Here is a 57,671-nt window from a genome sequence, read left to right on the forward strand (position 1 = left end):
CAGCGGGACGGCCAGCTGGAACAGCATTCGTTGGGGGGACGCTCCGTCCAGGGCCATCGCCTCGTACAGGTCTTCGGACACGTCCCGGAGAGTGCCGACGAGGACCAGTACCGAGACCGGCATCGCGAAGGCCGCCGTCGGCAGGATGACCGCCAACAGGCTGTCGTACAGGTTGAGTTCGGCGATGAGGAGGTAGAGGGGGACCACTACCGCCTGGGCCGGGATCGCCACGCCGAGGAGGAAGAGCCGGAAGGCCAGGCCCGACCAGCGGTCGCGGGTGCGGACGGCGACGTACGCGAGCGGGACGGAGAGGCCGAGGACGATGGCCACGACCGCGACGGCCACGATCGCCGTGTTGCTGAGCAGATGGCCGAACCCGTTGTTCAGCACGGTGTTGTAGTTGTCCAGCGTCGGACTCGTGGGCGGGTTCAGCGGGTTGCCGGTGAGTGCCTTGTCCTGGCCGGTGAGCGAGGCCGACAGCATCGCGTAGAGGGGGACGATGACGATCGCGAGCCAGATCATCGAGCCCAGCCCCGCTACGGGGTTGGCGTGCTTCGGCCAGTGTCTGCGGGGGCGGGATGTGGGCGGCCCTGTGGGGTGGTCCTCGGTCTTCGTGGGGTGCGGGCGCGGCAGCGTCGTATCGTGTGACACTTCGTCACATCCCTTCGCGGGTACTGCGCATGCCGCCGAAGCCGGTCAGCCGTACGAGGAGCAGGGACAGGCCCGTGGCGGCCAGCACGAGGAACGACGCGATGGCGCTCGCGTAGCCGAAGTCGTAGCTCTTGAAGCCCTCCTCGTACATCAGGTACGGCAGGATCGCCGTGTCGGTGCCCGGGCCGCCCTTGGTGAGGATCAGTACCGTCTCGAAGTACGTGAGCGAGCCGACGACCATCAGGACGGTGGACGTCGTGACGGTGTGGCGCAACTGCGGGAGCGTGATCGAGAAGAACTGGCGGGAGCGGCCCGCACCGTCGATCGCCGCCGCCTGGTAGAGCACGTCGGGTATCTGACGGGCCCCGCCCTGGTAGATCAGGGTGTGGAAGGGGATGAACTGCCAGCCGCCGACGAAGACGATCGCGAGGAACGCGCCGTTGGAGGAGCCGAGGATGTTCTCCCGGATGATGCCGAAGTTCGGGTCGAGCAGGGCGTAGAAGAGCAGCGCGATCGCCGTCGAGGAGAGCAGGAACGGGACGAAGAAGATCGCGGACAGGACCGCCCGGTTGCGCTGGCGGCCCGCCGCCCAGACGCCGAGCAGCAGGGCGATCACTGTCTGGAAGACCCAACTCGCTGCTGTCAGCAGGACCGTCAGCCACAGGGACTGGACCATCCGGTCGTCGTTGACCAGCCTTTGCCAGTTGTCGAGGCCGACGGGTCGTGGGTCGCCGAGGCCGTCCCAGCTGGTGAAGGAGAGGTAGAAGGCCAGGCCCATCGGGACCACCGCGAAGAACGCGAAGAAGAGGACGCCGGGGAGGGCCCAGGCGGCGTGCGGGCGGCCGACTGCGGAGGGCTTGGGCGACGACTTGGGTGACGACTTGGGTGGCTTGGTGGGCGGGGTGGGCGTCGTGGCTTTTGGTTCCGTGGCGCGGGTCATTGTCGGAGTCGGAGTCGGTGCCGTCACTTGAGATCCTTGAGCGCCGATACGAACCCGCTCGGCGAGGACTGGCCTACGAACAGCTTGTTGATCTCGGTGAGCATCGGGGTCGCGATGTCCGCGCCCAGCGCCTGGTCCCAGGAGAGTGTGAAGGCGGGCGCCTTCCCGACCATCTCGTACTGGAACCTGGCGAACTCCGGGTTGGGCGAGGCATCGAGGAGCCCCGCCGCGTTGGAGGTCGTCGGGATGTCGCCGTTGGCCACCAGCGCCTTCGCGTACGCCTCCGAGGCGCAGTCCTTCAGGAAGGCGATCGCCGCGTCCTTGTTCCGCGTACGGGCGTTGACGGACCAGTAGTTGGTGGGGTTGCCGACGACGTTGCGGATGTCGCCCGTGCCGCCCTCGACCGTGGGGAACGCGCACCAGCCCAGGTTGTTCTTCGCGAAGGACGGGAACTTGCCGAGCTGCGTCGAGTACTCCCACGAGCCCATCAGGTGCATCGCCGCCTTGCCCCGGGCGAAGACGGCGGGGGCGCCGCCGTTGACGTACGACACCGAGCTGAACTTCGAGCCGAACGCGCCGTCGTCGATGAGTTCCTTGACGGTCTCGGCGGCCTTGAGGACGGCCGGGTCGCCCCAGGCGGATGTGTCGCCGCCCTGGATCTTCGCGAAGACCTCGGGGCCGCCGATGCGGTCGACGAGGTACTCCAGCCACATCAGCTCGGTCCAGGTGTCGGCGCCGCCGAGTGCGAACGGGGTGATCTTCGCGGCCTTCAGCTTGGCGTTGATGTCCTGCAACTCGGCCCAGGTGGTGGGTGGTTGGAGCTTGTTCTCGGCGAAGACGGTCTTGTTGTAGAAGAGGATGACCGGCTGCATGCCGCGCATCGGTATGCCGTAGTTGCGGCCGCCGAGTCCGCCGGCCGCGAGCACGGAGGGCAGGAAACCGCTCTTCAGGACCGGGTCGGCCTCGATGGCGTCGGTCAGATCGACGAGCTGCTTCGCCTCCTGATATGCCTTGATGGAGCCGCCGCCCCAGTTGAAGAAGACGTCCGGTGCGCTCGGGGAGCCCATCGCCGTGCGCAGCTTGGCCGAGTAGTCCGAGCCCGGGACCTTCTCCAGCTTCACCTTGCCCTTGGCCGACTTGCTCGCGGCGGACCTGTTGAAGCGGTCGACGGCCGCCGCCTGGACCTTCACCGCGTCGTCCCCGTACACCATGGCGGTGATCGTGCCGCCGCCCCCGCCGGAACCGTCGCCGGCGCCGCAGGCGGTGAGTCCGGTGGTGAGTCCGGCGGTGAGCAGGGTCGTGGCACCGGCGCCGAGGGTCCAGCGCCTGCTGAACGTCCGGCTGCCCGCGCTGCCCGCGCTGCCCGCGCTGCCCGCGCTGCCCGCGCTGCCCGCGCTGCCCGCGCCGCCAGGGCTTCCGGGGCGGTCGGTCGTGGGCTGCCCGCCCGTGGGCCGTTCGCCGTTGGACCGCCCGCTGATCGACTCCATGACAGCACCTCTTTGTGGACTCATGTGTGGACTCGTTTGTGGAATCGCGCGCGAATGTTTCGGTATGCAGGTCGAATGTTCCGGGAACGTATGGCTGCCCAAGGGCTTCGTCAAGAGGTTGCGCAGGGATACGATCCGGTCCATGACTCGCCCGAATCCCGCCGTAGCCCAGTCGGCGACGCTCGCCGAGATCGCCCGCGAGGCGGGAGTCTCCGCTCCGACTGTTTCGAAGGTGCTCAACGGCCGTGCCGATGTGGCCCCGGCGACCCGGACCCGGGTCGAGGACCTGCTGCGCACCCACGGCTATCGGCGCCGCCGGGCCGAGGCGTCCCGGTCGCCCCTCATCGACCTGGTCTTCCACGAGCTGGAGAGCGCGTGGGCGATGGAGGTCATCCGGGGCGTGGAGAACGTGGCCCGGGACGCGGGGCTGAGCGTCGTCCTCTCCGAGAGCGCGGGCCGTCTCACGCCCGGGCGCACCTGGGCCGACCAGGTCGCCGCGCGTCGCCCGCACGGTGTCGTCCTCGTCCTGAACGGGCTCGACGAGTCCCAGCGGGCGCTGCTCACCAGCCGCTCGATCCCGTTCGTGATGGTCGACCCGGCGGGCGACCCCGGCGACGACGTGCCGTCCGTGGGTGCCACCAACTGGCAGGGCGGCCTTGCCGCGACCCGCCATCTCGCCGACCTCGGCCACCGCCGCATCGGCGTGATCAGCGGGCCCTCGCGGATGATGTGCAGCCGGGCCCGGCTCGACGGCTACCGCGCGGCGCTCGACACGGCCGGGCTGGTCGTCGACCCCACGCTCATCCGCACCGGCGACTTCCACCACGAGAGCGGCTACCGGGAAGGGCTTGAGCTGCTGAAGCTCCGCGACCGTCCGACGGCCGTCTTCGCGGGCAACGACCTCCAGGCCCTCGGCCTGTACGAAGCCGCCCGCGAACTGGGGCTGCGCGTGCCGGAGGACCTCAGCATCGTCGGTTTCGACGACCTGCCGGTGGCCCGCTGGGTCGGTCCCCCGCTGACCACCGTCCGTCAGCCGCTCACGGAGATGGCCGAGGCCGCGGCCCGGCTCGTCCTCGACCTGGGCCGTGGGGAGCGCCCGTCGACGGCGACCCGGGTGGAACTGGCCACGAGCCTGGTCGTGCGCAGCAGTACGGCGGCGCCGACGGGATGACCGGGGCGGCGCTTCGAAACTTTCGAAGACTTTCGGTGGCCGCCCGTCCACCCCCTGGCGGTGTCTGAGAAAGCTCAACGAAATATGAGAGTTTCCCAAGGAAAGCCGGGAAGTAGTTCCTCGTTGTAATAATTCGGACTTACGTTCCTCGGTGTGAGCGGAGACGACGAACACGGGGGCGGGGGCGCCGCGATACGCGGCGGAGGGTCGCAACGGTCCGGACGGTCACGGCTGTTGAGGGTGACCGGAATCGTGCTCGGCTGCGCCCTGGTCGTCTCGCTGGCCGGTGCGGCATGGGCGTACTGGCATCTGAACCAGAACATCAAGAGCGTCGACATCGACAGCGCGCTCGGCGACGACCGCCCGGCGAAGGCGATGTCGACGCCGAGCCCCTATGGCGCGGCCTCCCCCTCCCCGCTCCCGAGCGGCGCGCTCAACATCCTGGTCCTCGGCTCGGATTCGCGAAGTGGCGCGCGGAACCAGGAACTCGGCGGCGGCAGCAGCGGCGGCGGAGCCCGTTCCGACACCGCGATGGTCATCCACCTCGACGAGGGCCGGACGAAGGCGACCGTCGTGAGCATCCCGCGCGACACCCTCGTCACGCGCCCCTCCTGCCCGCGGGAGTCCGGCGGTTCGACGGCGGTGGCGTACGGCGCGATGTTCAACAGCGCGTACGCGGTCGGCGGGCCCGTCTGCGCGGTCAAGACGGTGGAGGCCATGACGAACGTCCGCATGGACCACTACATCGAGATCGACTTCGCGGGTTTCGCCGGTCTGGTGGACGCGCTGGGCGGGGTCACGGTGACCACGGAGGAGGACATCTCCGACGAGGACAGCCACCTCGAACTGGAGGCGGGCACCCACCACCTCGACGGTACGCAGGCGCTGGCCCTCGCCCGTACCCGGCACGGCATAGGGGACGAGAGCGACCTCGGCCGGATCGGTCTCCAGCAGCAACTGGTGAAGGCCCTGCTCGACCAGGTCGCCGCCACCGACCTGCTCGGCAGCCCGACCCGCCTCTACAAGGTCGCCGAGGCCCTCACCGACAGCCTCACCACCGACACGGACCTCGACTCCCTGCCCGAACTCATGAGCCTGGGCCAGAGCTTGAAGGCCCTCTCCTCCTCCACCACGGAGACGGTGATGATGCCGGTGCTCCCCGCCCCGTCCGACCCCAACCGGGTGGTGGCGAACGAGCCGGAGGCGAGTGAGCTGTGGGAGTCGCTGAGGTGACCGGCGTGACCGGTGTGTACGGCGCGCCCCGCTCAGACCGCCACGAGTCACAACCCGTGGTCCAGTAGCTTCTCCAGGCGTTCGAGGTCCTCGGGGGCCGGATCCAGGAGTGGCGCACGGACACCGCCTGTTTCGAGGCCGCGGATCCGTACCCCCGCCTTGACCAACGACACGGCGTAGCCGGGCTGGTGGCCGCGGAGTTCCACGAGGGGCGCGTAGAACTCGTCCAGCAGAAGGCGGGCCGTCGCCTCGTCCCCGCTCGTGAAGGCGCGGTGGAAGGCGATCGCGATCTCCGGGGCGAAGGCGAAGACGGCGGAGGAGTAGAGCGACACCCCGAGGCCCCGGTAGGCGTGCATCGTCATCTCCGCCGTGGGCAGGCCGTTGAAGAACTGGAACCCGTCCCGCTCGCCGCGCACCGCGCGGACGGTTCTGTGCATCAGTTCCAGGTCCCCGACGCCGTCCTTGATGCCGACGACACCGGGGATCTGGGCCAGGGTCAGGGCGGTCTCCGGGGTGAGGACGGCGTTGCCCCGCTGGTACACGATGACGGGCAGGCCGGCTGCCTCGACCGCCTCCCTGACGTAGCGGACCAGGCCCTGTTGGGGGCTCTGCACGAGGTAGGGCGGGAGGAGAAGGACGCCGTCCGCGCCCGACTCCCTGATGCGACGCGTCTGTTCGCGGACCAGGGGCAGCGGCCCGCCCGCGGCCACGACGACCGGGACGCGGCCGGCGGCGGCGGTGACGGCGACCTGGGCGCAGACACCGATCTCCGCCGGCGCCAGGGCGTGGAACTCGCCCGTGCCGCAGGCGGCGAAGACAGCGCCCGCCCCGGAGTTCACGCCCAGGGAGATGTGGGTGGCCAGGGCCTCCTGGTCGACGGTTCCGTCGGGCCCGAAGGGGGTGACCGGGAAGAAGAGGACTCCGGAGAGTTTCATGGGGTGGTGTGTCAACCCTTGGTCGCACCCGCGGCGATGCCGCGGATCATGGAGCTCTGCAGGCAGAAGTAGACGACGAGGCTCGGCACCAGTGCGATCAGGGCGCCGGCGAGCAGCGCGCCCGGGCCGACGACCGGATCGGTCCTCATGACGGACAGAGCGACGGTCAGCGTGTAGTCGCCGGGATCGTTGGCGACGATCAGCGGCAGCAGGTACTGGTCCCAGACCATCAGGAACCCGAAGATCCCGATGACACCGAGGGCCGGGCGGCACAGCGGCAGCACGATCTGCCACAGCAGGCGGAACTCGCCTACGCCGTCCAGGCGGGCGGCCTCCTCGATCTCGGTGGGGATCTCCTTCATGAACTCGGTCATGACGAGAATCGAGAAGCCCCAGATGCCGACCGGCAGGATCACCCCGAACAGGGTTCCCCTGAGGCTGACGTGCAGTACGGGCAGGTCGCCGACCACCAGGGACAGCGGTACGGCGATGACTTCCTCCGGCAGCATCATCGTGAGGAGGAACAGCGACATCACCAGGGCCTGCCCCCGGAAGCGGCGACGGGCCAGGGCGTAGGCGGCGAGTACCGACGTCACCATCTGCACCAGGAGTCCGCCGCCCGCGATGACCAGCGAGTTGGCGAAGTAGCCCCAGATGTTCCGGCTCTCCGCGGCCTTGAAGTTCTGGAGTGTGGCGTCGCCCGGGAAGAGGGACAGCGACGTCGAGCGGGCGTCCGCGTCGAAGGCGCCGCTGAGGATGGTGATGAACGGGGCGGCGAAGACGAACAGGACCAGGGCGCAGAGCACGACGCGCAGGACGAGGGCGGGGCCGAGGCGGGGCGTCCAGCCGAGGGCGGTTTCGAAGCGCCCGCTGTCCGTGCGCCCGCTGTTCGTGCGCGACCCGGGGAGCCGGGCGGGGGCCCGGGTGGGTTCGGTGGTCGGCGCGCTCATCGATCGGCCTTTCGTCGCAGGAGGCTGACGCCGAGAGTCAGCAGCAGCGTCACGGCGAGGAGGACGACCGAGGCCGCCGAGGCGACGCCCAGGTCGTTGCGCTCGAACCCGAGCGAGAAGACCCTCGTCATCCACACCTCCGTGGAACCCGCGGGGCCGCCGCCGGTCAGTACGTACACCTCGGTGAAGGTCCGCAGGCTGCGGATGGCGGCGAGCGTCAGGACGATGGTCATCGCCGGCCGCAGCGCGGGCAGGGTGATGTGGCGCAGGCGCTGGAGGGTGGAGGCCCCGTCGATCGCGGCGGCCTCGTAGAGCGCGCGGTCCACCCCGGCCAGGCCGGCGAGCAGGATGACCATGTTGTACGGGGCGCCCATCCAGGCGCCCACGGCCATCACGGACCACAGGGCGCTGTCCGGGCTGTCCAGGAAGGGCAGCGGGCCGATGCCGAGGAACCCGAGGACGTTGTTGACGAAGCCGTCGGGGGTCGGCGAGTAGAGCAGGCGCCATATCTCGCCGACCACGGCGGTGGCCGTGACCACCGGCAGGAACACTGCCGAGCGCAGGAACCAGAGGGTGCGGCCCTGTCCTTCGAGGAGCAGGGCGAGCAGGAAACCGACGGCGATGGCGCCGAAGGTCTGCCCGAGACCGAGGAGCAGGGTGTGGCCGATCGCCTCCCGGAAGCGGTCGTCCTCCAGCACCTTGCGGTAGTTGTCGAGCCCGACCCACTGGTCACCGAGGAAGGGCTGGACGTCGTACAGACTCATCCTGATGCCCTTGAGCATCGGGATGAACTTGAAGTACACCGCCAGCAGGAGCGCGGGAGCCAGGAAGAGCCAGGGCAGCAGGCCCCGTCTCAGCACACTCCCGCGAGCCCGCGGCGGACGCCGCCCCGACGGGGCGTCCTTCGTCCGCGGACGCTGCGTCACTGGCGCTGTCACCTGAGACCTCCGAGGATGCCCCTGCCTTCAGGTCGGGGAGGAATCGGAGTCCTGCGGAGCAGGGCAGGGAACGGGGTTTCGCCTCCAGGGTGAAAGACCGCCCACGCGGTCGGGTAAACCGACCGCCGTGCGTTGCGAGAACCAAGCGCGTACGCCGTGCTGATCGAGAACCAAGACAGCACATGCACCTCCAAGCTTTGCGGTACAAACCGGGCTGGTTTCAACCCGACTGGTGTTGATCGTGGAAGACCTGTCGGGTCGCTGACCCGCAGGCGGCGTGAGCCAGGAATCCCCCTGCTTCAGCTGGGGGAGGATTCAAGTAAGGTCCTGCGCTTCGAGCTCGCTGGTGATGTCCTTGTCCAGCTGCTGGAGACCGGAGGCGATGTTGTCGCTGCCGCAGTCGGCGAAGATCTTGTTGAGGCCCTCGGCGGCGGTCTGCTTCACGGCGGTGAAGTCGATGTCCTGCGGGAAGGCGCGGGAGTCGTTGTCGTACTGCTCCTGCACGGCCTTCCAGCGGTCGTCGCCACGCACCTCGGCCGCGTCGAGGGAGCTGTTCACCGGGACGCGCACGACGGGCTGGGTGACGCTCTCCATCGCGATCTTCTGGGCCTGCGGCGTGATCAGGAACTCGGCGAGCTTCTTCTGGGCGTCGTTCTTCTTGGAGCCCGCCCCGAGATAGATCGTCTCGCCGTCGCTCAGCGTGGTGCTGCCCGCGGGACCCTTGGGGGTGGGGATGATCTCGTACTTCTCCTTGCCCAGCTGCTGGTCGAACCCGGAGATCATGTACGGGCCGGTGAGCGAGATGCCGGCCGCGCCCTCGTGGAAGTGCGGGGCGTTGGCCGTGGTCGAGGTCAGGGCGCCGGGCTGGACATTGCCCTTGGTGCAGAACTGCGTCTTGACCCACTTCACCGCGGCGGCCGTGCCCGCCGAGTCGATGACGCTCTCGTACTTCCCCTGGCCGGTCTTCTTGACGAAGTCGCCGCCGCCCTGCCAGATGTACGAGGCCGCCCACCAGGCGAGGTAGCCACGCTCGGTGGAACCGGGCACGACCATGCCGTAGGTGTCTTTCTTGCCGTTTCCGTCGGGGTCCTTCGTGGCGAACGCGGTCGCGACCTTCGTGAGGTCGTCCCAGGTCTGGGGGACGTCGAGGCCGAGCTTCTTCAGCCAGTCCTTGCGGATGTACGTGTTGAACGCCTGGCGGGAGAAGGGCACTCCGTAGGTCTTGCCGTCCGCGCCCAGGGCGTATTTCCAGTTGGCGGGGGAGATGCTCTTGCCGCCCGCGACCGACGCGGGGTCGATGGGCAGCAGCAGGCCCTGCGACTGGTAAGTGCCCAGCGCGGAGGCGTCGTTGATGAAGACATCGGGCAGGTCCTTGGACGAGGCACGCGCCTGGAGCTGCTTGTCGAACTCGATGACGGGCTGGTAATCGACCTTGATGCCCGTCTTCTTGGTGAAGGCGGCGAAGACCTTCTTGTACGTGGCGGCCGGCTCGGGTGCACTACGGGTCCAGACCTCCAGCGGGGCGTCGGCGTTCGACGAGTCGTCGTTCCCCGAACCACAGGCGGTGAGACCGGCGAAGAGACCCGTCACGGCGAGCACGGCGACCGGCACGCGGGTGGAAGGTATACGCATGGCGCTCCGTTCATGGATGTAAATCGCTTCATGTCTGTGAACGATTGACCGCACCTTAGGGACCGCCCGTTCACGGGGTCAACAGTTCTGCGCGGGATTGTGACAACGTTATCTACCCTGTCTGCACATGAAGATGACGGACCATCACCAGCGACTTCTTGCGTCCGGCGGCTCGCGAGGCGGCGCCTGGGAGTCGGTCGACCGAGTCGGGGCAGGAGGCTGTGACTTCTACTCATGTGAAGAGTGTTCACGTAGGCGATTCCATCGGCTAGCGTGACGCGGCATCCACCGCCGGACGACGCCCGCCGCGGAGCGGTGCTGCTCATGCGCGTCCGGCTTTCCCCCTGCCCTTCGAGGGCCCCACCTGGGAGGAACGTACGGCTTCATGGTGAAACGATTCGAAATCCCTGTCCGAGCCGGGACGAAGAGGAGACGGCGGTCCGTGCGGACGCGCCTGCTGCTGGCGCTGTCCGCCGCCTTCGCGACGGTCGCCGCGGTCCTCGGCCTGCCACAGACGGCGCTGGCCGCCCCCGCCGCGGTGCAGGTGTATCCGGTGCCCTCGATCTACGAGGCCTCCGCCGACTACCGGCTCACCGCGAACGGGCAGAACGTGCCCGTCACCCGCTACCCGGGCTACGACATCGCCCAGTTCTCCATCGGCACCGGCACCGCCGACCTCGCGCTCACCAAGGTCAACAACACCGCGATCGGGTCCTATTCGATAAGCCCCGCCAAGCTGAACCTCACGGGCACGATCAGCGGCCCCACCCTGAGGTTCACCGTGCCGAACCACGAGTACCTCATCGTCAGGCTGGACGGCCGCCCCAAGCTCGTCATCGCCATCGACCCCGCCGAGACCAACCGGCCGGCGTCCTCGGGCACGGGCATCTTCAACGTACGCAGCGCGCCCTACAACGCCCAGCCGGGGTCGTCCTACTCGACGACGGCCTTCCAGACCGCGCTCAACGACGCCGCGGCATGGGGCTCGGCCAACGGCAGGCAGGGAACCGTATACGTGCCGGCCGGGGTGTACACGCTCGGCAACCTGTACCTGCGCAGCAACCTCGCCCTCTACCTCGAACCCGGCGCCGTGCTCCGCTACACGGGCGAGCGCGCACACTACGACGTCCACTGGCACAAGGACTCGCAGGGGCGCGACATCACCTGGTTCCTGTCGACCCGCTACTCGTCCGAGAACATCTCGATCTACGGACGAGGGATCATCGACGGGAACGGGAAGGCGTCGCTCGCGCCCAGCAACCTCGGCGTGAACCTGCTGACCCCGATCTACACGAAGAACTTCAGCGTGGACGGGATCACGTTCCGGGAGTCCAGCAGCTGGGCGATCATGCCGACGAGGTCGTCCGACATGAGCTTCCGCAACATCAAGATGTTCAACCGGTTCGACATGGGCGAGAACGATGGCATCGATGTCATGGAGTCCACCGGGGTCCAGGTCACCCACGCCATCGGCATCGGCCTCGACGATCCGTTCAGCACCAAGACCTGGGCCAACGACGTGGACCTCTTCCGCCAGGTGCCGGGCGACCCGAGGCCCTTGCAGGACGTCGTCTTCGACGACCTCGTCTCCTGGACGTACTGCTACGGCGTCAAGGTCGGCCAGGGCGTGATCCAGTCCCAGACCGGGGTCACGTTCAGGAACGTCGTCGTGCACGACGCGGCGGTGGGCATCGGAATCCACCACAAGTACGGCTCGGCGCCCGCCACCGGCATCCGGTTCGAGAACATCGACATCGAGAACCTGAGCTTCACCAACGACAGCAACCGCACCTGGCTCGCGCTCTGGACCGGCAACGCTCGGGGCGTCGGCCCGGTCAGGGATGTCACGCTGTCGAACATCAAGGTGCGCGGCGCGGTTACCACTCCCGCCCGGATCAACGGCCAGCCGGGCGCGCCCATCAGTGACGTCGTGCTGCGCAACGTACAGATGCCCGGCAGCTCCACGCCGGCCACGACGCTGGCGCAGATGAAACTGACCAACCTGTCCGACTACGGGACGATCACCATCCAGCCCTAGCGGTCGAGGCGGAAGCCTCGGCTGTAGCTGTTGCAGTGGCTGATGTGCCCCGGGTCCCATCGGGCCCGGGGCACATCAGCGCGTTGGCACGTCGGCGCGGGGCGCATCCGCACCTCGGCTCGCTCAGAGGACGTTCGCCTGCGTCACCGTACGGAACGGCAGGCCGAGCAGGTCCGCCGTGGCGCGCAGTTCCTTCGCGCGGTGGCCCGTGCAGATCGTCCAGTGGTGTCCGATGCCGGTGGCCGACCAGGCGTCCGTCCATTCCCCCGGGTCGAAGCCGAAGTCGACGCGCGAGGTCGTGTTGCCGATCTCCAGGAGCGGGCCGGGGACGACCTCACCCTCGGAGGCGACGAACACGAAGGTCCCGTCGGCCTCCTGGCCGAGACCGAACGTGGTGACGGGCCCGTGCCTGACGTCGAACTCGACGCTCACGCCGTAGCCGCGCTTGCCGTGGTAGACACCGAGCCCGCGCAGCAGCGGGTCGCGGGAGCTGATGGCGAGGTGCGCGGGGCCGTCGTGCCCCATCTCCACCACACCGTCCTCGAAGTTGAGCGCCTGCAGTTCCGTGAAGGAGCCGCCCGCTCCGAGCGTGTCGGCGACGAGCATCGCCAGGCTGGTGCGCAGCTCGTACTCGCCCGCGACCGGGATGCCCCGTGCGGTGAGGAGCGAGGCGCCGAGGATCATTCCGGCGCCAAGCCGTTCGTGGATCTCACCTTCCAGACCGCGGTGGTAGTACGCCACGCTGTCGAGCGCGAAGTCCTCGACCAGGCGGTCGAGTCCGAGCGAGACCCGGGCGGCCCAGCCGAGGTCGTCCTCGTCGACGGACGCGTCGAGGGTGAACAGCTTCCTGGCCAGCGCGACCCGGTCCGCCGCCTCGTCGTCCCGCACGGCGGCCGTCCGTACGCGGAGGTCGTCGAACTCCAACACCTCCATGTGGCCGCCCAGTTGGGTGGAGACCAGCGTCATGTCGGTCGAGACGTCGAGCATGCCGGGGTAGAGGTGTCCCATCAGACCGTGCCGCCCGTGGCGCAGCACACCGCGCACCGCCGCGGCGGAGATCCAGCGTCCGATGCGGGCCCAGGCGTTGTCGTCGTGCAGGTGCCCGGAGACGGACCGGAAGGGGATGCCGCCGCGCCGGAAGACGTTGGCTATCTCGGGCAGCGGGCACTGGCCGCAGTAGGCGAGCCATTTGCCCGTGTCCGTCGAGGCATGGTCCATCGCCTTCGTCGGCTGCAGGTCGATGACCAGGACCGGCGCGCCCGTGCGTTGCGCGATCGGCAGCACCATGGAAGCCGTCAGATACGTGGTCAGGAACGTCACCACGATGTCGCAGTCGGCCACGCGCAGCGTCTCGGCCGCCTTCGCCGCGTCGTGCGGATCGGAGATGAAGCCCGCGTCCACGACGTCGCAGCCCATGTCCTCGAACCGGCCTGTCACGAACCGCGCGGATGCGCGGAGTTGGTCGAGCAGACCCGGGAACTGCGGCCAGTACGCGCCGAGTCCACCGGCTACGAGGCCGACGCGGGTGCGCCGCCGGGTGATACGGGCGAGCGACTCGCCGATCGGGGCTTGCTCGTGGGTGTCACTCATCGAAGCGTGCCTCTCTGGTCGGGCGGGGGCGGGCGGGGCAGACGGGGTTGGGCGGGGGTGGTCGACTCAGGCAGCGCGCGCTGAACCCAGGCCGTCCGCGTACCGCACGGCGTCGAGGGTCTCGTCGAGCCGGGCGGCGGGGACGTACTGGCCGAAGGTGTCGTTGCCGAAGAACGAGACCCCGTCGACGTGCGCGGCGTGCTGCCGCAGGACGTCCCGCTGGTAGACGTACGAGCGCCGGTCGTCGAGATGTGTGCGGTACCAGTACCAGGGGTCGACGAAGTCCAGGCCGAACAGAACCCGCGGACCCTCGGTCCCGCTGGTCCCGCTGGTCCCGCTGGTCCCGCCGGTTCCGGCAGCCGACAGGGCCGCCTTGCTCAGGAGGTTGGGCACGATCTCCGTGCGTTCGACGAGGACCGCGAACGTGGATACGAGGACGGCGTCGAGCGTCGCGTAGCAGGCGTCCGTCATTCCCCAGGCCTCGCGCTCGACCTCCGCGCGCCAGTAGGTGTCCATCCAGTACACGAGACGGCCGTCCATCCGCGCGCGCATCTGGAGGAAGAAGCGTTCGATGCCCGCGACCCGTTCGGGCGTCAGCTTCCGGGCGTTGTCGGGATGCCAGAAGCCGATCAGCCCGAACTGGTTGCCGAGCATCACCCCGTCGAGGCCGAAGTCGTCGACGAACGCGGCGGTCTGGGCCGCGACGAAGTCACCGGCGGGCACACCGGCCGGGACGCCGTCGGGGAAGGCACGGTACGGACGTGGGTCGGCGGCCAGCGGCAGCGTGACGTCGATGACGCCGGGAATCATGTGTCCGCCGGCGTCCGCGGCGGCCGACGACACCTCAGGGTGCCGTTCGGTCTTCCACTCGCTGCGGCAGAACTCGGGGCCGGGTTCCAGGTATTCGAGCAGCCGCAGCCGCACACCGCGGCGCTCGGCGACCCGTCGTACGGCCGCGTACACGCCTGCCAGCAGGTCGTAGTCCATGGGCTGCTCGGACAGGGTGAACATGGGGCCCGCCGAATAGGGGTTGGCCGAGCGCTCGCCCCCTTCCCGTACGCGCGTCAGCCAGTCGGCGTTGTGGCTGCGGGCGAGTCTGGCGGGACCGCCCGGCTCGGTGTCGGCCGCGTAGCAGTTGTAGCGGGCCCAGTCGAAGCGTTCGTCGCGCCGCCCGGTGTAGTTGAGGATGTGGTCGCCGTTGCCCGCGCAGAAGACGAGGGTGAGGTCGCGGTCCGCCGTCCAGGCCGCGTGGTGGTCGAAGAATGCCTCGATGCCGGATCCGGGGTCGGCCAGGTCGTCGAAGACCTTCGGCGTGAGCCACAGGCACGCTTCGAGGCGGGCGCGGGAGTGCGTCACGGCAGGGGTTCCTCATCGGTTGGTTCGGGGAGCCGGCCGTGCGCCGGGCTCATGCGAGGTGCGGGCGGGCCGCGTGGCGGGTGTGGCATGTGCGGGAGGTGCGGGCGGGCTCCGCGAGATATGCCGCCGTGGGGCGGCCCGGCCCGCGGCGGTCACCAGCGGGGCAGTCACCGGCGCGGCAGCCATTACGCGGCAGCCAACGCGGCAGTCACCAGCGCGGCAGTCCAGGGTCGTACGCGGGGTCCACGCGCCTCATGTACGCGGTGTCGTCACGGCGTTCGCGGCCGGACTCCAGGTAGGCGCGGTGGAGCCGGTCGAGGGCTTCGTGGTCGAGTTCGACGCCCAGGCCGGGACCGGTGGGCACCCGCACGCTTCCCTGGGCGAACCGCAGGGCTCCGGGCTTGACCACATCGTGCTCGGCGTTCCACGGGTAGTGGGTGTCGCAGGCATAGGTGAGCTCGGGCACGGTGGCGGCGAGGTGGGTCATCGCGGCCAGGCTGATGCCCAGATGCGAGTTGGAGTGCATGGAGAGGCCGATGCCCAACGCCTCGCACAGCACGGCCAGTTCACGGCTGCGCCGCAGACCGCCCCAGAGGTGGTGGTCGAGCAGCAGCACCTGGACGGCGTCGTGCCGCACGGCCGGCCGGACGTGCTCCACATTCGACACGATCATGTTGGTCGCGAGCGGCATGTCCGCCGAGCGCGCGACCTCCCCCATCCCCGCGATGCCGGGCGTGGGGTCCTCCAGATATTCGAGTACGCCGGTCAGCTCACGGGCGACCCGGCGGGAAGTCTCCACGCTCCACGCCGCGTTGGGGTCGATGCGCAGCGGCAGTCCGGGAAAGGCGGCGGCGAGGGCGCGGACGGCGGCGATCTCCTGGTCGGGCGGGAAGACACCGCCCTTGAGCTTGAGGGAGCCGAAGCCGTACAGGTCGATCATCCGGCGCGCCTGGTCGACCAGCCCGTCCGGGTCGAGCGCCGCGCCCCACTCGTCGGCGAGGGCGGGCCTTCCGTCGAGCGGCGGGTGCTCGGCCCACTTGTAGAAGAGGTAGCCGCTGTACGGGACCGCGTCGCGGACCGCCCCGCCGAGCAGATCGCTGACCGAGCGGCCGGTCAGCTTCCCCTGGGCGTCCAGCATGGCGACCTCCAGCGGGGACCACGCCGAGTCACGTTCCTCGACTCGCGAGGTCTCGACCGGCGATGTCCCCGCGCGCAGCGCGTCGTGCACGGCGTGGCGCGCGCGTCCCGTGGCGAAGACGTCCAGCCCGCGCACCGCGTCCGCGGCGGCACGGAGCCGTTCGGTCTCGGTGCGTCCGCCGGGACATTCGCCCAGGCCGACGGTGCCGTCCTCAAGATGAAGCTGTACGACGCAGCGCAGCACCAAGGGCTCGTGCACGCCCGTGCTGTTGAGCAGCGGCGGGTCGCCGAAGGCGATGGGCGTAACGGTGACGTCGACGATCTTCATGTGATCTCCACCCACGGTGAGTCCGCCTGATCGGTTCATATATGTGATACAAGTTCACGCTTACGAAGCTTTGGACGTACGCTAGAAACGTTTCAATCCCTACGTCAAGGGCTGTGCCGCCAGCCGTCACGACCTCGAAGAAATCTCGAAGAAATCCGGCTGAGCGTGTCGATCCGGGTGCTCTTCGCTCGACGCACGGGTGAGAGGGAAGGTGGGACAAGCCCCGCCCCCGTACCGAGAAACTCAGGGAGTCACCATGCCTCGCTACCTGTCGATGATCCGTATCGACGAGCAGAACGCGCCCGCCGAGGGTCCGAGCGACGCGCTCATGGAGCGGATGGGGGAGCTGATCGAGGAGATGACGAAGGCGGGGGTGCTGCTGGACACGTCGGGCCTGAAGCCGACCGCCGAGGGGACGCGGGTGCGGTGGGAGGGCGGCGAGATGTCCGTCACCGACGGGCCGTTCACCGAGGCCAAGGAGGTCGTCGGCGGATACGCGATGCTGCAGGCCAAGGACATGGCCGAGGCGGTCGAGTGGACCAAGCGGTTCCTCCAGATCCACGAGGCACACTGGACGGTCACCTGCGAGGTCCGGGAAATCGTCGAAGGCTGAGCCTTGGTCGTACGGGCCCGGGGGTGTCTGATGGTGGAACGTGACACCAGAACCATCAGAACCATCAGCGGACGCCCCCGCCCGCGCCATCGAAACCGTCTTCCGCATCGAGTCGCCCCGCATCATCGCCGGTGTCGCGCGCATCGTGCGGGACGTCGGGATCGCGGAGGAACTGGCGCAGGACGCGCTGGTCGCCGCCTTGGAGCAGTGGCCCCGGGAGGGGGTGCCCGACAACCCCGGGGCGTGGCTCATGGCCACGGCCAAGCACCGGGCGATCGATCTCGTACGCCGGCGTGAGCGGTACGCGCGCAAGCTGGCGGAGATGGGGCGCAACCTGGAGGCCGCCGCGCCGCACGGGCACGTGGACGAACCGGCCGACCCGGACGACATCGACGACGACCTGCTGCGACTCGTCTTCACCGCCTGTCATCCCGTGCTGTCCGCCGAGGCCCGCATCGGCCTCACCCTGCGGCTGCTCGGCGGGCTGACCACCGTCGAGATCGCCCGTGCCTACCTCGTCCCGGAGGCGACCGTCGCCCAGCGCATCGTGCGCGCCAAGCGGACGCTCGCCGCGAAGAGCGTCGCCTTCGAGGTGCCGTACGGGCCCGAGCGCGAGGCCCGGCTCGGGTCCGTACTCGAAGTCATCTACCTGATCTTCAACGAGGGGTACGCGGCCACCGCGGGCGACGACCTGCTGCGCCCCGCGCTCTGCGAGGACGCCCTCCGACTCGCCCGCGTGCTGGCCGAGTTGATGCCCAAGGAACCCGAAGTGCACGGACTGGTCGCCCTGTTGGAGATCCAGGCGTCGCGGTCGGCCGCGCGCACCGGGCCGTCGGGCGAGCCCGTACTCCTCAAGGACCAGCAGCGTTCCCGCTGGAACCGGCTCCTCATCCGGCGCGGTTTCGCCGCCCTCGCCCGTGCGGAGACCGTGTCCACGGGGGCCATGTCCACGGGGGGTGTTCCGGGGCCGTACGTCCTCCAGGCCGCCATCGCCGCGTGCCACGCCCACGCCCATACGTACGAGGAGACCGACTGGGCGCGGATCGCCACGTTGTACGGGCTGCTTGCAGCCCGCGCTCCGTCTCCGGTGGTGGAGCTGAACCGGGCCGTCGCCGTGTCCATGGCCGACGGGCCCGAGGCCGGGCTCGCCATCGTGGACGCGCTGGCCGCCGAACCGGCGTTGCGGGGCTATCACTTGCTGCCCAGTGTGCGGGGGGATCTGCTGGAGCGGGTCGGGCGGGTGGAGGAGGCGCGGGAGGAGTTCGAGCGGGCAGCTTCTTTGACGCGGAATGAGCGGGAGAGGGGGCTTTTGCTGGAGCGGGCCCGTTCCGCGCACTAGCTCCGCCGGGGCGCTCCACTGGGGGCGGGTCTGAGGCTGCGGGTTTGTGGGGGCTGAGCGCGCGGTTCCCCGCGCCCTCAACGGGGCGTGGTAGCCCGAACGCGTCACCCACCGAGACCCCGTCCCCGTGCCGTGTCACGGTGGGACCACCTGTTGCCACCACCGGACCCAGGAGCCCCGCCATGGCAGATCTGCAGGATGAACTGCACGAAACCGCCGAGGTCGGCGAGCTGGATCACCCCGCTGTCGAGGGGGAGTTCGAGCGGCGGAAGGCGGCTGATGTCGATGCCGACGCGAAACCGGACGCGGAACCGGACGCGGACGGGGACGACGACCCCCTCGTCCGCGCGCACGCCCTCCTCGCCGCTCACCCCGTCGCCGACGGCTACAGCGGGCTGCCGTGGGCGCTGCGGCACCTGCCCTGGTACGACCTGGAGCTCGGCGAGAGCACGGTCGACACGGATGTGCCCCGGCTGAGGGAAGGGCACGTGGGGGCGTTGTTCTGGTCGCTGCATCTGTCCGAGGGGCTCGTCGGCGAGCGGGCCGTCGGGGCCACCCTGGAGCAGTTCGACCTGGCGAAGAGCGTGGTGGAGGCCCATCCGGAGGGCCTGCGGATGGCACACAGCGCGGCGCAGATCACGGACGCCAGGAACTACGGGCGGGTCGCCGTGGTGCTTGGTCCCGCGGCCGCCGCCGCGCTGGACGACTCGCTGGGCATCCTGCGCGCGCTGCACACTCTCGGCCTGCGCGTTCTCACCCTCTCCGGCGTGTCCTGGGCCGGCGAGAACGGGCTGACCAGGTTCGGTGAGGAGGTCGTACGCGAGGTGAACCGCATCGGCGTACTCATCGACCTGTCCGGCGCCTCCGACGCGACCGTCCGCCGCGCCCTCGGCATCTCCAAGACCCCGGTCGTGTGCACCCGCTCCGCCGCCCGCGCCCTGCGCCCCCACCCGGCGAACCTCCCCGACGACGTGCTCGTCGAACTCGGCGCCACCAAGGGCCTGTGCCTCGTGCCGCTGACCGCCGAGCAGACGGGCCCGTCGATACGGGACGTCGCTGACCACCTCGACCACGTACGCGCGCTCGCGGGCCCGGAGTGCGTCGGCCTCTCGGGGACGTACGACTCCGGGGCCGCCCACCCCCAGGACCTGTCCGACGCCTCGGGCTATCCGCGCCTCGTCGCCGAACTCCTCGTCCGCGGCTGGTCCGAGTCCGACCTGGCCCTGCTCACCTGGGGCAACGTCCAACGCGTCCTGCGCAGCGCGGACTTCGCGGCCCGCGCCGCCCGCAGCCGCCGGGAGCCGTCCACGGCGAAGATCGCCGAGCTGGACGGGTAGCTCCCCGGGATGCGTAGCCCCCCGCCCCGGCACCGGGGCGGAAGCCTCAGTAGCCGATGCCTCAGGAGGCGCAGAGGCAGAACGGGTGGCCGGCCGGGTCCGCGTACACCCGCCATGTGCGCTTCTGGTCCTCCGCGTCGAGGACCTTCGCCCCCAGCGCCAGGACCTCCTTCTCCGCCGCGTCCAGGTTCTCGACCGTGAGGTCCAGATGGAACTGCTGCGAGCCGTCCTGTGACGGCCACCTCGGCGGTACGTGACCGGGGGCGGACTGGAAAGCGAGCTCCTGTCCGTCGGGCAGCCGCAGGACGACCCAGTCGGCTGCACCCTCGGTCTCGACGGTGCTGCCGCCCGGCTCCTCGGCGTAGAGCGTGACCTTGCCGCCCAGCACCTCGGCGTAGAACGCGGCGAGCGCGCGGGGGTCGGGACAGTCCAGAACGACGGAGCCCAGTGTGGCGAGTGCCATGACTTCCTCCTGTGGTGTCCATGCAGTCCATGCCATGGATGCAGTCCGTGCGGTCCATGCATCGCTTGTTACCGGCAAGGCGAGTCAGCCGGTAACGGTTACTCCATGCTCCCCCATAAGGGGTAACGTCGCAACCATGAATGACCGCGCGCCCGCACCAGGCGGACTGGCCCTGATCCAGTCCCTGGTGAACACCCTCGACATCGAGTCGGGCCGCGATGCCCTGGACACGGCCGAGGGGCGCGCGCGGCTGGACCTGACGGAGGCCGACGTGGAGGCCGCGCGGGAACTGCGCGAGTCGCTGCGCGTCGTCTGCCTCGCGCACGCGGGCCATCCGGCACACCGGGAGGTACGCCCCCTCGACGAGCTGCTCGCGTCTGCCCCGCTCGTCCTCACGGTTACGGAGGCGGACGGCTCGGCGGCCCTCCGGCCCGTGGACCCGGCCTCCCTCGCCTCCCGCGTGGCGGCGGCCGTCGCCGAGTCCCTCACGACCGGCACCTGGCTCCGCCTCAAGGCCTGCGAGGCGCCGGACTGCCACTGGGCGTACTACGACCGCAGTCCGGCGGGCCGTGGCCGCTGGTGCTCGATGGCGGTCTGCGGGGCACGGGCGAAGATGCGCCGCTATCGCGCGAAGTAGCCCGTGCCCGTGCCCGTGCCGGGCCCGGCCCCGGGGGCCGCCCGTGCTGGGCAGCCCCTCCCGTGACCACTACTGCTGCGGGACGTCCTGTTCCTCCCTCGCCGCCGCGCGCGACCCCACCAGGAGGAGGCACAGCACGGCCACGCCCGCCACCACTCCGGCCAGGACGAGCAGGCCGTCGAGGCCCCGGGCGGAGGCCGTCGGTTCGAGGGCCTGCGGGGTGACCGCGCCACCCGCCGCGGGATCCGCGGCAGCACTCGAAGTGGGCGGCGCGGAAGGTGACTTGGCGGAATCGGGCGACTTGCCGCGAGGTGCCGATGTGGTCGGCGCGACCGGAGCCTTGGTCACCCCGCCCTGCCCGTTCCCCGAGCCCGAGCCTGTCCCTTTCCCTGTCCCCGAGCCCGTCCCGGTTCCCGTTCCCGTTCCCGTCCCGGTTCCGGACTCGTCATGATCGGAACCCGCGTGCGAATGGGTCGGTGTCGCCGACGGCGCCGCCGCCCGGACCACGATCCGCGCCGTCATGTCCGGATGCACGGTGCAGTAGTACCCGTACGACCCGGCCGTCGTGAACGTGAAGCTCCAGCTCTGCCCCTTCTGCAGCATCGGCGAGTGGAGGGAGACCGGCCCGGAGGTGGTCTTCACGTCGTGCGGGGCCGTGTCCTGGTTGGTCCAGGTCACCGTGGAGCCCACCGGGACGGTGAGGGTCGCGGGGCTGAACGCGTACCCCTTCATCGCCACCCGGAAGGTGGCCGCCGACGCGGGCGGTCCGGGCACGGCCCACACCAGCAACAGCGGTACGAGCAGCGCCAGTACGGAGAGTGCGGCGGGCAGCGAGAGCTTCCGTCCCCGTCCCCGTCCCCGACGACCCCGCCACCCCGCCCTCACGCGAACTCCGCGGCGAGCAGCAGCCGCAGTCGGGTCGCCGGGCGCAGCCGCGGCAGCCGGAAGCCGGTGGCACGGCGGAGCAGCCGGTACGGGAGCCGGGCCGCGCCCACCACCAGCAACCGGCCCTCGGCGCACCTCACGACGCGCAGCCGCAGCAGCACGGGGAACGCGACTCCCCGTACGTCGAGGTCGGCGATGAGCTGCACGTGCCGCCCGTCGGCCAGGGGTTCCACGTGCTCGGAGACCAGCGAGGCCTTCATCGGGCGGGCGAAGTCGAAGCGGAACACGGGCCGTTCATCCAGGGACTGGGTCTCGGACTCGGTCTCAGTCTCGGATTCGGTCTCAGTCTCGGACTCGGGGACCGTGAGTGAGGCCCCCGTCAGGGTGACGCGGTGTCGCAGGGTCGCCAACGGCCCGTAGTACGCAGTGAGTTCGACGAAGGACCGGCCGGGTGCGACGGCGTACCGGCCGGGGGGAGGGGAGAGGGCGGGCAGGGTGACGGTCGTCATCCTGGTTCTCCTTCCGAGGAGAAACCGAGCGGGGATGGGAGAGGCGGGGGTGGGAGAGAATGAGCGCCGGACGCCGGGCCGGCCGACTGAGCCTCGGCCGGCCCGGCGTCCTCCTACGGCGGCGATGCCGCCGGTGTCAGCAGCTGCTGGTCAGATAGCCCGTCGTGGGTGCGAGCAGGTGCTCGGCCCAGACCGTGTGCATCTTCACGTAGCTGTCGACGTTGAGCAGATCGGTGACCTGCTGGCCGAGCGACTCCTCCAGATGCGCCGAGTTGACGTGCTGGAGCAGCACGCCGAGGGTGTCGTCGACGACCGTGCCGCCGCCTTCCGTGGCGGGCTTGAGGATGCTCTCGATCCATACGGTGTGCATCTTGATGTACGAGTCGAGGGCCAGCGCGTCCTGCACCTGCTCGCCCGGAGAACGCTCCAGGTGCGCGGCGTTGAGGTGCTGCAGGATCGGCAGCAGTACGTCCTGGACGCTGGCGCACTGCTCGTCGCCACCGCCCCCGCCGCCTGTGCTGCCTTCCGTGCTCCCACCCGTGCTGCCACCGCTGGTGCCGCCGGAGCTGCCTCCGGACGTGCCGCCGGTGTCACCCCCGCTCGTACTGCCCGAGCCGGAGCCCCCGGTCGAGCCTCCCGACGTACCGCCGGTGGAGCCGCCGGACGTACCGCCGGAGCTGCCCCCGGAGGTACCCCCTGTGCCGGACCCGCCGGTGGAACCTCCGGTGGACCCGCTGTCGTCCGCGACGACCTTCACGGACGCCACCATGTCCGGGTGCACCGCGCAGTAGTACTCGTACGTCCCCGCAGTGGTGAAGGTGTACGACCAGGAGTCGCCCTGCTGGAGGGTGCCCGAGTCGAACTTCTTCGGTCCCTTGGTGGTGGTGACGGTGTGCGGGGCCGTGTCGTGGTTGGTCCACTGGACGGTCTCGCCGACCTTGACGACCAGCTGCTTTCCGTCGCCGAACTTGTTGCCCATGATGGCGACCTGGTGGTCGGCCGCGGCGGCTGCCGCCGGCTTGACGTCGGCCGACTCGGCTGCGGGCGCCTGAGCCGCGCCCGCCGCCGAGTCCGTCGTCGACGCCGAACCGGCCGTCGCCTGCAACAGGCCCAGGCTCAGCACCGCCGCGAAGGCGGCGCCGAGTCCGGCGACGAGCAGGGCCCGGTTCCCGGCGGGCGCCCGGCGGCGCCGTTCGCCGGTGTCTTTTCTGCGCATCAACGCAACTCCCTTGTCTGTGAGGGGATTTCGGGGTTTGAGGAGGAAGTCAGCGACCCGGATCGGCCGTGACCAGCAGACTCGTCACGGCGAGCACGACGAGGACGAGCCCCGTCTCCGCCGCGACCGAGTAACCGAAGGGCCGCACGGTGGCGGCCTCGCCGCGCAGCAGCACGGCGAGTTCGAGACGCGTACGCACCCACTGCCGACTGCGCCACGCGGCGAACAGAACGAGGGCCAGCACACCGGTCTTGACCAGCAGCAACTGCCCGTACGAGGTGTGCAGCAGGGCGTCGTACGAGCCGACGACCTGCCAGGCCAGCACGAGCCCGGCGACGGCGATCGCGGCAACCGACGCGCCCGCGAGCTTCGAGTAGCGGGGCACGACCAGCGTCAGTTCGTCGGGGTCACGGCGCGGCAGCACCGCCACCGCGAGCATGACCAGACCGCCGATCCACAGACTCGCCCCGAGCAGATGCACCAGGTCGGCCAGCGCGCCCCAAGTCGGCTCCGTGCCCTCGGAGTTGTGGCCCGTCATGCCGGTCGTACGCAGCAGCCCGAGCGACACGGCGAGGGCACCCACCCGCCAGCCGGGCGAGCGTGCTGTACGCCCACCGCCCTGCAACAGCGCGCTCAGCACCACGGCGGCGAGTACCCAGAGCAGCCCGCGGGCGGCGAGCGCGATGCCCGGCTCGGTGGTGAGCACGTTCGCGTACACCGACGCCGAGAGCGCGTCACGGAGGCTGCCCAACTCGGCGTACGCGCCCTGCAGTCCGAGCGCCGCGACCGTCGAGAGCAGCCCGGCGCCCCAGGCCAGGGCGAGCATCGTCCGCGCCCGCGGCTCACCCGCCCCACGGGGCCAGAGCAGCGCGACGAACGCGATGCCGCCGATGAACAGGGCCAGCGAGAGATAACCGGCCCAGCGAGCGGCGACGAGGCCGCGCCGCACCGAGGGGGAGAGCGCGGGGGCGGCCTCGTCGCCGCGGTCCTGGGCGGCGGCGGCCGTCGCGTCCGTATCGCCACCGCCACCGATACCGCCACCGATACCGATACCGATACCGATACCGATACCGAACGTGAGCCGGCCGGAGGAGGCGTGCCCGTCCTCCTCGTCGATGACGGACCAGGTGAGGGCGAGTTCGCCGGTCCGAGGAGGTACGCCGCTGAGCGCGGCCCGCACGGTGTCGCCGCCCGCGCCCGGGGCGCGGGAGACGGGGAGCCGGTCGCCGTCGGGCGTCATGACGCGTACGTCGGACAGCTCGACGGGCTCGTCAAAGGTGAGCGTGACGTGCGCGGGCGCCTTGCCCAGTTCCGCGCCGTCCTTGGGAGTTGAGCGGACCAGCTCGGTGTGCGCGGAGGCGGGGGTCGCACCGACGAGGACGTAGAGGCCGTACAGGAGAACGGTGAGGAGGACGAGGAGGGGAGCGAGGCGGCGACGTCGTGTTGTCACGGGGTGGCCCCCGCGGCGTCCGGGGTGTCCGAAGCATCCGGGGCGGAGAGGAGGTTCGGCGTGGCGATTCCGACGCAGAGGGAGGGGGCCGGCTCGGGTGTCGGTTCCGTGCCGCCCAGGAGACCGAGGGCCTGGCCCGTGAGCCCGGAGATCCCGGTGAGCAGGGGGCGTACGAGGCGTACGTCGCCGTCGTCGCAGGAGCCGTCGCCCGAGGGCTCCTCACCCGTGGAGCCGGAGGGGGAAGGGGCGGGAGTGGGCGTGGAGGGTGTGGTTCCGTCCCCGCCGTGGCCATCGTGGCCCCCGCCTCCGGACCCCCCGCTCCCGCTCCCGGTCCCGGTCCCGGTTCCGTGCCCGGCGTGGCCGCCGTCCCCGATCGGTACGACGCCTGTGCCGATCGGCAACTCGCCTGACCCGACCGGGACTTGGGGTGCGGGAGCCGCTCCACCCGGCGTGTCCTCGCCCGGCGCCGGAGCCGTACTGGGCGGTGCCGTCGCCGCCGGTGGCGACGTGGGCGGCACGGCGGCCTGCGCCGACCCCGACGACGACGGGGCGCCGATCCCCGAGGCGTAGCCGAGCACGATCACCACGGCGCCCACGAGCGCGCCCGCGACCACCTCGTCGCGGTGATCCCTCGGCCAATCCGCCCTGTTGAACAGGGGCATGATCACTCCTGGCATGGTCCGGTCATTCAGGTCGGTGAATGCGGACCAGTGGAGTGGGAGCCGAATTCCGCGCGGCTACGCATTGGTTAATCGCCTGTTGCCTGCCTCTCCTTCGGGGGTGCCCCTGCTGTGAGAACGGGCGACAACGGCGTCATTCCATGCATTGCGACTGTGAAGAACTCGCGCACACGGCACGGCAATTCCACCACATTGCTCGAAAGCGATTCGAACCAATTGGAGAGAAGAGGTGCAGGGCATATGCCGGGCAAGCAGCAAGCAGCAAGCAGCAAGCAGCAAGCAGCAAGCGGAAAGCGGAAAGCCGCGAGTCGCCCGTCGCGGTCAGGTGGCCGCAGCGGTTAGGCGGCGGGTCGCCCCATCGCCCGGTACGTCCAGCCCGCCGCCCGCCACACGGCGGGGTCGAGCGCGTTGCGGCCGTCCAGCAGGACGCGGTCCGTCACGGCCTCGCCGAGCACCGCCGGGTCCAGTTCGCGGAACTCGCGCCACTCGGTGAGGTGCAGGACGGCATGGGCCCCGCGTACGGCCTCCGCGGCCGTTTCCGCATACGCCAGCGTCGGAAAGAGCCGTCGGGCGTTGTTCATGCCCTTGGGGTCGTAGACCGTGACCTGGCCGCCCTGGAGGTGAATCTGCCCCGCGACATTCAGCGCGGGCGAATCGCGGACGTCGTCCGAATCCGGCTTGAACGTGGCGCCGAGTACCGCGACCCGCTTCCCGAGGAAGGAACCGCCGCCCAGTGCCTCGCGCGTCATTTCCACCATCTGGCCGCGGCGCCGCATATTGATGGAGTCGATCTCGCGCAGGAAGGTGAGCGCCTGGTCGGCGCCCAGCTCACCGGCGCGTGCCATGAACGCGCGAATGTCCTTGGGTAGACAGCCGCCGCCGAAGCCGATGCCCGCACGCAGGAACTTCTTCCCGATCCGGTCGTCGTACCCGATCGCCTCCGCGAGCTTCACGACGTCGCCGCCGGCGGCCTCGCAGACCTCGGCCATGGCGTTGATGAAGGAGATCTTGGTGGCGAGGAAGGAGTTCGCGGCGGTCTTCACCAGCTCGGCGGTCGGGAAGTCGGTCACCACGAAGGGTGAGCCCTCGGCCATCGGCGTGGCGTACACCTCGCGCAGCAGCTTCTCGGCGCGCTCGCTGCGGACGCCGGCCACGATGCGGTCGGGGTGCAGGGTGTCCTGGACGGCGAAGCCCTCGCGCAGGAACTCGGGGTTCCAGGCAAGCTCGACCTCCTCGCCGGCGGGGGCGAGTTCGACGAGCGTACGGGCCAGCCGTTCGGCCGACCCGACGGGCACGGTGGACTTGCCGACGACGAGGGCGGGGCCCGTCAGATGGGGGGCGAGGGAGGCGAAGGCGGCGTCGACGTACGACATGTCGCACGCGTACTCGCCGTGCTTCTGCGGGGTGTTCACGCAGACGAAGTGGATGTCGCCGAACTCCGCGACCTCGGCCCAGTCCATGGTGAACCGCAGCCGCCCGCTGGACCCCTCGATCCCGGCGACGTGCTTGCCGAGCAGCTCTTCGAGCCCCGGCTCGTACATCGGAACCTCGGCCCGTTGGAGCATCTCGATCTTCTCGGGGACGACGTCGAGCCCCAGCACCTCGAACCCGAGCTCGGCCATGGCCGCGGCGTGGGTGGCGCCGAGATAGCCGGTGCCGATCACGGTGATCTTGAGGGCCATGGGGACTCCTGGGGTATCCGTCCGGGGTGCGCTGACCGAGCATAGTCGGGGCTTGTTCGAGGGCTTCACCGGGCAGTTTTCCCCTTGTCGCCAAGCTCACGTACCACTCCCGTGGGCGGGCCCCTAAAATTTGGGTTACTTAACGGTAATTAGCGTCAGCATCACAGTGTCTTTGGAGCGTGAGAGACCTTGGCCGGATCGGCTGATTTCGACCTGTACCGTCCGTCCGAGGAGCACGACATGCTCCGCGACGCGATCCGTTCACTGTCCGAGGCGAAGATCGCGCCGTACGCCGCGGCGGTGGACGAGGAAGCCCGCTTCCCCCAGGAGGCCCTGGACGCCCTGGTCTCCTCCGACCTGCACGCCGTGCACGTACCGGAGGCGTACGGCGGCGCGGGCGCGGACGCACTGGCGACGGTGATCGTGATCGAGGAGGTGGCGCGCGTCTGTGCCAGCTCCTCCCTGATCCCGGCGGTGAACAAGCTGGGCTCGCTCCCGGTGATCCTCTCGGGCTCCGAGGCGCTGAAGAAGAAGTACATGACACCGCTGGCCAAGGGCGACGGCATGTTCTCGTACTGCCTCTCCGAGCCGGACGCGGGCTCGGACGCGGCGGGCATGAAGACGAAGGCGGTCCGGGACGGCGACTTCTACGTCCTGAACGGCGTGAAGCGCTGGATCACGAACGCGGGCGTGTCCGAGTACTACACGGTGATGGCGGTGACGGACCCCGAGAAGCGCTCGAAGGGCATCTCGGCCTTCGTCGTCGAGAAGTCGGACGAGGGCGTCTCCTTCGGCGCTCCGGAGAAGAAGCTCGGCATCAAGGGCAGCCCGACGCGCGAGGTCTACCTCGACAACGTCCGCATCCCGGCGGACCGCATGATCGGCGAGGAGGGCACGGGCTTCGCCACGGCGATGAAGACCCTGGACCACACCCGCATCACGATCGCGGCCCAGGCCCTCGGCATCGCGCAAGGGGCTTTGGACTACGCCAAGGGCTACGTCCAGGAGCGCAAGCAGTTCGGCAAGCCGATCGCCGACTTCCAGGGCATCCAGTTCATGCTGGCCGACATGGCGATGAAGATCGAGGCGGCCCGCGCCCTGACGTACCAGGCCGCGGCGAAGTCCGAGCGAGGCGACGCGGACCTGACCTTCCAGGGCGCGGCGGCGAAGTGCTTCGCCTCGGACGTGGCCATGGAGGTCACGACGGACGCGGTCCAGCTGCTGGGCGGGTACGGGTACACGCGGGACTATCCGGTGGAGCGGATGATGCGAGACGCCAAGATCACCCAAATCTACGAGGGCACGAACCAGGTCCAGCGGATCGTGATGGCGAGGAACCTTCCGTAGCCGAAAGGTCCAGCCGACGGTGAGCGAAAGGTGGAGGCGCTCTTCGAGTTGCCTCCGCCTTTCTTTTCGCCTTTCCAGCCCGATACCTCGGGGTCGCCCGCTCGGCTCAGCTCGAACCACGTGACCTTGCCCGGCTCCGGCCCGGCCGCCCGGCTGCCCCATGCCTTCGCGCACCGGCTCACCAGCAGTAGACCGCGCCCCCGTTCCCGGCGCAGGCCCTCGTCCATCGGGCAGGGCAGCGCATTGCTGCTGTCCGCGACGCTGACGTGCAGAGTTCCGTCCCGCCAACGCACGTACACGGTCGCGGGACCTGAGGTGTAGCGGTACGCGTTGCCGCACAGCTCGCTGGTCAGTGACTCGGCGGTGTCCGCGAGATCGGTCAGCGAGTGGCGCGTGAGGATCGACCTACGTGGAGGACGACACCCAAGTAGCCGCGTATAAACTCATGTTCGACCAGTTGAGGGCCGTGGCCCTTGGCCCGGGGCCGTCGCTGAACCTCATCCAGGGCCTGGCTCAGCGACTCTGAGCGTGAGCGAGGTGCGCGTGTCAGAACCTATGTGGCAGAAGTCCAGCTTCTCCGGCGACGACGCCAACAGGGACTGCGTGGAGGTGGCCACCGCCCCCGGCGGAGGGACACTGCTGCTGCGCGAGTCCGACGCCCCGGACGCAGTCCTCCGCACGGCACCAGCCTCGCTGCGGGCGCTGCTCGGCGCCGCGCGGTCCGGGCTGTTCGGCACCCCTGCCGCCTGCGTCAGCCGCTCATCTGACTGAGTGGACAGTCCAGTGCGAGAGATCAGTTGCCGATCCGGGCCAGGGTGACCTCTGGCAAGTGATCTTGACCGTTTGTCAGGCGAGTTCGACTGGTCGGTTCTGTGTCGGCGCTGCCGGTTGATTCGGTAGCTCAGGGACCGTATGTCAGAACTGGGTGGTAGGTATGGGCTGTGGATGCTGATGACTCCCTCTTGCCATCTGCCGATCATCCTGCCGAGATGGCGTTCAGACGCGGGTGCCAGGCCCTGGACTCGGGGGACCGGGAACGCGCACGGAGCCTGTTCGAGGAGGCGGTTCGCGGTTCCGGCCCGCAGATGCTCTGGCGCGTGGCCGAGGCATGCCTGGAAACCGACCAAAGCGCATTCTGGATGCGTCGGGCCGTGGTCTCGGAGAGCGAGCCGGGCGGCATCACGGTAGACCCGGGCGCGCTACGCATCCTGGGGGGCAACGGCGATATGTTTCAACAGTACTGGGAGATCGCCGTCGAGTCGAACGACCCGGCCCGTGCGGTCGCGGCGCTCACCGCCGCGGAACGCCGCCTGGCGTGCGTGCTCGAGGACGGCCGCGAACTCTCGCCGGAGGAGGCCGACGATGTCATGGCCGACACCGACCTCTACAGCCCCAACTACGTCGCCGTCGACGAAACGGTCCCCCGCGTGTGGATGGACTGCAAGGGCGGGATGTTTCCCCACATGGCCCGCACCGCGCTGCGCATCGTGGCAGACGAACTAGTCAAGGCCGGGGTACTGCAAGCACACCTGTTCACCCGTCCCGCATCGCACCCCTCCGGCAGCTAGGGCGTGTATCGAAAGCGCCGGTCACAGCCACCCGTTGCTCTGAGGCAGGGGTAAACCGTTACTTCAGCGGTGGATGTGGCGAGTACGGTGTGGCTGTGGCCGGTGATCGCGTGCAGCGGCGGCTTACGGAGGCAGACGCGCGGACGCGAAGGAGCGAATGGTGCCAGGCGCTGTACTGCGAGGGGTGACTCTGGACTGTGCCGACCCGCAGACGCTGGCGGGCTTCTACGGTGCACTGACCGGGATGCGCGAGCTCTTCAGTACGGACGAGTTCGTCGCTCTGACGGACGGCTCCGGCTGTGATCTGGGGTTCCAGCGGGTTGACGGATACCGGGCTCCGCAGTGGCCGGGTCAGGACGTGCCACAACAGTTCCACCTGGATTTCCGCGCTGACGACCTCGATGCGATGGAAGAGCGGGCGCTGGAACTCGGCGCGGCCAAACCGGACCATCAGCCCGGCGACGGACGCTGGCGGGTACTCCTGGATCCGGCTGGCCACCCCTTCTGCCTGACGTCTTCCTGACATCTCCGGCGTTGACAGGTATCCCCCGTCAGACGCCGTAGCGCTCAGGCGTGGGCGGCGGTTCATCAGCTGCTGGCCGCCTCGGAGAGGGCATGGCGTCGGATGTGCTGGTCATAGCCACTCGTTGATTGCCGCTACGAGGACGGTTGCCTCGTAGCGGACCGCGAGTTTGTCGTACCTTGTGGCCACGGAGCGGTGCCTTTTGAGGCGATTGATGCCGCACTCGACCGCGTGCCGAGCCTTGTAGTCCTCCGGGTCGAACTTCGGCGGACGGCCGCCGCGGGAGCCGCGTTTCCTTCGGTTGCGGGCCTGGTCGGCCTTGTCCGGGATGGTGCAGCGGATGCCACGTCTGCGCAGGTAGGAGCGGTTCTTGCGGGAGGCGTACGCCTTGTCGGCGCGCACCCGCCTCGGCCGGGTGCGCGGTCTGCCCGGCCCCAGCCGGGGCACCCTGATGCGGCCCAGGACGGCCTCGAATTCCGGGGAGTCCCCGCGCTGCCCGGCGGTGATCACGATGGACATGGGTTTCTGCCCCTGCTCGACGGCGAGGTGCAGTTTGGTGGTCAGGCCGCCGCGCGAGCGCCCGAGGCCGTGGTCGTCGGGCTCGACTGCGACACCGCCGGGCGGCTCCTTTTGCAGGTCCCCCTTTTCCTCGCTCCGGCGGCGTGCTGGTGGGCCCGGCAGACGGTGGAGTCGACGTTGAGGTCCCAGGTGATCAGGTCCTTGGCATCGGCCCGGGCCTGGAGTTCGGTGAAGATGCGCTGCCAGGTGCCGTTGCGCTGCCAGCGGCGGAACAGGTCGTACGCCCGGCCCCACGGCCCGTACTCGGCGGGCATGTCCCGCCACGGGATGCCGGTACGAACCCGGAACCGTATGCCGTCGATCAGCTGCCGCCGGGTCCAGTTCGGTGGCCAGCCGGGCTTCTTGCCCTTCGGCAACAGCAGCTCCAGCACGGCCCATTGCTCGTCCGTCAGATCTCCACGCGCCACGAATCAAGATCATCTCACGCCCAAGATCCACTTTCGACACACGCCCTAGTGCCGCATCAGGCAACGTTCGCCCGGTAACCGCCTGGAGCGTCAGCTCGTGTTGAGTGGTGCACTCTCCTCAGCGTCGAGCTGGTGGTCCGCCCAGATGTAGCTTTCGGGAAGCAGGTCGGTGACGGTCACCGTTCGGAGGTCGTCGTCTGTCCCAACGATGACCTTGAGGGCGGGGAAGTAGTCGAGAAGGACTTGGCGGCAGCGGCCGCACGGGGGCACGAGGCCTCGGTCGCGGTCGCCCACGGCGACGATGGTGTCCAGGTCATAGGCGCCTTGGGCGGCAGCGGCGCCGATGAGGACCAGCTCCGCGCAGGGGCCTCCGGTGAAGTGATAGGCGTTCACCGCGGTGACGATCCGGCCGTCCCGGGCGCGGGCCGCAGCCGCCATGGTGTGGTTGTCGCCCCGGCAGCGTGTGGCCGCGACGTGTGCCGCTGCCCGGATCAGTTCGTGGTCGACCTGGTCGGTCTGTGTGGTCATCTTCCCTGCCTTCATGCGGTTTCAGGCGATGTTGGCCCTGTCGACGACTGTGCGTAGGTGCCGGTCGTCGGCATGGCGGTTTCGCCAGATGATGTAGCGGCGGATCATGCTGCCCTGTTCTTTGTGGGTGGCGTGGTCGGTGCCGTCGAGGGTGAAGTAACGCAGGGCGGTGAACTGGGCTTCTATGCGGTTGAGCCAGGAGCTGTTGGTAGGGGTGTAGGCGATCTCGACATTGTTCGCCGCGGCCCAGGTACCGACGCGCCGGCACTTCTTCGTGGTCAGGTGCGGGGAGAAGTTGTCACAGACGATCGCGATCCGGACCCCGGGCGGGTAGAGAGTGCGCAGGTAGCGGCAGAACTCCAGGAACTGGGTGCGCTTCTTGACGGGCTTGATGTGGCCGTAGATCTTGTCCTTGGCCAGGTCCAGGGCGGCGAACAGGTGCCGTACTCCGCCGTAGCGGTTGTAGGTCGCCCGGCGCCGCCGACGCGGCTCACGGTCGGGGTCCTTGTGCTTGCCGCCGCGTTCGGCCCACTGCTTCCCGGGGTGGGGCATCAGGTTGAGCGGGCCGAACTCGTCCATGCAGAAGACGATTTCGGGCTCGTTCGCCTCGGGTATGACTTCGCCGTCGGCGATCGCGTAGAGGTGCTCGACGCGGGCTTTCTTGGCCGCGTAGTCCGGGTCGTGGGAGGTCTTCCAGGTCTTCAGGCGTTGAAAGGAGACGCCTTCCTCGCGGAGCAGGATGCGCAGGCCCTCGTGGCTGATGTCGTCGATCACCCCCTCGGCGACCAGGAAGTCCGCCAGCTTGGACAGACTCCAGGTGGAAAAGGGCAGGTCGTGCTCAGCTGGCCTGGACTTCGCGATCTTCTTGATCTCGCGGCGCTCGGGCAGCGTGAACGTCCTGGGCCGCCCGCCCTTGTATTTCGGGTAGAGCGACTCGAAGCCGTCGGCATTGAAGTTGTGGATCACATCGCGGACCCGGTCGTCGCTGGTGAACGACACTTCGGCGATCTTCGCCACCGGCATGCCTTGCGCGGACAGCAGAACCATCTGGGCCCGCCGCCAGGTCACCACCGATCCGGCGCCCCTGCGGATGATCCGCAGCAGCCGTCTGCCCTCGTCATCGTCGATCTCCCGGACCTGAACTCGTTCTGCCACGAGAACAGCATGGCCTGCCCGCGCCGCCCGGACCGACACCCGGACGGCGCGTCACAACAGGGCGAACGTTGCCTGCCGCGGCACTAGCGACGACCGCTGGCGGGGTGGGGCGCCGCTGGACGGCCATCGCCGTTTGACGCCACCAAGGACCTCGGTGCAGGCGACGCACCTGCCAAGATCAACTGCGTATCTCGAACGACTCCCTGTGCGAGCCCGCCCATCGCGAACGGATCGTCTTTGCGGAGGGCCGGGGCCGGCGGTGACAATGAGTGGAAGTGCCGGGTGGTCATCCCGGCGAAGTGTTGGAGGCGCTGCTTGTGAACGCCGCATCTCTGCGGTGCGCCTTGCTATGCGCGCCAGACGCTGACCACTTCGCTTCGCCCACCGGCTGACTTGCTTCGTTCGCGGTGGGCGCTTCCCCTCATGGGAGACCACCGTAGTGTCCGAAGACTCCTTGGCCCGTGATCGCCGTCCTCTGACAACGGTCCTTGCCGCCAACGTCGTTTCGATCACCGGGAATTGCCTCACGAACATGGGCGTGCCGTGGTTCGTGCTGCAGAGCACGGGCAGTGCTGCCAAGGCCGGGATCGTCGCGTTCTGCACGATGCTGCCCGTAGTGCTGACTGCGCTTGTCGGTGGTCCGGTCATCGACCGGATCGGACGGCGGCGGGTAGCCGTCATTTCGGACCTGGCCTGCGGAGTGGCCGTTGCGGCGATCGCGCTACTGCAGTTCGCCGACTTCCTGCATTTCTGGATGCTGTGCGTGCTGATGGCGGTCACAGGGCTGTTCCGTGCGCCGGGTGAAACTGCCCGCGGTGTGCTGTTGCCCACGCTCGCCGAACGCGCCGGGATGCCGCTGACCAGGGCTGCCGGGTTGTACGACGGTGCGTCACGCTGTGCGGCGCTGACTGGATCGGCTCTCGGGGGTGTGCTGATCGCCGTACTCGGAGCCGAGAACGTCCTGTTGATGGATGCCGCGACCTTCGCCGTGTCCGCGCCGCTGTTCGCGTTCGGGGTCCGGGGCGTGCCCGAGGCGCAGGCCCAGCGGCGGGCAGAGCCGATGTCGCTGCGTGCCTACCGTCGTGAGCTGGGGGAGGGCTACCGCTTCGTGGCGGCCACGCCATTGCTGCTTGGCATGTGCTTCATGACGCTGATGACCAGGGGCCTCGACCAGGGGTGGAGCGCCGTACTCCTCCCAGTGCATGCCCGTGAGGAGCTGGGTGGTTCCGTTGATCTCGGTCTGCTGGAGGCTGCGTTCGGGATCTGCGCGCTCACGGGGGCGCTGGTCTTTGGGGCGGTGGGCAGCCGCTTTCGGCGGTGGCCCGTGTTCACGGTCGCGTTTCTCATCGTGGGCCTGCCGCGCTTCGTGGTGGCCGCCTTCACCGACACTTTCGCGCCGCTGGCGGTGATGATGGCGGTTGAGGGGCTCGCCTGCGGTGTGCTCAACCCCATCATGGCCACAGTGAGTTATGAGACGGTGCCGGAGGAACTGCGCAGTCGCGTGTTCAGTGCGACAACAGCCTGGTTCCAGCTGGTTACTCCGCTGGGCGGGCTGGCTGCGGGCTTCCTCGTGGACTCGGTCGGCCTACCCTCCGCGCTGCTGGCGGCGGGCGGTGTGTATCTCCTCGCCACGCTGTGTCCGGTGATCTTCACGGCCTGGAGGCAGATGGACAGTACCGGTTCTCCTCACGACAGGGCGGAGAACTCCCTGCCGCAGGGCTCGGGGTCGAAGCGGGTGTAGTGCGGCGCGGGCCGCCTGTGCCTGGGCTGTCTTCCCGCAGTCGACAGTTCCGGCGTTACCTTTCTTTCCCCACTTCACCCCATTTCCAAGGCCCCGTCGACGCTGAGCGCGTACAGGTCAGTTCCGTTCTGCATCGCTGCACCTTCCTGCTCACCTGTCACGGTCATGGCTGACCGTCGCCGCCCATGTCGGACGGGAGGTCACGGAAGGAGAGGCAGGGGCATGCTGCCTGGAGCTATGCCCCTGTTCCTGGGATGCGGTCGTCGCGGTCTGCGACTTGGCCGCGACGCGGAGCGCTTCCGCTATCTGTTGTACGTGGTCAGCGTGGAGCATCCCCACATGCACAAGCGGCGTGCCGGAATGAGTGACCATGGGCCGCAGATGGTCTTGAACACGCTGTGGGATGCCGAGAGCGGCCAGCGCTTCGCGAAGCGCCTTGGTTGCGTCGTTCGCCCGGCTGCGTGAGTCGCGCCACGTCTGCATGTCCATCAATGAGCCTCTTTCATCCTGTGTTGAGGGGTGAACGAGGTTGCTCAGGGTGGTGTGACGTGGCGAAGCCCCTCGTCGTTGGTGTGGTGATCTCACTCAACACGCCGACGGCCGGGGGGCTTCGTTGGTTCCGTATCCTTCCACGCTCGACGTATCGCACGACCTGGTTGAGCACGTTTCCTGGCTGATTTACGCCCGAAGGCGTGAACAAGGCACGAGGTGGAGGAAGTTGGGCTGTTTCCAGCAGGCTCTGCTCGCCCTGGCCCACCTGCGCAAGAACGAGACCCTGGCCCAGCTCGGCGCCGGCTTCGGAGTCTCGGAAGCAACGGCCTGGCGGTACGTGGACGAGACCATCAGCGTTCTCGCAGCCTGGGCACCAGGTCTGCGGGAGGCCCTGACCGGCCGGGGCGAGGACGACTTCGTGATCCTGGACGGCACCCTGATCCCCACCGACCGCGTCGCGGCCGACGAGCCGTACTACTCCCAGAAACACCGCAAGCACGGCATGAACGTGCAGGTCATCGCCACGCCCGACGGCACACCCCTGTGGTTCTCCCGGGCACTGCCCGGCCGTACCCACGACCTGACCGCGGCCCGCGCCCACAGCGTGATCGAGACCTGCCTCACCCGGCAGATCCTCGTTCTGGCCGACCGGGCCTACCAAGGTGCCGGCGCCACCGTCCGCACCCCCTACTACCACCACCACGAACTACCCGAGCACTACCAGCAGTACAACCGCGACCACGCCCGACTCCGCGCCCCCGGCGAACGCGCCTTCGCCCAGCTGAAGACCTGGCGCCTACTCCGCCGAGCCCGCTGCTCAACCAACCGCATCGGACGCATCATCGCCGCCGTCCACACCCTACTGATCTGCGGATACTCAGGATGAAAGAGGCTCAGTGCGCCTCTGTGTGATGCTGACGCAGGTTTACATTGCAGTCGGACACGCCACTGTAGTTCCCTGTGGAGCGCGCATTCCTCCTGGCAACCACAATAGACAGGCAGTCAGCACAGCCGGGCTTTGCTGAGGGTTCAGGCGGCAGGTCAGTCAAGTAAAGCCCTCTGAAGATCAGCTCTCCAGGTTCTGTGGTCTTCTCTTCGCTTTCCACGAATTCATCTTCGCGCCCCAACGGGCCCTTGTGGAGAGCTAGTTACGTTGACGCATAAATCCGTGTACGGCTTCTTCAAGGAATTCCGAGGCGTCATCACCGGTAAGAGCGTGTGACCAGAAGAGATCGAACAAATTCAGATGCTGCGCAATATCTCTTGGGTCGCGCAACACGACTTCCCCGGAGAACAGCTCGATCGTCACGAGGCGGTCGTCGTAGACCACGAAAATGTTCATCGGGGTGCCCGGAACTTGCACGCCCTGCGGGACTATCCCCATCTCGACGTTGGGCTTTGTGTTGACCTCGGCCATGTGCGCACACTGTGCCGCCATGGCCTCGGTACTCGCCCGTTGCCACTTGACGGCTTGTTCGGTCATCAGGAACCAGAACGAGCGTGACGTGTCGTCCAGGATGGACTGACGGTCCATCCGGGCCTGCACGGTCCGCGAAACGTCTCTGACCGGGTCACTGGCCACCGTGGGCGAAAGCGTCTCAGTGGCGTACTCGCGGACGTGCAGGAGTCCGGTAGGGACGGCTGGCAGGAAGTGCCGCATCACCCGCGAGGAAGACTCAAGGGCCCTTAGCTCAGCCTGCTTGTGGTAGAGGCCAACGCGCGCGTAGGCGCGCCAAGACGCATAGTCGACATTGGCCCGACGAGTCAAACGAAGAAGTTCGTCGGCAACCTCATCGGGCACGGCAAGTGCGTTTAGGATGCGCTCGACATCGATGACCGTGGGTAGAGCGCGGCCGGTTTCGATGCGGCTGATCTTCGTTTGGCTCATGTTGCAGCGCAGCGCCAGACGTTCACCGCTGAGACCGGAAGCGTGACGGAGACCCCGAAGAGCCTCCGCCAGATCCTTCCGTTCCCGTGCTTGTGTCTCAGGTTCGATAGGCACTGAACGGTACGGCACTTTCTAGTGCGAGATCCCGCCATGCGAGATACTTGCCGACGTCTGGATTTTGGATCAGTTCTCGATTGATCTGGGTCCCGTCGGGGCGGTAGTTGAGGTGAACCACGATCGTTTCGTCGAACAGCCAGAAGTCCTGCTCAGGCAGTCCGGGGTTCGGCCGGTCGGTCACGTCGACTACTTGGTAGTCCTCCCCGGCCGAGACATTCCCAGGGATGCACCATTCGAACAGGTACCGGCTGTACGGCGTGAGCGGTCGGCGAACGATCTTGGCTCGCGTCATCTTCCGCCCGGCTGCCGCGTGATCTCGAATCATCTGGTGCCACGGAGAGTTGAAGCCCTCCGGCATCGGGGCTCCGGCGAGGAAGTCGCGAACCGTCTCAGCCTCGGCGGGCATGGTGTAGGTCTGGTGGACTTCCAGACGGAACGCGGAACGCTTGAAGTCGCGGAAGTACGCTTGCCACTCGTCGCCGTCCAGCAGTACGGGGCTAGAGCCATCCACGGGCACGGGCAGCCTCCTTCAGGATGTCTTCCGGGATCAGTACGACCGACTCACCGTCCGGCGTGGGATGGGCCACGTCGTAGCCCTGGACCGCCAACATGCCGGGCTCGGGCGTGGCGTACACGGTCGGGCAGTCGCCGTTCCCACACTTGTCGTCGTCGCCGTCGTTCCTGCACGGCCCGCCCGCAATCATCCGCAGTTCATCCACTGAGGCCCCTCCGGTCTGTGTGGTCAGCAAGCTACGGACGGCCCTACCCCGCCCACAAGGGCGGCCCGCAGCCCAGTCACGTAGTCGCATAGAACCGTGGGTGTGAGTCACGGGAGAAGGCGCGCTGAACAGCATCTACGCGTGCAGCGTGCGGGATCGGTGCATGACCGGTGCAAGGCCCAGCGGGTGCACGACAAAGGCCCCGCCGAGCGAATCGGCGGGGCCCAGGCTGCGTGCGGCGGGGCCCGGAAACTGCGTACGGAGGGGGCCGGAGATGCATACCGCGTAGGTGGGTCAGTTGCCCGACACCGTTACCGTCTCGTCGTTCTTCAGTTGGCTCACCAGGGTTTTGACCTTGGCCGTGTCCCACTGGAGGTTGCCGTTGGCCGCGTTGCCCGAGATCGGCATGTTCATGGACTTGCCGTCGCCGCCGGTGATGCCCTTCATGGCCCAGAACATCGAGGCGAGGTTCCAGAGGGACATGTCCTTGTCGACGGTGAGGGTGTCGAGGCCGGCGCCCATCGTCGGGTACAGCTTGAAGGGGTTGAGTACCGTGGACGGTGTCGCCGTTTGGCTCGCCAGGGCCGCGAGGAACTTCTGCTGGTTCTTCGTGCGGTCCAGGTCGCTGGCCGCGAACGCGTACCGCGTACGTACGAAGGCCAGCGCCTCCTGGCCGTCCAGGGTCTGCTTGCCCGCCTGGAAGTCGGCCCCGGACTTCGTGTCCTTGAACGCCTTGGGGATGTCCATCTCGACCCCGCCCACCGCGTCGACGATCTTCGCGAAGCCGGCGAAGCCGATCTCCGCGTAGTGGTCGATGTGCAGGCCCGTGTTGAACTCGACCGTGCGCACCAGCAGCGTCGGCCCGTCGATCGCGTACGCCGCGTTCAGCTTGTTTGCGCCCATCGCGGCCCTGATCTTGCCGGACTCGGAGCCCTTGAACTCCGGAATCGTCACGTTCGAGTCGCGCGGCAGCGAGATCATCGTGTTCCCGTTGTCGCCGACGTGCAGGATCATCATCGAGTCCGTGCGCTTGCCCTCGGCGGAGCCCGTGTGGAGCTTCTTCTTCTCCTCGGCGGACATGCCCTCGCGGCTGTCGGAGCCGACGATCAGGTAGTTCGTGCCCTCGCCCGTGTCGGGCCGGTCGATCACCTTCGACAGGTCGACCTCGCGCTTGAGCTTCGAGTCGGCCCAGAAGTACGTACCCACGGAGACCACGAGCAGCACGGTGACCACCGTGATCGCGGTCCACTTGATCCGCTTGCGCCAGTTCGGCGCGGGCCGCTGACCCCGGCCGTGCCCGCCGGGCGGCTCCTGCGGACCGCCTCCGCCCGGCGAGCCGTACACCTGGCCGGTGTTGTAGCCGTTGTCGTAGGCGTCCTCGCCGTAGCCGTCCGTGTACGTCGGCTGGGGCGGCACACCGCGAGAGGGCGCGGAGGGGCGTGGACCGGCCCCCGAGCCGCGCTGCACCTGTCGCATCACGCGGGCGCCCTCGGGCTGGGCGCCTGCGCTGCCGCGGCCGTAACGCTCGCCACCGTTGTTTCCGGAACCCTGGGGCCAATCGCTCATGCGCCCCAGTGTGCAGGGTCCCACTGTGTGCCATACAAGGGTCTTCGGAAAATCGCACCACGGCTGTTGCAGACCTGATGCAAAGCAACCCTTGCGGGCCCCCGGCATAAGGTGGGTGGCATGACAGACCAGGCCCACACCCCGGAATCCGATATTCCGGGCAAGCCGACCTCCGCGTCGCGAACCACCCTCAGTCACATCATGACCCACAACGACACCAACCTTCTGGGGACGGTGCACGGTGGTGTGATCATGAAACTGGTCGACGACGCGGCCGGCGCGGTGGCCGGGCGGCATTCCGGCGGACCCGCCGTGACCGCCTCCATGGACGAGATGGCCTTCCTCGAACCCGTACGCGTAGGCGACCTCGTGCATGTGAAGGCGCAGGTGAACTGGACGGGTCGTACGTCGATGGAGGTCGGCGTCCGCGTCCTCGCCGAGCGTTGGAACGAGTCGACGCCGCCTCAGCAGGTCGGCTCCGCCTACCTGGTGTTCGCCGCGGTGGATGCCGATGGCAAGCCCCGGCGGGTACCTCCGGTGGTGCCGGAGAGCGAGCGGGACCGGCGCCGGCACCAGGAGGCGCAGATCCGTCGGACTCATCGGCTCGCGCGGCGGCGGGCGATTGTGGAGTTGCGGGAGAAACGTTCCGCGGAAGGGCTCGACGACTAGGACGACTTGGGTGTGTTGCGGCTGCGTTGTGCCTGGTCGTGCCCACGCGGCGGAGCCGCAAATGTCACAGCCCCGCGCCCCTCAAGCGGCGCGCCCTGGCCGGGGTTTCGACGGTTCACCAGGTAACTCGAAGGCTCACCAGGTATTCGGAGCGAACCCTTCGTTGGATCGCTGGGCTACGGGCACACCACCTCGTCCCCCGTCACCGTCTTGAACTCGCCCTGGGCCGGGACCTCCGCCCGGACCCTGCGGACCTCCTTGAAGTCCGTGCCCGCGATCACCTTCATCAGGGGGCCCCGGCCCTTCACGGCGCGTAGCTCGCTGCCGGGCAGGGCCGTCGCGAGGGACTTCACCGAGCGGTCCCAGCGGGGGTCGTACTGGACGATCGTGCGCCGGACCGAGCGGTCGGGGGCGTTCACGGGGGCCCGGGTCGTACGGAATCCGGTGGCCGACAGGCCGCTGTCGACTCGGCGGCCGAGGCCGGCGGTCGCCGTCCCGTTCTCGACCTGGACCCGGATCTGCTGCGGGGGGACATCGACGTGCAGTGCCTTGACGCGGACCCGGCGCGGGGCGAGCGGTTTGTCGTCGCGCAGGGCGCGGAAGAGCCGGTCCGCCTTCCGCTCGTCCCACTTCAGGGTCGAACCGATGCCCTTCACGGCGTACCCCATCTTCCCGATCGGGACCGTCGTGAACTCCGAGGAGGACGGCGAGAACGTACGCATCGCCCGTCCCAGGTCGATCAACTCGTTCGTCCCGAAACCCTTGTCGGCGCGCACCGAGCCGAGCGCGGCCTGGGTCACGTCACGGAACTTGATCGGGTTGAGCAGCACCCCGGACGAGGTGACACGGGCGATCAACGCGGCCAGGAAACGCTGCTGGCGCTGCATTCGGGCGAGGTCCGCGGCTCCGTCGATGTGCCGCGAGCGCACGTACTGCAGCGCCTGCCCGCCGTTGAGATCGTGCACCCCGGTCGGCAGGTCGAGCCCGGTGTACGTGTCCTTCAGCGGCCGTACCGTGCAGATCCGCACCCCGCCGAGTACGTCCACGGTCTTCATGAAGCCGGTGAAGTCGACCTCCAGATAGTGGTCGATCTTCACGTGGGTCATGCTCTCGACGGTTTGCAGAGCCAGCTGCGGCCCGCCCTCCGCGTACGCGGCGTTCAGCTTGACCGGGTGCGGCTGGTGCCGTGTGCCGGTGATCCGGTCGGTGTGGGCGGGCATCACGGCGTACGAGTCGCGCGGCAGGCTCACGACACTGGCCCGCCGCCGGTCCTCGGAGAGGTGCACGATCATGATCGTGTCGGTGCAGTGGCAGGGGGCGCCGCCGAGCCGGTACTTCTCCTTCTCCTCCGGTGTGATCCGGTCGCGGCCGTCGGTGCCGACGAGGAGGACGTTCATGCCGTGGCCGGGCGCCGGCCGGTTCTTCATGTCCTTGAAGGGGTCGATCCGGTCGATGTCGGAGTCGAGACCCGTGAGCACCGCGTGGCCGATGCCGGCCGCCGCGAGCACCGCCACGGACAGCGAGGTCGTCACCCGCGTGGCCCAGCGCGGCCGGGCGCGCCGCACGGGCGCCCGCGCCGGGCGCGGCCGCTGAGGGCGTGCGGGGGCGGGGGAGCGGGTCGGCGTGGGGGGCAAGGCGGACACCTCCGCGTCGGCCGGGTGTGGGGATCCGTGAGCACCGTAGGCCCATACGATCTGCGGCCCGGCGCACGGACAGGGCGGCGCGCGTCCGTGTCCCCCGTTCGCGGTAACGTAATCCGCGATGAACGCCAAGCCCGACGTGCAGCTCCCCGCCGTGTCCGTGATCATGCCCGTCCTCAACGAGGAACGGCATCTGCGCGGCGCCGTCCAAGCGATCCTCGCCCAGGAGTACGCGGGCGAGATGGAGGTCGTGATCGCCATCGGTCCCTCCACGGACCGTACGGACGACATCGCCGCCGAGCTCGTACGAGAAGATTCCCGTGTGCACACGGTGCCGAATCCGACCGGTCGCACCCCCGCCGCGCTGAACGCCGCGATCAAGGCGTCCCATCACCCGATCGTGGTACGCGTCGACGGGCACGGCATGCTCTCGCCGAACTACATCGCGACCGCCGTCCGGCTCCTGGAGGAGACCGGCGCGCAGAACGTCGGCGGCATCATGCACGCCGAGGGCGAGAACGACTGGGAGCACGCGGTCGCCGCGGCGATGACGTCGAAGATCGGCGTGGGGAACGCCGCCTTCCACACGGGCGGCGAGGCGGGACCGGCGGAGACGGTCTACCTGGGTGTCTTCCGGCGGACGGCCCTTGAGCAACAGGGCGGCTACAACGAGGAGTTCATCCGCGCCCAGGACTGGGAGCTGAACTTCCGGATCAGGGAGGCGGGCGGTCTGATCTGGTTCTCGCCCGAGCTGCGGGTCTCGTACCGCCCGCGTCCTTCGGTGCAGGCGCTGGCCAAGCAGTACAAGGACTACGGCCGTTGGCGCCACGTCGTCGCCCGCTACCACGAGGGCTCCATCAACCTCCGCTACCTCGCCCCGCCGACCGCGGTCTGCGCGATCGCGGTGGGCCTGGTGCTGGGCGCGGCGGTGACCCCGTGGGGCTTCCTGGTCCCCGGCGGCTACCTCGCCGCGATCGCCCTCGGATCCGTCCCGGCGGGCAAGGGGCTTCCCCTGAAGGCCCGGCTGCGGATCCCGGTGGCCCTCGCGACGATGCACATGTCGTGGGGCTGGGGCTTCCTGACCAGCCCGAGGGCGCTGGCGAAGAAGGTCATCGCGTCGCGTCGGCCGGCGGTGCTCAACGGGAGCAAGAGCGGGGCCTGACCGCGACGGCGGACCGGGCGAGGGCGGTGTCGGGTCGTCCGGCCGGTATGCGGTAGGGGGCCTCGTCCTCGCCGGACAAGACCCCCTGCCGGACAAGACCCCCTGACGCGTGACGCCGCCCGTGAGACTGCGTCACAAGCGGTAAGGCTTGTACACCGGCATGCACCCGCTTTCGGCACCGTTCACCGCGTCGGCGGTCTCGGGGAGATCCCCGGCCTTCGGGGCGGTCTGCTTCGGATAGGCCGTGCCGGTGCGCCAGTCGCCACCCACGACAAGGGTGACCCCGGAGACGTCGGTCGACTTCTTCACCGAACTCAGCGGAATCCCCAGCGACTTGGCGACGCGCTGGGCGTCGCCCTCCAGTTCGGCACTCGGGAAGCGGACGACCGTCTTGTCCTCGGCCACCACCAACGACCGGTCGGCCGCCGCCCTGGTGAAGCCCTTCTGGGTGAGCTGCTGGGTGATCGAGGCCGCCCTGCCGCCGACCGGACCGAGGGTGGCGGACCGTGTGCCGTTCCGTACCAGCACGCCGATCTCGGAGTCCGCGGCCGCGGGGTCCTTGGAGGCCTTTTCCGTGGTCTTCTTCTGCTTCGAGCCCCCGCTCTTGTCGAACGCGATGTCGTCGCGGAGCATCGTCCACATCTTCTCGGCGTCGGCGCCCGCCGGAACCAGGTGGTTGGCGTTCTGCGGGTCGACGTCGCTCGGCATGGTCGTCATGGTGATGCGGCCGGACGGCACCGTCTTGAGCTGCATGCCCAGGTCGTACAGCTTCTTGACCGAGCCGAGCTCCTCGGAGACCGTCAGGGACTTCGTGGCTGCCTCGGCCAGGCTCATCAGCCGCCCGCCGTCGGTGAAGACGTTCTGGCTCTTCAGCGTGCGGATCATCGAGTTCATGTACATGTGCTGGGCCTTGGCCCGACCCAGGTCGCTGTAGAAGGCGTGCCTGGTGCGCAGCCACTGCAGTGCCTGCTTGCCCTTGACCTTCTTCGTGCCGGCGTCCAGCTTCAGGCCGGAGCCGCCGGGCACGCCGGGCAGCGGACGGTCCCACATCTTCTGCTCCACGCAGACCTCGACACCGCCGACCGCGTCCGCCATCTTCACCACGCCCGAGAAGTCGATCGTCATCCAGTGGTCGATGTAGACGCCGGTGAGGTTCTGCCAGGTGGCCAGGGTGCAGCCGGCTCCGCCGCGCTGCAGCGACGCGTTGATGATCGCGTTGGTCGCCTGGTACGTCTCGCCGGTCTCGGGGTCCGTGCACTTCGGGATGTCGACCCGGGTGTCGCGCGGAATACTCACGACGGCGGCGCTCTTACGGTCCGCGGACAGGTGGATCAGCATCTGGACGTCGGCCAGCGGTTTGCTGCCGACCTGGCTCTTGCTGCCACCGAGCTTGACGTTCTCCGACGAGTTACGGCTGTCGGAGCCGATCAGCAGGATGTTCAGCGGCGTCTGCCCGGCGGCGTTGGGCTCAGTCTTCGGCGCCTTCGAGTCGCCGCTGCTGCGCTCGCCCTTCTCGATGTTGTTGTTCAGGTGCTGGTAGTACAGGTATCCGCCGCCGGCGGTCCCGAGTATGACCACCGACAGAATCGTCGCCGACCAACGAAGCACACGCCGTCTGCGGCCGGGCCGGTCGGATCCGCCGCCTCCCGCGCTCCGCTTGCCTCCGCCGTGCCGGCCCGCTTCGGCCGGTGTGGCTTTGCCCTGCGGGGTGAGGGCCATCGTGTCCTCGACCGCGGGCACCTCCCCCTGCACACTGCTCTGGCTCAACTCCCTGCCCCTTCCCCACCCCTTAGCCCGAGAAGGCCGCGTTCCGCGCTCGGGCCTCCCTGCCCGGCGCGGAGCGAACCCTGTCAGACCTCCCTGTTCGACACCGGTCCGCCTCCTGTCAGACCCCTGTGGGTCTGCCCCGGGTTGGCCGCGTGTCGGCAAAATCTGTGTTGGACACGGCTGTGTGCTGCCGCCCCGACATTCGGTCGACGCCGGACCGGCGTGCAACCGACGTGCAAAGGACTAACGTGCGCCGACGTGCATGCGGATCAACGTGCGTCGGTCCGCAGTGCAGTCGGCAGCAGTCGGCACAGCGGTGCCATCCGTCAGACCAACGCGGACCTCGCACGGTTGTGCCCCAAGCCCGACAACCTCGCATCCGAAACCGGCCAACCCCGCATCCGGTCCTGGCCACTTGGCGCCCGACTCCGGTCAACTCCGCACCTGATCCGGGCCACTTGGCACCGACCAGGCCCGTCGCCCGCCCTGTAAGACGCGCGACAGGCCCGTCAGGTCAACTCGCTTCAGCGACTCGGCCAGCGCACCGAACTCGGCCAGCGCACCGAACTCGGCCGGTGCACCAGAGATAACTGGCGCACCGGACGCAGCCGACGCACCGGACTCAGCTGGCGCACTGAACCTTGTCCGCTGTGGACTTCTCCACGTCCGACGCCGCCGCCGAAGTGGAGTTCATCTTCACCCCGGCGCCCTTGAAGTCCTCTCCCAGGACGAGTGACATCGTCGGCAGTCCTTGGGAGTTGGCCACGCTCTTGCCCGGCTTCATCGCCGATCCGCTCAGACCCATGATGTCGGCCAGCTTGCGTGCCTGGTCCGCCTGATCGGGCGCGTATTCGAGCGTCGTCTTGGGCTGCGTGCTGCCCAGGACGCCCGCGTTCTCGGACTTGAGCACGCCCGCCTGGAGCTGCAGCCAGTTGAGCTGTGCCTGCGCCGCGCCGTTCGGGGCGCCGCCGTTGAGGATACGCACGCGGACCTCCGAGGCGGCGGACTTCTCGCCCTTGAGACGAGCGGCGACCGCCGCCTTCTCTTTCGCCTCCTTCTGCTTCACCGCGGTGAGGGAGGTGTCGCTCTTGATCATCTGGAAGACCTGGGGCGCGCGCGACTCGTCGACGACGACGGTCGCCTTGATCTTCTCGGCCGGGTTGTCCACCACCGGCACCGTCGTGAAGGAGATGTTCTTCGGCGGCACCTTCTTCAACTCCAGCGCCACGTCCTTCAGCGTGCTGACCTTCCCGATGCCGGTGTCCACGGTCAGCGCGTTGGTGGCGGCCTCGGCCAGCTTCAGCAGCTTGCTGGGGTTGGTGAGGGTGTCGCTGGACGCCATCTTGCGCATCAGCGAACCCAGGAACTGCTGCTGCACCTTGATGCGGTCGAGGTCGCCCTGGTTGCCGAAGCTGTGCCGGGTCCGCACGAAGGCCAGCGCCTGCTCACCCTCGACCTTGGACGTACCGGCCGGCAGCTTGAGCTTCGACTCCTTGTCGTTGACGGCCTTCTCCACGCAGACGTCGACGCCGTCGACCGCCGTGGTCAGGGTCTTGACCGCGTTGAAGTCGGCCATCATGAAGTGCTGCGGCTTGATGCCGGTGACCGCCTCGACCGTGCGCATGGTGCAGCCCGGGTCCCGGCCGCCCTGACCCAGACTCGTGTTGAAGCGCTGGTTGAGCGTCCCCGAAACGATCTTCTCCGTGCCGTCCTCCTGCTTGGTCGGACAGTCCGGGATGTCGACGATCAGGTCACGCGGAATGCTCATCGCGGTCGCGTTCGTACGGTCCTTGGAGACGTGCAACAGGATGTTCGTGTCGGCGTGCCCGACGCTGCCCTTGTCGCCGTAGCCCTCGTTGCCCGCGCCGGTGCGCTTGTCCGTACCGATGATCAGGATGTTGAAGGCCTCGTTCTTGCTGAAGCCGCTCGCACCCGCGCTGCCGACATCCGTCGTCTTGACGTTGCCCTCAAGGTGCTTGATGTAGGCATACGCCGCCGCCGAGATGCCGACCAGCACGAGCGCCATGCCACCACCGGTCCACAGCAGTGCCTTCTTCGCCCGCGACTTCTTCGGGTTGGCGCGCGTCCGACGGCGGCCCGGAAGTGGTGCCTCCGGTGCACCGCGGCGTCTGCGCGGGCCGGGCACATCCGTGCCGGGGAGCACACGCTCCCGGCCCGGCGCGGTGCGCGGGTTCGCTGCGGACGCGCCGGTGCGCGTGGCGGTTCTCCGGGGACCGGGAACCGATGACTGCGGTGCGGAAGGCTGCAGTCGCAGTTCGTAGTCGCCGGTGTTCGGGTTGAGTACCCACTGGTCTGCGGGATCGATATCGTCCGCCCGCCCACGGCCTTGCGCGTCCACGGTTGCTTGAGTCCTCCGTCGGGGCCACGCGGCGTCTTTCCCCCTCAAAAGACGCTCGGTCAGTCGGTCCAACCAGTGCGCGGCCTCAGGACAGACCTCAGGGTCCGGTGCACCGGACCGCTCACACTATCCGCCCGGTTCGGCGTCAAGCGACGACGGTGAGAAATTGCACGTCCCTACAACCGGGCAATCCACCCAATTCTTTGAACGTACGTTCTCTCTCTTGGCGTTCCCTTTACCCGGAGGCCCGTTGAGGCGTTAACCGCACGCGTCCTCGGCGGCCGTGTTCCCGCGGAAAGTCGGCGTAGGACTTGGTGTGAGTGAAGGGTCGCCGGGCCGGATTCCACCCGATTTGCCATCGTGACTCTCGTGATAACTACTCCCATAGGGCGCGTAGTTGCGCGAATCCCCATACGCGCCCTTGCCACCGCCCGACTCCACGGTGCTCCTCTTCGCGCCGGAATCGTCCGGAAGTTCCTTGGTGACCACCAAGGGCGCGTCCATACGCAGCCGTTCGAAGAGTTTCTCCGCCTCGGGTTCCACGAGCTGGTCGCGATTCGCGTTGAGGGCGTACGCCTCTCGTGGCACCGTCAGGAATTGCACACGTTCGGTGGGGATGTCGCGCATGCCGCGGGCCAGGTCGTACAGGCCCCGCAGGCTCGCGAGGCCGGGGTCGGTGGTGAGCGACGAGGTCGCCGCGTCCAGCACCGGATAGAGCTTCACGGGATTCAGCAGTACGTCATTGCTGCGCACCTTGCTGACGAGGGCGCCCAGGAAGCGCTGCTGGCGGTCCATCCGCTCGGTGTCGCTGCCGTCACCGATGGTCTTGCGCGCGCGTACGTACCCGAGGGACTGCTCGCCGTTGAGCTTCACCTTGCCCGCGGGCAGCCGGAGCTTGGCGGCGGGATCGTCGATCGGCTCCTTCAGGCAGACCTCGACCCCGTCGACGGCGTCGACCATGTCCTTGAAGCCGTGGAAGTCCACGACCATGTGGTGATCGATCCGGATGTTCGTCAGCTTCTCGACGGTACGGATCGTGCAGGCCGAACCGCCGATCTGGAAGGCGCGGTTGAACATCGCGAACACTGGCTCGGCACGGGTGCCGTCGGGCCGGCGGCAACTCGGCACGTCCACCATCAGGTCCCGGGGGAGGGACATCGCGGTCGCGCTGCGCCGGTTCGCCGCGAGGTGGAGCAGGATCGTGGTGTCGGACCGCTCGGTGCCGGAGTCCCGGCCGTACTTCCGGTTCCCGTTCCCCGACCGCGAGTCCGACCCGATCAGCAGGATGTTCTGCGCGTCGCGCACCAGTGAGGTCGGCCGCTCCTTCTCGTACCGCGCGAGTTCGGCGGCGGTGTCGTCGTCCGACGTGATGTTCCCGTTCAGCTTCTCGTACAGCGCCCAGCCGGCCCCCGCGGCCCCCACCACGATGACGGCGACCCCGATGGCCGTGTACCGCAGCCACCGCCGCCGACGCCGCCTGACACCGGCCCCGGTGGGAGACGCGCCGACAGCGGGGCCGGCCGCCGGACCCGGCACCGCACCGCGCGTCCCACCGCCGTCGCTCACGTCTGAGCCCACCCCTCATGGAGTACGGACCTGCTCCTACGACTCCTACGACCATGGCCCGGGTGAGGGCGGGGGGCTTCGGGGGATGGGCCGAATGGGGGATGGCGTGGGGGACTGGCGGGACCCTTCGGCCTGTCCGGCGTTTGAGGGCGAGGCCGTTCAGGCCGACAACGGGGGTCTGGGGGCGGAGCCCCCAGAAGGGATGCGACGGGTAGGGGCGGCGGGGGCGAGGAAAACCGCGGCCCAGCCCCCGGGGGGAACCGTCAGCGAGCCGTAGCGGTAACCCGCTCACTTTCAACCCGCTTGGCCACCGCATCCTCCCCGACCTGCTCAAGATTCCGGCACAGCACCACGGACCCCCCAACAGTCAGCGGCGCGAAGAGACCGGCGCTCAGCCCCTCCCACGTGTCGTACGAAAGCCCGGACAGCAGCCGAGCCCCGGGCCCCGTCAGACCCAGCGCGGGCGCATCCGCCCGAGCCCGCTCGACGACCTCCGCCCCCGTCAGCTCCGCCCCCGCGACGACCACCGCGGGCGCCTCCGGATCCACCGGCGCGTACGCCTGGAAGACGTCTCCCTGGCTGGGCACCTCGACGGCGTAGTCGACGTACCCGGCGGGCGGCTGGGCGAAGCGCCGCCCCAGCGGCGCCAGCGACAACGCGACCCGCTCCCCGGAGCAGGCGAGCCCGGCCTCGAACTGCCCGGGCCCGGCCACCACATGGTCGGCCCCGGCCGCGTCGCCCCCGACGTCCGCCACGACCCCCACGGAGGAACAGGCGAGCAGCCACACCGCGGTCTGCCAGTGCGCGGGCAGCAGCAGGGCGACCCGTTCCCCGGGCTCGGCGGCCAGTTCGCCCTGGAGCAGGTTGGCGGTCTTGGCCACCCAATTGGCGAAGGTGGCCACGGACAGTTCGACACGTTCGCCCGTGGCGTCGTCGTAGAAAGTCACCAGAGGGCGTGCGGGATCCGAGGCGAGCGTGGATCGCAGCAGGTCGGCAGGGGTGCGGTCGGTGGCGTTCACGGGACGCAAGCGTACGCGGACACCCGCCCGGGCGGGTGGGCGCGGGCCACCGGTTCGGCCGAGTGGGGCCGACGGTCCGTCAAATCCCAGATGGACAGATAAGTGTGACTATGTCCAGGATCAGGGGCATGCGCGGATATCTTGCTTCCTCGATCGCCGTCACATGTGCGGCCGCCCTGGCCTTCCCCCTGGCCCTGTCCACCGACGCCGCGGCCAAGCCACCGGCGGCAAAGAGCCCGACCACCGAACGGGCGGCAACGGACGGACAGCCATCCGAAAGATCGGCCCGAGCCCGACCGGCAACGGCGAGGACATCAGTAAAGGGGGCAAAGGGAGCGAAGGGGGCGACGGCAGCCGGGATGGTGGCCGCTGCGGCTGCTGCGGGGGCCGCCCCCGGCAGGCGCGCGACCACAGGGCCGGTGACCGCCCCCTCGGCGACGGACCGCTCGATCCCCGGCAGCACCCAGTCCCTCCCCCTCAAGCCCCTGGGTCCCCTCGCACCCCCGACGCCCGTCACCCCGCCCCCGACCTCCGGCGACCGCATCCTGCCTCCCGCGTCCGTCCTGGATTCCGCCTCCGCCTCCGCCTCCGCCCAAGGGCTCCCGCGACGCGATGTACGCCACTTCTCGCTCGTCGGCGTCGTCTGGGACAACCCCGACACGGAACTCCACGGCCGCGTCCAGGTCCGCACCCGCGCGGCCGGCAGCGCGAAGTGGTCCGCCTGGCAGGACGTGGACACGCACAACCACGAACACGCGGCGGACCCGGACACCGCGGAGCGCACCTCCGGCCGGGTACGAGGTTCCACGGCCCCCCTGTGGGTCGGCGCCTCGGACGGTGTGGAGGTCCGTGTCCAGGCCGAGGCGGACGGCAGGGCGGGAGTGGACGGCCGGGCCGTCTCCGGCGACCCCCTCCCCAGGGGCCTGCACGTCGAACTGATCGACCCCGGGGTCGATCCGGCGGCCGAGCCCCCGCCCCAGGGTTCAGGACAGGAGACCCCGCGCGTCAACGTCCTGACCCCGGAGTCCGCGGCCTCCTCCGCCGTCAACGCCGATCTCGCCCCCCTCGGCGCCACCGAGATCCCCGCCCTCAGCCGGAAGCAGACGCAGGCCGACCTGCTCGCGACCCGCGGCGAGTCGGCGGACCCGGGGAGTGCGACGGACACGCCAGGCGCAACGGGTACGGCAGGGTCGACGGGCACCGGAAATACGGCTGACGCCGTCGACCCGGCAGACACCTCGGGCGCGGCGGCGGTTCCGGGCGCGAAGCCGTACGTCGGCGCACGTCCGCGTATCGTCACCCGGCGCGGCTGGGGTGCCGACGAGACGCTCCGCGAGCGGAACTTCGCCTACACGAAGACGGTGAAGTCCGCCTTCGTCCACCACTCCGCCTCGGGCAACAACTACCGCTGCGCGCAGGCCCCTTCGGTCATCCGCAGTATCTACCGCTACCACGTGAAGAGCAGTGGCTGGCGGGACATCGGCTACAACTTCCTCATCGACAAGTGCGGAAACATCTACGAGGGGCGGGCCGGGGGCGTGGCCAAGGCGGTCATGGGCGCGCACACTCTCGGTTTCAACACCAACAGCATGGGGATCGCGGTCCTCGGGAGCTTCGGTGCGACGAACCCGCCGGCCGTCGCCGTGACGGCGATCGCGAAGCTCACGGCATGGAAGCTCGGCCTCTTCGGAGCGAACCCGAAGGGCAAGACCTACCTCAAGTCCGGGGGCGGAAATCTGTACCGAAAAGGAAAGAACGTACGACTCAATGTAATCTCCGGTCACCGGGATGGTTTCGCCACCGAATGCCCGGGCGGCCGGCTGTACGCGAAGCTCGGCAGCGCCCGTGCCGCTTCGGCCCGCCACCAGGGACGATGAGGTCCGGTCGGCGGGAACGGTGAGCCCGACACGCCGGGATCCCCAGCCCTGGCGGCTCCCCACAGCCAACCTCCCCCAGAGGCGCCCCACAGCCATCGAAACGGTCTGCATACATTGGCCGGTCGGAAGACAGTTCGACCGGCCCCATCAGGAAGCAGAGACGACAGGTGACAGAAGCGATCCTCCTGGTCGGCGGCAAAGGCACACGGCTGCGCCCCCTCACGGTGCACACGCCGAAGCCGATGGTTCCGGCGGCCGGGGTACCGTTCCTCACGCACCAGCTGGCACGAGCGAGAGCGGCGGGGGTCGAGCACATAGTGCTCGCCACGTCCTATCTGGCCGAGGTCTTCGAGCCCTACTTCGGCGACGGCTCGTCGCTGGGGCTCCACATCGAGTACGTCACCGAGGAGGAGCCCCTCGGCACCGGCGGCGCCATCCGGAACGTGGCCTCCCGTCTGAGCTCGGCTCCCGACGACCCGGTCCTGATCTTCAACGGGGACATCCTGACGGGCCTGGACATCCCGGCCCTGATCTCCACGCACCAGTCGTCGGGCGCGGACGTCTCCCTGCACCTGACGAGGGTGGCGGACCCGAGGGCGTACGGCCTGGTCCCCACGGACTCGTCGGGCCGGGTCCAGGCGTTCCTGGAGAAACCCCAGACCCCCGAGGAGATCGTCACCGACCAGATCAACGCGGGCGCGTACGTCTTCCGCCGCTCGGTGATCGACACGATCCCGGCGGGCCGCCCGGTCTCGGTCGAACGGGAAACGTTCCCGGAGCTCCTCTCCTCCGGCGCCCACCTCCAGGGCATGGTCGACTCGACCTACTGGCTCGACCTGGGCACACCGCAGGCGTTCGTACGCGGCTCCGCCGACCTGGTTCTCGGCCGCGCCCCGTCCCCGGCCGTCCCGGGCCGCTGCGGCGACCGCCTGGTCCTCCCGTCGGCCACGGTCGCTCCGGACGCCAAACTGACCGGCGGCACCGTCGTGGGCCACGGCGCCACGGTGGGCGAGGGCGCCCGCGTATCCGGCAGCACGATCCTGGACGGCGCGGTCATCGCCCCCGGCGCGGTGATCACGGACTCCCTGATCGGCGCCCGCGCCCACGTAGGCGCCCGCTCGATCCTCACCGGAGTGGTGGTGGGCGACGGCGCCTCGGTGGGCCCGGACAACGAACTCCGCGAAGGCGTACGCATCTGGTGCGACGCCCAGATCCCGACCGCAGCACTCCGCTTCTCATCGGACCAGTAACACCAGACCAGCCACACCGAAGGGGGAACGAGCCTGCGCACACAACAAGGCGCAGGCTCACTTCTTGAGACGGCCGCACTCTTCAGCCCGTCCGGCGTTTGAGGACGAGGCCGTTCAGGCCGACAAGCGGGGGTCTGGGGGCGCAGCCCCCAGAAGGGACGATGGGGGTCCCCCCGCTCGAGCGAAGCCGAGAGTGGGGGAGGGTAGGGGCGGCGGGGGCGAAAAAACCTCACAGCCGCCCAATATCCCCCCGAGGCATCCGCGGCTGCCGCCGCCCCGGCGTACGCCCACTCAACAAAATGAGCCGAGCAGCCCGATGCCGCTGCCCCGCATACGGCTCCAGCAACGACAACATCACGGAGTCGTCCGCATCCCGGTCCCCGGCCAACGCATACCCCACGATCCCGGGAAGGTGCAGGTCCCCGACCGTCACCGCATCCGCCGCCCCATGACTCCGCTGCACAACCTCCGCCGAGGTCCACGGCCCCACCCCCGCCACCACCTCAAGCCGCTCCTGGGCCCGCCCCGCCTCGAACCCCACCGCCTCCTCCATCCGCCGAGCCACCTGAACGACCCGCAGAATCGTCGACGCCCGCTTGTTGTCGACCCCGGCCCGATGCCACTCCCACGAGGGAATCAAGGCCCAGACCCGAGGCGCGGGCATCACGAACATCCCCCCACCAGGCCCGCCTCCACCCGCCACAGCTCCGGTCCCAGCCCCAGCCCCAGCCCCAGTCCCGGTCCGGGGCCCAGGCGCAGGCACTCCGTACTTCCGCACAAGCAACCGCCAGGCCCGATACGCCTCGTCCGTCGTGACCTTCTGCTCAAGAATCGACGGAATCAACGACTCCAGCACCAGCCCCGTACGCGTCAGCCGCAACCCGGGCCGCCGATGCCGGGCCAATGCCACCAGCCGATGCCGCGGCTCGAAGGCATCGGGATCGTCCAACTCCCCGAGCATCCGCGGCAACTGCTCCAGCAACCACTCGGCCCCGGGCCCCCACGCCTCCCCTTCGACGACCCCCGCCCGCACGGACACCCGCAGCGTCCCGGGCCCGACAGGCGTGAGACTGGCCCGCCACACGGCCCCGTCAGGCGTCGTACGGAAGGTCGGATCGGCGGGCCCCCGCCGCAACGGCCCGAGCACGAGCCCGAGATCCACCGGCCAGGGCGGCGCCCAACTCCGCGTACGCCCGCCGAGGCCGGCCGCCCGGCCCGCCCGCGCCTGCCCGGGCACGACAACATGCCCGCCGCGCACGGTCGTACGCGTGGGCCGAGGATCGAAACGTCCGGCCACGATGAGGTCCTAGGGCTGCTCGCGATGCTCGGGGCGCACGGGGCGCTCGGGAATGCCGTACGAGACTGCCGTACGAGACTAGGGGTGATGTGAACGGGTGATGTGAACGTCGACGCTCAGCGCACCTCGATGAACGCCCCCGCATCCCGCTCCGGCCGAGCCCGCGGCTCCTCCGCCGCGTGCCCGACGGCGACGGCCCCCATGGGATCCCATCCCTCCGGCAGCCCGAGCACGTCCCGCACGACCTCCCGGCAGAACATCGTCGACGACACCCACGCGGACCCGAGCCGCTCCCCGGCGAGCGCGACGAGGAAGTTCTGCACCCCGGCGCCCGCGGCGACCACGAACATCTCCCGCTCGGCCCCGTCCCGCCGCTCGTCGCCGTAGGTGTGGGACCCGTCCATGACGAGGCACGGCACGACGAGATACGGCGCGCCCCGCAGCACGTCCCCGCGCCGCACCCGCTTGGCGATGGACTCCGCGCTCTTCCCGTCCCGCTCCAGATCGGCGACCCAGGCGTCCCGCATGGCATCGAGCAGCCGCGTACGCGACTCCGCCGACTCCAGGAGTACGAACCTCCAGGGCGTCGTGTGATGCGGCGCGGGCGCGGTCACGGCGGCGGCCACCGCGCGCCGTACGGCACCCGGATCGACGGGCTCGTCGGTGAAGGCCCGGACGGTACGCCGCTGGGTGACGGCCTCCCGGACGGCCTCGGAGGTGCCGAGCCGGAACATGTCGTCACGCGCGCCCCGGACCATGCCTCGCGTCCCTTCGTCCTCGCAGTCCTCGCCGTCCTCGCCGTTCGTGCTCAGCACAACATGAGCCAGTCCGCGCACGACCGCGACGGGCAGCCCGGCCGCCTTGCCCTTGACCAGGTCACCGGCTGAGGCGAGCTCGTCGGCGGTGGCGACCACGGTGGCGCTGAGCGGATTCCCGTGCGCGTCCGTACCGCCTCGCAGATCGTCGAGTACGCGCACTCCGGCGGCCCCGATGGCGACATCGGTGAGCCCGGTCCGCCAGGGCCGCCCGAAGGTGTCGGTGACGACGACTCCGACCTCGACCCCGAGCGCGTCCCGCAGCCCGTCGCGGATCGCGCGCGCGGAGGCGTCGGCGTCCTCGGGCAGCAACAGCACGGTCCCGGAGGGTGTGTTGGAGGCGTCGACGCCGGCGGCGGCCATCACCAGCCCCTGCCGGTTCTCCACGATCCGCAGCGCCCCGCGCCGTGCGACGACCCGTACGGTCTCGGCGTCGATGGCGGCCTCCCGGTCCGCCGCCTCGACGATCCGTCCCTCGGCCTTGGACACGATCTTCGAGGTGACCAGCAGCACGTCCCCGTCGACGAGCCCCGGCTCGGCACTGGCGATCAGCTTGGCGAGATCGTCCCCCGGCCGTACCTCGGGCAGTCCGGGCAGCGCCCAGACCCGATAGCCCTGACAGCCGGGCTCATCCGACGGCAGCCCCCCGCCCCCGGCCGAAGCCGGACTCGCGGAACCCGCACCGCTCGCGTGCCCCGTGCTCCCCAACTCCTCGCCGCTCAAGCGTCCCGCACCTCCTCCGCCAGCGTCAGCGCCTGACGGGCCATCTCGGCCGTCGCGTCGAGGTCGGTCATCATCAGCGGCACGGCCCGGCACCGGATGCCCGCGGCGGCGATCCGCTCCACCGTCGCGGCGTCCACCGTGTCGACGAGCCAGCCGTCGAGGAGCCCCGAGCCGTAGTGCTCGGCGACGGCGGCGGCCGTGGACTCGACGCCGACGGCCGCGAGAACCTTGTCGGCCATCCCGCGCACGGGCGCGTCGCCGACGATGGGGGAGAGGCCGACCACGGGAACGCCCGCCTCGGCGATGGCCTCCCGGATGCCGGGCACGGCGAGGATCGTGCCGACGGACACGACCGGGTTGGACGGCGGGAAGAGAATCACGTCGGCGGAGGCGATCGCCTCCAGCACCCCGGGGGCCGGCTTGGCCTGGTCGGCCCCGACGGGCACCACGGCGTACGCGTCCACGGAGGCCCGCAGCCGTACCCAGTACTCCTGGAAGTGAATGGCCTTGCGTTCACCGTCGATCTCGACGGCCACATGGGTCTCGACGCGGTCGTCGGACATGGGGATCAGCCGGACACCCGGCTTCCACCGGTCGCACAGCGCCTCGGTGACGGCGCTGAGGGGATACCCGGCGCTGAGCATCTGCGTCCGCACGATGTGCGTCGCGAAGTCCCGGTCGCCGAGCCCGAACCACTCTGGCCCGACCCCGTACGCCGCCAGCTCCTCCTTGAGGTGGAAGGTCTCGTCGGTCCGCCCCCAGCCCTGCTCCTCGTTGATACCGCCGCCGAGTGTGTACATCACCGTGTCGAGGTCCGGGCAGACCTTCAGCCCGAAGAGGTGGATGTCGTCCCCGGTGTTGCCGATGACCGTGACGTCCGCGTCCGGCGCGGCCTGCCTCAGACCACGCAGGAACCGGGCACCACCGATGCCGCCTGCCAGAACCACAATGCGCATGGATTCAGTCTTGCAGGCGGCTACGACAACGCGTCGGCCGGTTACGACACCTCGGCCGGTTGCCGGACCTCAGCGGTACGAGACCTCACCGGCCACGAGCCCACGACCGGCCCCGCGATCACGCCGACTGTGAGACCTCCGCCACCGCGCACCGGACGCCGTGCATCGGCATCTCCGTCAACCCCGGGTAGTACACGTGCAGGCTTATGGCCGGATCGAGCGAGTCGTTGACGACCTCGTGCACGTACCCGGGCGCGAACACACGCTGGGCGCCCGCGCCCAAGGCGCGCGTGCCCCGCTCGGTGCGCTCGGTCAACGCGCCCTCCAGGACCGTCAGTACGCCGGAGGAGCGGCCGTGGTCGTGCAGCCCGCTGCCCTGCCCGGGCACCCAGGAGAGCAGCCACACCTCGTAGCCGGGCCCGGTGTGCAGCCGGTGGTACCAGCGGGACGTCGCGTCGTACTGGACGAGGTGTTCCCACTGGGAGCGGTCGGCCGCGATGGAGCGGGCGAGGCCGACGAACTCCGCCACGGTGGCCGGGTGCTCGCGCGGTGTCTGGAGGAGGTGCGGTACTTCGAGGATGTCGCCGGCGATCTGGAGGTCGCTGTCGCTGTTCATGGATGCGGTGGGTTCCTCGGCGGAAGAGAGTGCTGGAGGTCTGGGGTGTCGCGTACCGTTCGCCCGGGTCACGGGCGTGAGGCGTGCCCTGTGTACGGGCGAGGGGACCAGCGGCCAGACTTCAGTGG

At 69.3% G+C, this 57,671-nt stretch carries 51 protein-coding genes and 1 pseudogene (1 of these 52 cut by a window edge); 19 read left to right on the forward strand and 33 right to left on the reverse strand.

The window, feature by feature from the left end; genetic code table 11:
- The 3 genes from OHA11_RS28385 to OHA11_RS28395 all read right to left on the reverse strand — a co-directional run.
- A protein-coding gene (locus OHA11_RS28385) for a carbohydrate ABC transporter permease (protein ID WP_266507515.1) crosses the window boundary here: on the reverse strand, positions 1–531 show its 5' portion. 258 nt of this gene lie to the left of the window's left edge; the window shows 531 of its 789 coding nt (coding positions 1–531); the start codon lies at positions 529–531; the stop codon falls past the left edge of the window.
- A 124-nt stretch (positions 532–655) separates the two neighbouring features.
- Positions 656–1,618: a carbohydrate ABC transporter permease gene (locus OHA11_RS28390; protein ID WP_266501119.1), complete on the reverse strand. Its 963-nt coding sequence runs from the start codon at positions 1,616–1,618 to the stop codon at positions 656–658.
- Positions 1,615–3,078, reverse strand: a complete 1,464-nt coding sequence (locus OHA11_RS28395; RefSeq protein WP_266501121.1) for an ABC transporter substrate-binding protein — start codon at positions 3,076–3,078, stop codon at positions 1,615–1,617. Before OHA11_RS28395 ends, OHA11_RS28390 begins: the two co-directional genes overlap by 4 nt.
- Positions 3,079–3,220: 142 nt before the next feature.
- Between OHA11_RS28395 and OHA11_RS28400 the strand changes: the two genes are divergently transcribed.
- Both OHA11_RS28400 and OHA11_RS28405 read left to right on the forward strand, forming a co-directional pair.
- On the forward strand, positions 3,221–4,249 hold the full coding sequence (locus OHA11_RS28400) for a LacI family DNA-binding transcriptional regulator (protein WP_266501124.1): 1,029 nt from the start codon (positions 3,221–3,223) through the stop codon (positions 4,247–4,249).
- A gap of 192 nt (positions 4,250–4,441) precedes the next feature.
- Positions 4,442–5,482, forward strand: a complete 1,041-nt coding sequence (locus OHA11_RS28405) for an LCP family protein (protein WP_266507517.1) — start codon at positions 4,442–4,444, stop codon at positions 5,480–5,482.
- Positions 5,483–5,529: 47 nt separating this feature from the next.
- Here the strand turns inward: OHA11_RS28405 and OHA11_RS28410 are convergent, their stop codons facing one another.
- From OHA11_RS28410 to OHA11_RS28425, 4 genes are all read right to left on the reverse strand, one after another.
- On the reverse strand, positions 5,530–6,417 hold the full coding sequence (locus OHA11_RS28410; RefSeq protein ID WP_266501127.1) for a 5-dehydro-4-deoxyglucarate dehydratase: 888 nt from the start codon (positions 6,415–6,417) through the stop codon (positions 5,530–5,532).
- Between the two features lie 11 nt (positions 6,418–6,428).
- Positions 6,429–7,367, reverse strand: coding sequence for a carbohydrate ABC transporter permease (locus tag OHA11_RS28415; protein ID WP_266501129.1), 939 nt, complete (start codon positions 7,365–7,367; stop codon positions 6,429–6,431).
- Entirely contained in the window at positions 7,364–8,293 is a 930-nt protein-coding gene (locus OHA11_RS28420; protein ID WP_266501132.1) for a carbohydrate ABC transporter permease, read from the reverse strand. The genes OHA11_RS28415 and OHA11_RS28420 overlap by 4 nt, the downstream gene beginning before the upstream one ends.
- Before the next feature lie 327 nt (positions 8,294–8,620).
- The gene (locus OHA11_RS28425) at positions 8,621–9,937 is read right to left on the reverse strand and encodes a sugar ABC transporter substrate-binding protein (protein WP_266501133.1); all 1,317 of its coding nucleotides are present in this window, start codon (positions 9,935–9,937) and stop codon (positions 8,621–8,623) included.
- Between the two features lie 442 nt (positions 9,938–10,379).
- Between OHA11_RS28425 and OHA11_RS28430 the strand changes: the two genes are divergently transcribed.
- A complete protein-coding gene (locus OHA11_RS28430) occupies positions 10,380–11,975 on the forward strand; it encodes a glycosyl hydrolase family 28 protein (protein ID WP_266501134.1) in 1,596 nt (531 codons plus the stop codon).
- A gap of 123 nt (positions 11,976–12,098) precedes the next feature.
- Here OHA11_RS28430 and OHA11_RS28435 read toward each other — a convergent pair whose 3' ends face one another.
- From OHA11_RS28435 to OHA11_RS28445, 3 genes are all read right to left on the reverse strand, one after another.
- A complete protein-coding gene (locus OHA11_RS28435) occupies positions 12,099–13,565 on the reverse strand; it encodes an L-fucose/L-arabinose isomerase family protein (protein WP_266501137.1) in 1,467 nt (488 codons plus the stop codon).
- 66 nt (positions 13,566–13,631) lie between these two features.
- Positions 13,632–14,921, reverse strand: a complete 1,290-nt coding sequence (locus OHA11_RS28440) for a hypothetical protein (protein ID WP_266501140.1) — start codon at positions 14,919–14,921, stop codon at positions 13,632–13,634.
- Positions 14,922–15,129: 208 nt separating this feature from the next.
- Positions 15,130–16,386, reverse strand: coding sequence for an enolase C-terminal domain-like protein (locus tag OHA11_RS28445; protein ID WP_266501143.1), 1,257 nt, complete (start codon positions 16,384–16,386; stop codon positions 15,130–15,132).
- A 256-nt stretch (positions 16,387–16,642) separates the two neighbouring features.
- Between OHA11_RS28445 and OHA11_RS28450 the strand changes: the two genes are divergently transcribed.
- From OHA11_RS28450 to OHA11_RS28460, 3 genes are all read left to right on the forward strand, one after another.
- Entirely contained in the window at positions 16,643–16,999 is a 357-nt protein-coding gene (locus OHA11_RS28450; RefSeq protein ID WP_266501145.1) for a YciI family protein, read from the forward strand.
- Positions 17,000–17,039: 40 nt separating this feature from the next.
- Positions 17,040–18,338 (forward strand): RNA polymerase sigma factor, encoded by a 1,299-nt coding sequence (locus tag OHA11_RS28455; RefSeq protein ID WP_266501148.1) that lies wholly within the window; start codon positions 17,040–17,042, stop codon positions 18,336–18,338.
- A gap of 182 nt (positions 18,339–18,520) precedes the next feature.
- Entirely contained in the window at positions 18,521–19,675 is a 1,155-nt protein-coding gene (locus tag OHA11_RS28460) for a dipeptidase (RefSeq protein ID WP_266501149.1), read from the forward strand.
- 61 nt (positions 19,676–19,736) lie between these two features.
- Here the strand turns inward: OHA11_RS28460 and OHA11_RS28465 are convergent, their stop codons facing one another.
- Positions 19,737–20,138 carry a VOC family protein gene (locus OHA11_RS28465; protein ID WP_266501151.1) on the reverse strand — a complete coding sequence of 134 codons (402 nt, stop codon included), beginning with the start codon at positions 20,136–20,138 and terminating at the stop codon, positions 19,737–19,739.
- A gap of 136 nt (positions 20,139–20,274) precedes the next feature.
- On the opposite strand from OHA11_RS28465, the gene OHA11_RS28470 reads away from it, so the two are divergent.
- Complete coding sequence (locus tag OHA11_RS28470; RefSeq protein WP_266501153.1) at positions 20,275–20,775, forward strand: CGNR zinc finger domain-containing protein; 501 nt, start codon at positions 20,275–20,277, stop codon at positions 20,773–20,775.
- Between the two features lie 69 nt (positions 20,776–20,844).
- On the opposite strand, the gene OHA11_RS28475 is transcribed toward OHA11_RS28470, so the two are convergent.
- The 6 genes from OHA11_RS28475 to OHA11_RS28500 all read right to left on the reverse strand — a co-directional run bounded on the left by OHA11_RS28475 (position 20,845) and on the right by OHA11_RS28500 (position 27,197).
- A complete protein-coding gene (locus tag OHA11_RS28475; RefSeq protein WP_266501155.1) occupies positions 20,845–21,660 on the reverse strand; it encodes a cupredoxin family copper-binding protein in 816 nt (271 codons plus the stop codon).
- A complete protein-coding gene (locus OHA11_RS28480; protein WP_266501156.1) occupies positions 21,657–22,169 on the reverse strand; it encodes a hypothetical protein in 513 nt (170 codons plus the stop codon). Before OHA11_RS28480 ends, OHA11_RS28475 begins: the two co-directional genes overlap by 4 nt.
- Positions 22,170–22,305: 136 nt before the next feature.
- The gene (locus tag OHA11_RS28485) at positions 22,306–23,385 is read right to left on the reverse strand and encodes a cupredoxin family copper-binding protein (RefSeq protein WP_266501159.1); all 1,080 of its coding nucleotides are present in this window, start codon (positions 23,383–23,385) and stop codon (positions 22,306–22,308) included.
- Positions 23,386–23,434: 49 nt separating this feature from the next.
- Positions 23,435–24,835 (reverse strand): copper resistance CopC/CopD family protein, encoded by a 1,401-nt coding sequence (locus tag OHA11_RS28490; protein WP_266501161.1) that lies wholly within the window; start codon positions 24,833–24,835, stop codon positions 23,435–23,437.
- Complete coding sequence (locus OHA11_RS28495; protein ID WP_266501164.1) at positions 24,832–25,497, reverse strand: hypothetical protein; 666 nt, start codon at positions 25,495–25,497, stop codon at positions 24,832–24,834. The genes OHA11_RS28490 and OHA11_RS28495 overlap by 4 nt, the downstream gene beginning before the upstream one ends.
- Positions 25,498–25,853: 356 nt before the next feature.
- Positions 25,854–27,197, reverse strand: a complete 1,344-nt coding sequence (locus tag OHA11_RS28500) for a UDP-glucose/GDP-mannose dehydrogenase family protein (protein WP_266501166.1) — start codon at positions 27,195–27,197, stop codon at positions 25,854–25,856.
- 189 nt (positions 27,198–27,386) lie between these two features.
- Between OHA11_RS28500 and OHA11_RS28505 the strand changes: the two genes are divergently transcribed.
- The 5 genes from OHA11_RS28505 to OHA11_RS28520 all read left to right on the forward strand — a co-directional run bounded on the left by OHA11_RS28505 (position 27,387) and on the right by OHA11_RS28520 (position 30,635).
- Positions 27,387–28,544 (forward strand): acyl-CoA dehydrogenase, encoded by a 1,158-nt coding sequence (locus OHA11_RS28505; protein WP_266501167.1) that lies wholly within the window; start codon positions 27,387–27,389, stop codon positions 28,542–28,544.
- 445 nt (positions 28,545–28,989) lie between these two features.
- Positions 28,990–29,070, forward strand: coding sequence for a hypothetical protein (locus tag OHA11_RS48560; RefSeq protein ID WP_353962974.1), 81 nt, complete (start codon positions 28,990–28,992; stop codon positions 29,068–29,070).
- Between the two features lie 17 nt (positions 29,071–29,087).
- Entirely contained in the window at positions 29,088–29,315 is a 228-nt protein-coding gene (locus tag OHA11_RS28510) for a DUF397 domain-containing protein (protein ID WP_266501171.1), read from the forward strand.
- A 218-nt stretch (positions 29,316–29,533) separates the two neighbouring features.
- A complete protein-coding gene (locus tag OHA11_RS28515) occupies positions 29,534–30,112 on the forward strand; it encodes a hypothetical protein (protein WP_266501174.1) in 579 nt (192 codons plus the stop codon).
- A gap of 175 nt (positions 30,113–30,287) precedes the next feature.
- A complete protein-coding gene (locus OHA11_RS28520; RefSeq protein ID WP_266507519.1) occupies positions 30,288–30,635 on the forward strand; it encodes a VOC family protein in 348 nt (115 codons plus the stop codon).
- Between the two features lie 111 nt (positions 30,636–30,746).
- Here OHA11_RS28520 and OHA11_RS28525 read toward each other — a convergent pair.
- The 3 genes from OHA11_RS28525 to OHA11_RS28535 form a co-directional block, all read right to left on the reverse strand.
- A protein-coding gene (locus OHA11_RS28525) for an IS5 family transposase (protein WP_266501177.1) occupies positions 30,747–31,621 on the reverse strand; the annotation gives its coding sequence in 2 pieces (ribosomal slippage) (positions 30,747–31,229 and positions 31,232–31,621; 873 coding nt in all).
- 90 nt (positions 31,622–31,711) lie between these two features.
- Positions 31,712–32,149, reverse strand: coding sequence for a cytidine deaminase (locus OHA11_RS28530; protein WP_266501180.1), 438 nt, complete (start codon positions 32,147–32,149; stop codon positions 31,712–31,714).
- 21 nt (positions 32,150–32,170) lie between these two features.
- Positions 32,171–33,304 (reverse strand): IS630 family transposase, encoded by a 1,134-nt coding sequence (locus OHA11_RS28535; protein WP_266501182.1) that lies wholly within the window; start codon positions 33,302–33,304, stop codon positions 32,171–32,173.
- Between the two features lie 439 nt (positions 33,305–33,743).
- Here OHA11_RS28535 and OHA11_RS28540 point away from each other — a divergent pair, with 439 nt between their 5' ends.
- The 3 genes and pseudogenes from OHA11_RS28540 to OHA11_RS28550 all read left to right on the forward strand — a co-directional run bounded on the left by OHA11_RS28540 (position 33,744) and on the right by OHA11_RS28550 (position 36,423).
- Positions 33,744–35,045 (forward strand): MFS transporter, encoded by a 1,302-nt coding sequence (locus tag OHA11_RS28540; RefSeq protein WP_266501185.1) that lies wholly within the window; start codon positions 33,744–33,746, stop codon positions 35,043–35,045.
- A gap of 222 nt (positions 35,046–35,267) precedes the next feature.
- On the forward strand, positions 35,268–35,510 hold the full coding sequence (locus OHA11_RS28545) for a hypothetical protein (protein WP_266501187.1): 243 nt from the start codon (positions 35,268–35,270) through the stop codon (positions 35,508–35,510).
- A 107-nt stretch (positions 35,511–35,617) separates the two neighbouring features.
- Positions 35,618–36,423 (forward strand): annotated as a pseudogene (locus OHA11_RS28550) (transposase family protein).
- A 258-nt stretch (positions 36,424–36,681) separates the two neighbouring features.
- Here the strand turns inward: OHA11_RS28550 and OHA11_RS28555 are convergent.
- The 4 genes from OHA11_RS28555 to OHA11_RS28570 form a co-directional block, all read right to left on the reverse strand.
- Positions 36,682–37,539 (reverse strand): helix-turn-helix transcriptional regulator, encoded by an 858-nt coding sequence (locus OHA11_RS28555; protein WP_266501189.1) that lies wholly within the window; start codon positions 37,537–37,539, stop codon positions 36,682–36,684.
- Positions 37,523–38,059, reverse strand: coding sequence for a DUF6879 family protein (locus OHA11_RS28560; RefSeq protein WP_266501192.1), 537 nt, complete (start codon positions 38,057–38,059; stop codon positions 37,523–37,525). Before OHA11_RS28560 ends, OHA11_RS28555 begins: the two co-directional genes overlap by 17 nt.
- Positions 38,040–38,261 carry a hypothetical protein gene (locus OHA11_RS28565; RefSeq protein ID WP_323186682.1) on the reverse strand — a complete coding sequence of 74 codons (222 nt, stop codon included), beginning with the start codon at positions 38,259–38,261 and terminating at the stop codon, positions 38,040–38,042. The genes OHA11_RS28560 and OHA11_RS28565 overlap by 20 nt, the downstream gene beginning before the upstream one ends.
- Positions 38,262–38,555: 294 nt before the next feature.
- On the reverse strand, positions 38,556–39,827 hold the full coding sequence (locus OHA11_RS28570; protein ID WP_266501194.1) for an LCP family protein: 1,272 nt from the start codon (positions 39,825–39,827) through the stop codon (positions 38,556–38,558).
- Between the two features lie 120 nt (positions 39,828–39,947).
- On the opposite strand from OHA11_RS28570, the gene OHA11_RS28575 reads away from it, so the two are divergent.
- Positions 39,948–40,496 (forward strand): acyl-CoA thioesterase, encoded by a 549-nt coding sequence (locus OHA11_RS28575; protein WP_266501203.1) that lies wholly within the window; start codon positions 39,948–39,950, stop codon positions 40,494–40,496.
- Positions 40,497–40,672: 176 nt separating this feature from the next.
- Here the strand turns inward: OHA11_RS28575 and OHA11_RS28580 are convergent, their stop codons facing one another.
- On the reverse strand, positions 40,673–42,130 hold the full coding sequence (locus OHA11_RS28580) for an LCP family protein (protein ID WP_266501205.1): 1,458 nt from the start codon (positions 42,128–42,130) through the stop codon (positions 40,673–40,675).
- Positions 42,131–42,257: 127 nt separating this feature from the next.
- Here OHA11_RS28580 and OHA11_RS28585 point away from each other — a divergent pair, with 127 nt between their 5' ends.
- Positions 42,258–43,298, forward strand: coding sequence for a glycosyltransferase family 2 protein (locus OHA11_RS28585; RefSeq protein WP_266501207.1), 1,041 nt, complete (start codon positions 42,258–42,260; stop codon positions 43,296–43,298).
- 132 nt (positions 43,299–43,430) lie between these two features.
- On the opposite strand, the gene OHA11_RS28590 is transcribed toward OHA11_RS28585, so the two are convergent.
- The 4 genes from OHA11_RS28590 to OHA11_RS28605 all read right to left on the reverse strand — a co-directional run bounded on the left by OHA11_RS28590 (position 43,431) and on the right by OHA11_RS28605 (position 50,009).
- Positions 43,431–45,017: an LCP family protein gene (locus OHA11_RS28590; RefSeq protein ID WP_266507522.1), complete on the reverse strand. Its 1,587-nt coding sequence runs from the start codon at positions 45,015–45,017 to the stop codon at positions 43,431–43,433.
- 670 nt (positions 45,018–45,687) lie between these two features.
- Complete coding sequence (locus tag OHA11_RS28595; RefSeq protein WP_266501209.1) at positions 45,688–47,424, reverse strand: LCP family protein; 1,737 nt, start codon at positions 47,422–47,424, stop codon at positions 45,688–45,690.
- A gap of 258 nt (positions 47,425–47,682) precedes the next feature.
- A complete protein-coding gene (locus OHA11_RS28600; protein ID WP_266501212.1) occupies positions 47,683–48,990 on the reverse strand; it encodes an LCP family protein in 1,308 nt (435 codons plus the stop codon).
- Between the two features lie 263 nt (positions 48,991–49,253).
- Positions 49,254–50,009 carry a TIGR03089 family protein gene (locus OHA11_RS28605; RefSeq protein ID WP_266501215.1) on the reverse strand — a complete coding sequence of 252 codons (756 nt, stop codon included), beginning with the start codon at positions 50,007–50,009 and terminating at the stop codon, positions 49,254–49,256.
- A gap of 110 nt (positions 50,010–50,119) precedes the next feature.
- Between OHA11_RS28605 and OHA11_RS28610 the strand changes: the two genes are divergently transcribed.
- Together OHA11_RS28610 and OHA11_RS28615 are read left to right on the forward strand one after the other, a co-directional pair.
- On the forward strand, positions 50,120–51,886 hold the full coding sequence (locus tag OHA11_RS28610) for an N-acetylmuramoyl-L-alanine amidase (protein WP_266501217.1): 1,767 nt from the start codon (positions 50,120–50,122) through the stop codon (positions 51,884–51,886).
- 167 nt (positions 51,887–52,053) lie between these two features.
- Positions 52,054–53,136: an NDP-sugar synthase gene (locus tag OHA11_RS28615; protein WP_266501218.1), complete on the forward strand. Its 1,083-nt coding sequence runs from the start codon at positions 52,054–52,056 to the stop codon at positions 53,134–53,136.
- A gap of 229 nt (positions 53,137–53,365) precedes the next feature.
- On the opposite strand, the gene OHA11_RS28620 is transcribed toward OHA11_RS28615, so the two are convergent.
- The 4 genes from OHA11_RS28620 to OHA11_RS28635 form a co-directional block, all read right to left on the reverse strand.
- On the reverse strand, positions 53,366–54,433 hold the full coding sequence (locus tag OHA11_RS28620; protein ID WP_266501221.1) for a DNA-3-methyladenine glycosylase: 1,068 nt from the start codon (positions 54,431–54,433) through the stop codon (positions 53,366–53,368).
- Between the two features lie 116 nt (positions 54,434–54,549).
- The gene (locus OHA11_RS28625; protein ID WP_266507524.1) at positions 54,550–55,890 is read right to left on the reverse strand and encodes a coenzyme F420-0:L-glutamate ligase; all 1,341 of its coding nucleotides are present in this window, start codon (positions 55,888–55,890) and stop codon (positions 54,550–54,552) included.
- A 77-nt stretch (positions 55,891–55,967) separates the two neighbouring features.
- The gene (gene cofD / locus OHA11_RS28630) at positions 55,968–56,927 is read right to left on the reverse strand and encodes a 2-phospho-L-lactate transferase (RefSeq protein WP_266501224.1); all 960 of its coding nucleotides are present in this window, start codon (positions 56,925–56,927) and stop codon (positions 55,968–55,970) included.
- Between the two features lie 118 nt (positions 56,928–57,045).
- Positions 57,046–57,543 carry a cysteine dioxygenase family protein gene (locus OHA11_RS28635; RefSeq protein WP_266501226.1) on the reverse strand — a complete coding sequence of 166 codons (498 nt, stop codon included), beginning with the start codon at positions 57,541–57,543 and terminating at the stop codon, positions 57,046–57,048.
- Positions 57,544–57,671 lie beyond the last annotated feature (128 nt).

The organism is Streptomyces sp. NBC_00878 (assembly GCF_026341515.1).
GTDB lineage: Bacteria > Actinomycetota > Actinomycetes > Streptomycetales > Streptomycetaceae > Streptomyces.

Coding starts and splice junctions, on each gene's coding strand:
- OHA11_RS28395 (WP_266501121.1), bottom strand. CDS start 3,078: ATGGAGTCGATCAGCGGGCGGTCCAACGGCGAACGGCCCACGGGCGGG.
- OHA11_RS28400 (WP_266501124.1), top strand. CDS start 3,221: ATGACTCGCCCGAATCCCGCCGTAGCCCAGTCGGCGACGCTCGCCGAG.
- OHA11_RS28410 (WP_266501127.1), bottom strand. CDS start 6,417: ATGAAACTCTCCGGAGTCCTCTTCTTCCCGGTCACCCCCTTCGGGCCC.
- OHA11_RS28415 (WP_266501129.1), bottom strand. CDS start 7,367: ATGAGCGCGCCGACCACCGAACCCACCCGGGCCCCCGCCCGGCTCCCC.
- OHA11_RS28425 (WP_266501133.1), bottom strand. CDS start 9,937: ATGCGTATACCTTCCACCCGCGTGCCGGTCGCCGTGCTCGCCGTGACG.
- OHA11_RS28435 (WP_266501137.1), bottom strand. CDS start 13,565: ATGAGTGACACCCACGAGCAAGCCCCGATCGGCGAGTCGCTCGCCCGT.
- OHA11_RS28445 (WP_266501143.1), bottom strand. CDS start 16,386: ATGAAGATCGTCGACGTCACCGTTACGCCCATCGCCTTCGGCGACCCG.
- OHA11_RS28450 (WP_266501145.1), top strand. CDS start 16,643: ATGCCTCGCTACCTGTCGATGATCCGTATCGACGAGCAGAACGCGCCC.
- OHA11_RS28460 (WP_266501149.1), top strand. CDS start 18,521: ATGGCAGATCTGCAGGATGAACTGCACGAAACCGCCGAGGTCGGCGAG.
- OHA11_RS28465 (WP_266501151.1), bottom strand. CDS start 20,138: ATGGCACTCGCCACACTGGGCTCCGTCGTTCTGGACTGTCCCGACCCC.
- OHA11_RS28470 (WP_266501153.1), top strand. CDS start 20,275: ATGAATGACCGCGCGCCCGCACCAGGCGGACTGGCCCTGATCCAGTCC.
- OHA11_RS28480 (WP_266501156.1), bottom strand. CDS start 22,169: ATGACGACCGTCACCCTGCCCGCCCTCTCCCCTCCCCCCGGCCGGTAC.
- OHA11_RS28485 (WP_266501159.1), bottom strand. CDS start 23,385: ATGCGCAGAAAAGACACCGGCGAACGGCGCCGCCGGGCGCCCGCCGGG.
- OHA11_RS28495 (WP_266501164.1), bottom strand. CDS start 25,497: ATGCCCCTGTTCAACAGGGCGGATTGGCCGAGGGATCACCGCGACGAG.
- OHA11_RS28500 (WP_266501166.1), bottom strand. CDS start 27,197: ATGGCCCTCAAGATCACCGTGATCGGCACCGGCTATCTCGGCGCCACC.
- OHA11_RS48560 (WP_353962974.1), top strand. CDS start 28,990: ATGTTCGACCAGTTGAGGGCCGTGGCCCTTGGCCCGGGGCCGTCGCTG.
- OHA11_RS28515 (WP_266501174.1), top strand. CDS start 29,534: ATGGCGTTCAGACGCGGGTGCCAGGCCCTGGACTCGGGGGACCGGGAA.
- OHA11_RS28530 (WP_266501180.1), bottom strand. CDS start 32,149: ATGACCACACAGACCGACCAGGTCGACCACGAACTGATCCGGGCAGCG.
- OHA11_RS28545 (WP_266501187.1), top strand. CDS start 35,268: ATGCTGCCTGGAGCTATGCCCCTGTTCCTGGGATGCGGTCGTCGCGGT.
- OHA11_RS28570 (WP_266501194.1), bottom strand. CDS start 39,827: ATGAGCGATTGGCCCCAGGGTTCCGGAAACAACGGTGGCGAGCGTTAC.
- OHA11_RS28575 (WP_266501203.1), top strand. CDS start 39,948: ATGACAGACCAGGCCCACACCCCGGAATCCGATATTCCGGGCAAGCCG.
- OHA11_RS28585 (WP_266501207.1), top strand. CDS start 42,258: ATGAACGCCAAGCCCGACGTGCAGCTCCCCGCCGTGTCCGTGATCATG.
- OHA11_RS28590 (WP_266507522.1), bottom strand. CDS start 45,017: ATGGCCCTCACCCCGCAGGGCAAAGCCACACCGGCCGAAGCGGGCCGG.
- OHA11_RS28610 (WP_266501217.1), top strand. CDS start 50,120: ATGTCCAGGATCAGGGGCATGCGCGGATATCTTGCTTCCTCGATCGCC.
- cofD (WP_266501224.1), bottom strand. CDS start 56,927: ATGCGCATTGTGGTTCTGGCAGGCGGCATCGGTGGTGCCCGGTTCCTG.
- OHA11_RS28635 (WP_266501226.1), bottom strand. CDS start 57,543: ATGAACAGCGACAGCGACCTCCAGATCGCCGGCGACATCCTCGAAGTA.